Here is a 57,671-nt window from a genome sequence, read left to right as displayed (position 1 = left end):
TCAACATCCCGCCTGGTTTGAGCAATTCTAATGACCAGCGGATAAACTCATCGGGATTGGGCACATGCTCCAAGACTTGAAAACTACACACCGCATCAAAAGTGTTTGCATAAAGACGGACTGCCTCTTCGAGATCCAGTCGTTCTACAGGCAAGTTTTGGCGTTGTGCAGCTTCTACAGCGACCGCATTGAGATCGATCCCTTGAGCCTGCAAACCAGCGGCGATCGCACGTTTGACAAAGTGACCAGACCCCGTACCAATCTCTAAAATCTTTTGCCCTTTGGTGAGTTGGCTTAATGCAATCTGATGCTCCCATTTGTCGGGCATGTAGTACCAATCAAATTGCTGCAACTGAGCATATAGCTTACCAGAGCCAACCACCTCCATTGGAGTAAAAAACTTGAGCTTGGTCTGATTGCATTCGTAAAGGTGAATTTCTTGGTGCCCTTGCAGCTCGTCTGTAATATCAATTTGAAAACTCTGTTGCCAGCCTGGAATTAGCTCTTTGGCATGGAAGGTCTTAACCAGGGTGACATCTTGAGAATGGGTAATAGGACTACAGGTCATAACGGGTATTTAGGGGATAGCGGTCACTCGTGGGCTGTCAAAGGTCAGCTTCTGAAGCGCTGTTCTCAAAGCTTGTTCATGTTCGATTCGAGCCTGGGCCGCTTCTGGTCTAAACAGACTTCGCGTTAAATCGGGCCCAAAGCCCACAAAGCTTGGAACATCAAAGAGCAACTTCAGTGATAGGCAAGCAGAACTCACCGCAAACACCTGAACATCAGTCAGGAGATTGATCTGTGAGCAAGCCGCCAAAAAGAACACTTCAAACGGCAAGAAAAATAGCTCCGGTTCTGCCAAAATTACAATCTCGTCAAAGAGATCCGTGAGCGTCGATCGCAGGGCATATAGCTTGTTAATATCGTCTCTAGGGTGAGGTTTGATCACCAATATGCGAGACTGATTGCCCTGGGATTGTAAAAACTGACGATAGCCCGCGATCTCCTGAGCTTGAGACAGACGCTGCGCTTCGGATAGATTGGAGGTGAGTAAAAACGCGATCGTAGCTCCCGCAGTCTTTACTTGAAATTGACGCACATATTCAGCATCTGCAAGGTTAGCTAGTTGAGCAAAAACCTCTAGTAGAAAGGTGCGCTCGATCGTAACCGTTGGCATCGGCGGAACTTCTCCCAAAATGTCTGGTAAGACAAAGTAACCGATGTCAAAAGGAATGGTTTGCAGAACAGTTCTCAGGTTGAGTTGTTGACGGATTTGCTGAAGGGCTTGTCCGGCTTGTCGTCGCCAAAATCGTCGAAATTGAGTCGCCGCAGATAGTGGAGCAGACGGTTGTTTAGGAAGAGCAGCCGTTCGCACGATCGGCGAAGTTGCCGAAAAATAAAGCCCTACACTGTCTCCATAGCAAACTTTCTCAGCCGTCTGATAAGCATTGAGTAACAGTTGATTGCCAAATTGCCAGTTGCGACAAAGATGAATTTCATCAGCCGTCTTTATGCCGACCAATTGATGAACTTGATCAAAGATGGTTTGCGGTGACGTATACTCCAGTCGTTGAGAAATCGATTGCAAGGTGTCTGGGGTGAGATACACGATCACTGCCCACTCGCAAACTGACATTGCCATCTGTTTGACAAAGGCGACAAACTGCTCGTTTTGTCCTGCCGGAGCAAACAAATCATAAATCACAAGATAGTTGGCGTAGTTTTTAGCCTCCGGTTGTGTGCGTTCTCGGTGCCGCATGACGCTCAGAGCGGTTACGAGTTGAATGCTGCCTTGACAGGTGATAATGCGGTTGAATGGTTGAGAAGAATGAATGGCACTCATGTCGATTCGTGTTCAGTGCGATCGATCGTCGCGACTAAGAGGGCATCACAAACTTCGCGCACGGCTCCCTGTCCTCCGGACTTTTGCGTCACATAAATGGCCACTGCTCGATTTTCGGACATCGCATCTGCCACCGTCAGCGGACAACCCACCGCCTTCATCACGCCCAAATCGACCAGATCATCCCCCATGTAAGCCACTTGCTGGAGTGATAGATCGAGTTTTTGACACAGAGCGTTCAAGGTTGCCAACTTGTCTTTTACGCCGACAAACACCTGCTCAACGCCCAATCGTTTGGCTCGATACAGCGTCGCCTGAGAAGCACTGGCCGAAACGATCGCGACCTGAATACCTGCTTGCATGACACGCTGAATGCCCAGACCGTCTTTGACATTAAATTTTTTTAATTCTTCTCCAGTTTCGGTGTAGTACAAGCCGCCATCCGTGAGGACTCCATCAACATCCAGTGCCAGCAGTTTGATATGAGCCAGCCGCGCCTGTAGTTCAGATTCAGTGAGATAAGCCATAAATCCTCTGATTATTCCAAGTCGATCGCGTCTGTGGTCAAGCTTTCTCGAATGCTCAACAACTGTTTTAACAAAGGTTCTAGCTGCGCCAGGGGCACCATGTTGGGGCCGTCACTAGGAGCCGCATCCGGGTTTTCGTGGACTTCCATAAATAAGGCATCAACTCCCACTGCCACCGCTGCTCTCGACAGATAAGGCACAAACTGACGCTGCCCGCCCGACTTATTGCCTTGACCTCCGGGCATCTGTACACTGTGGGTCGCATCAAATACAACGGGATAGCCAAACGATCGCAGTTGGGGCAAGCCTCGAAAGTCAACCACAAGGGCGTTATAGCCAAAGCTCGTGCCTCGCTCGGTCAGCAAAATTTTGTCTGCTCCTCCTGCTTCTAGCTTCCGCACTACATTCTTCATGTCCCACGGTGCTAGAAACTGCCCTTTTTTAACGTTGACCGTGCGCCCTGTTGCTGCCGCTGCCAAAAGCAAATCAGTTTGACGACAGAGAAAGGCCGGAATTTGTAGCACATCTGCGACTTCTGCGACGATCGCCGCCTGATAGCTTTCGTGAATATCAGTGAGAACGGGAACGCCAATTTTGTCTTTGACCTTCTGTAACACCGCCAACCCCTCTTCTAGCGGCTGTCCTCGGAAGGAATCGACAGAAGTCCGGTTCGCTTTGTCAAACGAGGACTTAAAAATAAACGGAATCTGGAGGCGATCGCACACAGTTCGGATGGCATCTGCCATTTTTAGCGTAAAGTCTTCAGACTCAATCACGCAGGGCCCGCTGATCAAAGTCAGAGGATGGCCTTCACCGATCACGACTGTATCTGTCACTTGAGTACTCTTCATGCTTCAGGCTGCCTCTTGGATTAATGGGAAGAACTTGGAACGGGTTTAGCGGGCTTTCGTCGCAACGGGACATCCACTACATGGTAAAACAACATGGAAACCGCGAACGTCAAACCAACCAGCGCCACGGAGTTGTAGATTTTTAGAAAAGATGTAGCAATGATCAGCGTGGGTAAATGAAACAGGAACAGGGGATAAGATAGCTCGCCCAGATACTCTACCGCATTCGCAAACGCCAGAGGTAGTTTAATTGATTCAGCATAGATTAGTGCTAAAACCGTTAGCCCATAGGTCAAAGGAGCCAGCGGATGGAGATCATTAACTCCAATTAACACAGTACCTAACACCAAAATCAAGTGACCTAACAGTTCTCTATGCTTAACCTCACGGGCGTAAATAAATCCCAAAAGCCATACCCAGAGCAGTATCAAAAACCCTACCCCATACATTAAATGAGAGTAATAGGGTAACCCTAAGCGAGGATAAGCTGCGTATGAGATTGCTGAGATTCCGATTAAGCCAAGCAGATATTTAGACTTGAGTTTTAGCAAAAATGGAGCAACTAAGTAGCAAAGCACCTCAATGCTCAGAGTCCAGAGAATGGCGTTGGAGCTAAGGGGCGCTGAAAGATAACCCTGGAGAAAGAAGAAATTAGCAACCACTTCTCGCCAGAGCGGTCTGATAAACACTTCAGCCGTCGGAGATTGAATCGGCGAACCCAGCAGAGCAAAGGGCACGAGTGAGACGAAGATAGACAATATATAGAGCGGATAGACTCTAAAAATTCGCCGTTTGTAAAACCCCTTGGAGCCTTTCATCAGGGAATGGGCAATGGAATAACCCGACAGGAGCAAGAAGCCCAGAACGGCTGTAAAGGCATCCAGTTCGCTAAAATTTAGAAGAATATTATCTGCTGGCAAAAACCACCGCAAATGATTGCAAAGGACAATCCACGCCAGAAAAAACCGAACCCCTGCCAAAATTTTCCACTGCATACTTTGAGTGATTGCTTTACTTAATGAGTCAGGTTGTATCCAGGGAATGAATTTTTGTTGTTAAAGAAACCTGTTGCTCGATCGCTAATCCGCAACTCTGTCACTAACCCAGCTTGAAGACAAGATTTTTGGTTCAAAGTTCCTCACGAGTGGAGGATTTAGGGAGCGTTTCCGAGTCTGCAAGCGACGCGAGACATTCATCGAACTGACAATAAAATAAGGCTCGATCGCGCTTCAGCGCCGCTGCCGATACCACACTGCGCTATGACCAACAATCCCGTCAAACCTAGCGCGCCTATTAGCGGCAAAACAGTAGAGGGTAATCCCAAATCAATTTGTGAATGCTACAGATCCTTCGCCCCCTAAATCCCCCAGTCTGGGGGACTTTGAGAATCCGAGACTGCTTTGGCTTGAAGTCCCCCACTTGTAGGGGATTTAGGTTGCTCTCCCAGATCTGTAGCACTCAAAGATCATTTTGGTATAAGAGCAAGGCTGTTGCGATCGTGCACACTCCTACATAGACGACGGGTGCCCAAATGCCAGCCCGCTCAAGCCAGCTTTGTAACGGAGAAGGTGAAATGCTGCCCAACCCAGATAGGGTCAGTATTGTGGCGAGCAGGCAGACAACGGTGAGCATGACTCTCGATCGCTTCAGTTTCGCGTTCAACCTGATCCTGAAGACGGGGCACTGAGATCAACTGCTAACGCCGATGGTGAACAATCGAAGACTCGATCGGCGACTGGGTTTCAAAGCCATAGAGATCCCGAACTAGATAAAGCGGTCTGCCTTTAACTTCTTCAAAGATGCGGCCCAAATATTCGCCAAAGATGCCCAGCATAATGAACTGCATTCCCCCTAAAAACAGCACTACTACCATCAGGGAGGTATAACCAGGAACATCAATGCCCAAAATCAACGTGCGAACTATCAGGTAAGCCGCATAGAAGAGCGCCAAAACAGACATCATAAAGCCGAGATAGCTCCATACTTTGAGTGGCACCAGGCTAAAGGACGTAATGCCATCCAGGGCAAAATTCCAGAGCCGCCAATAATTCCAGGTGGTCTTTCCCTGGTGACGTTGGGGGCGATCGTAATAAATATGGCTTTGTTTAAAGCCGACCCAGGCAAACAGCCCCTTCATAAAGCGGGTGCGTTCTGGCATTTGTTTGATCACATCGACCACACGGCGATCGAGCAAGCGAAAATCTCCCGTATTGCGGGGAATATAAACATTGCTGATGCCACTGATCACCCGGTAAAACAGGTTTGCGGTCAGCCGTTTTAGCCAACTTTCACCCTGCCGCGATCGCCGGATGGCGTAGACGACATCGTAGCCCTCGCGCCATTTATCCAGCATTTCCTCGATTAGTTCGGGTGGATCTTGCAAGTCGGCATCGATCGGGACGATCGTCGCTCCATTGGTATAGTCCAGCCCGGCACTCAGCGCTAACTCTTTGCCAAAATTGCGAGAGAGATTCACCACTTTGACGGTTGGGTGGTCGCGATGATACGCTATCAACCGCTCTAGGGTGTCATCTTTACTGCCATCATTGACACAAACAATCTCGTACTTTACATTCAGCTTATCGAGAGAAGCAAACAACCGCTCAAACAAGTAATCAACATTGGCTCCTTCGTTGTAACAGGGGATAACAACTGAAAGATCGATATCTGACTCTGAGAACATATCGGTTAAGGGCACTAGGAAGACACAGCAAATAGAGCATCAAGGCTGTCAATCCTGAGTATCGTAAGGTCAACGACAGCAGTCCTAAATCAGTCTTAAGGATCTTGAAATATTCGTTCTTAGCCATGAATTAACGACTTATCAGTAGCCACTAACCGCTAACTCCCGAATTCTTACAACTGAAATAGAACAGCTACCTAGAGTTTAATCGCCAAAGCCCGTCAGCATGAAGATTTTGTAGTTTGTAGGTCTTTCCAAGCTCTTGTCTGAACTTGGGCGAAGGTTTGTACAAGAGGAGCGTTTTAAAGGATTTAGGAATGTTGGGAATGACCGGATCAATCACCAACTGAAACTTGACTTCTGGCTTTAGCAAGTGGTTGAGGGCTAAAATATCGCCGATCGTGCCACCCCCCCCATAAGAAATCTCATGGCTAACAATCAGGGGTTGCTGAAACTGGTTGATAATGTCTGCGACGGGACGGTAGCTGCTGTAGTTCCCCTTTTTGACTTGAATCGAGCAGGAAAGAGAGCCAACGGTAAACAGTAGCGCCACAATCAGCTTCCATCGTCGCTGTTTCCACAGGCTCGCCCGCTCTGTCGAAAAGTGAGATGAAATGAGATAAGCGATCGCAAGCTGAATTCCTAGATAACAGGGCAAAAAATAGCGGCTATTGGTCGATCGAATGCCGCCTGCCAGCAAATCCTGCAAAATCAGAAACAAGGGCGGCGGGATAATCATCACCGTGATAAACCACCAAGTACGCGGGGCTGTCTGACGGTACAAGACAAACATTGCGTAGCCCACGAGTCCGATTACGCTCGGTAAAGCCAGTCCTCGTAATCTTCCTGGAATCGCTCCCTCGGCAAGAAATGGCTGCTGAAGATTGTTAGCCCAGGCTTTGGCTAATTCTGGGAGCGGCAAGGATCGATTCATCCAGGCAGTCGCGACTCGCATCTGATCTAAATGAGTAAACAGCGCAAATAGCCACGGAGCAAACGCCAGCAAGCCGATCGCTGAAGCCACTCCATAAGCGATCGTCCGCCGATTGACTCGAAACCGCTCAATACAGATCACGTAGAGGCCATGACCCAGCATGATCAGGCAGGAAAAGAGGTTTGTGTACAGCACGAGCGCGATCGCGCCAGCATAGAGTCCCCAACTTTGCGGCGTTTGCTGTTTCATGGCTCGCAGCAATGCCAGATGTAGCAGTAAAACTAGAACAATCCAAAGACTGTAAGCGCGAACTTCGGGGGCATAGTAAACCTGCAACGGCGAGATAGCAAATAGACCGACTGCTATCCACCCTGCAAGACGACTGCCAAACAGTTCTAAACTGAGCCAATACAAACAGGGAAACGCCAAAAGGTTGAGCAACACTGAGAGACTGCGAACCGCAACCAGTGAATTGCCAAACCAGGACATCCAAAAATGCACTAGAACATAGTAGAGCGGAGTCAGGGGATGGTCTTCGGTGGCAGTGCTGATGATGGTATCAATCCAGCTTTTGTCGGGTTGAACTTGCTGAAAGGGATAGAGTTGGCTGGACGAGATCACCTGACCCTTAAATAGGGTGTGAGTTAGTTCAGCAATCGTATGCCCCGAAGCTCTCAATAGCGTGTGGGCCTCATCGTGCCAGTAGACGCGATCGCCCAGATAAGAAAACCGAAAGTACACGCCCAAAAGGACGACTACAAAGAGGAGAACCTTGAGCGCAGCCAGGGGATCAAGCCACGATCCCGCGCTGCTTTTGTTTGAAGTTGAGTGATTTTGAGCCGTGGGAGAAGTCATCAGGGAGTTAAGATCAATGGGATAGAGCTTGACGCACAAAACGATGAACTTGATGCACCAGCGGAAAAGATTTTAACTGCTCACGGACTTGAGTTTGGCGACTGATCGTGTTGAAAGTCAGGCTTGTTGAGGTGGATAGATCATCAGGTGAGGCTGCGGATTTTTGGTAGATCAAGCAGGCTCCAAAGCCTAATTTATCGTGTGAACCTTTAGTCGTTTCGACACTCAGGGTAATCGGTTGAAAGCCTAGTGCGCGTATCTGTGACTTAAGCAGCCGTGTTAGTTTGAGGTCAGTCCCCACAATGATTAAGAATCCAGACTTTGCGACTAAAGATTTTAGTTCCCAGAGATGTTGAGTTTCGAGTAGGGTGGGTAGGTCAACAATCACGATTTCAAATGTCTGATCCGCCTCTGTATCCAAGGGTAAAGGTTTCAGATCAACTTGTTCATGGACTCCGGCTCGAATGCACCAGGTAGCGGTATCTGCCATTGCTGGCGCAGAGTTAGCATAAGTAAAATCAACACGAGGAAGATCGGCTAAATCTGAAACGAGTTCTTTGTGGATACCTCTCCAGTACAATAATTTAATTCGAGCGTTTAAACGTTGTAATTCTTGAATTAACTCGTAAACTTTAAGACAGACGTTCAAAGCTTGATGATTTCTGAATATATTGTCTTTTTGGATGCGGCAGTCATGCTCAAGGTTAAAGGGGCTTTCTAGTTGACCAGTGAGGACATAGTGATAGAGCATCTTTTGTGTAGTTGTTTGGCTGTAACAACTCAGTAGTTTTTGTTGTCCCGCAGCGGCAATTTGAGCAGCTTTCTCTGGATGCTGTAAGTAGAAGTTTACCTTCTCTAGCAACTCAGCCTCGCTGCCGTAACACTCCAAATGCTTGCCCTCTTCAAAGAGTTGAAATAAACCAGATTGAGGGCTAAGACGGTCAGTGAGGAGGAAGCCGCCTGCCATTAAAACTTCAAATACCCGGCGATTTAGATCACCATTCAAACTACAGTTAAAGACGATATGAGATTTTGTATAGTCTTCCAGGCATTCAAGATAGGGCTTGCTTTGAACGTCGATCGACACCTTAGACTGCTCCAAAAATCTGAGTAAGCGACTACGATGGATGTGTAACCCAGACTCAGATCCTCGAAAAATGATGTCGTATATTTTCTGCTCACTTTTAGCCGGGACATAGTGATCGATATAGGCAGTTCCAGGCAGCCAAAACACATTTTTGAGACCTGCTTCCACAAAAAAATGTAAATGCTGAACTCCTTGATACACCCAATGGTAATCGCATTGTAAAACCTGGCAGTAGTGAACCATGTTGCTCAACGAGCCATCTCCCCAATGAAACGTATCTCCAAGTTTCATCACCTTGGGGCAGCTAAATTTTTCTAATCCCACTGGTAAGAAGCTGGGATCTCTAATGGATAGTTCAACAATTTCAGGTTGAAAATCAGGGGGAAGTTGTTCTAGAATAATTCCAACATCAAACTCTCCGGTAGGCACCGCGATCGCTCGACCTGCTTGCAGCGCTTCTATAGGTGGGTTGGGGCAGGCAATTAAGTTCTGTAGTTCCGGTTTGTCTAGCTCAAATGCAGCCAGCGGCAGAGGGAACGAACGAATGAACAGTTGTTTCGGTTTGGGCATCAGACTTACAAGTTTACAGGATACTGAAAAATAAGCGCTTTCACGATTCGTTGCAGTTTAGGATGATTAACACTGCAATTGATACTGCAAAGGATAACGACTGAATGCTGGGTAGACTTGATAGAAACTTCCGTTTGGAAAGCGGATCAGGACAGCTTAAGGCTATGGTTAATTCAACCAAGTCTACCTAAATTACAGTGACCCAATTAGATGAAAATCTGTTGTGTTAGCAGTTAACGGCTGCATTGATCACCAATCCTTCAGAAATCATGCAGACTGACTGGACAGTAGTTCACGAAAGAACTGGGGCATGGCTTTCAAAAGCTTCGGATTCCAATACAAACTTTTCAACGAGTAGACCAGGGCTTCTTTGATCAACTTTTCTTGTTTAAAGCTTTGAGCGATCGGCCAGAGCGTCACTGTATAAGCCCGTCGCTTCATTTGCTTCACATGTTCAGGGAGATCTGCTCTTGAAAAGATCTTCTCCAGCAATTGAACTCTTTCTGCAAATGCGATAGAGCCTTGCGCTGATTTACACTCCGATCGCCATCGAAAGATTGCTAGTCGTTCATCCAACTTGATGGCGTGAATGTCTGGGCAGAGCAGGCTGATACGAGTCCAGTATTCTCTGTCCATTGTGTAGTGTAAGCTTTCATCAAATTCCCCGACTTTAGCAGCAATTTCTTTAGTGAGAAACACAGCAGGTTGTCCGGGGCCTTCGACTCCCATGAGGAAATGTTCTAGATTAAAATCTCGTGGCTCTTTAATTCGCAATTCCTGGAGTAGCGGCAAGTCTTGAACTGAGCAAATGCCCGATACCGCTTGAACCGTCTCATTGGCTGTAAACGTGTGAGCAACCGTAGCCAGTGCCCCAGGCAACAACAAGTCATCTGAGTTTAAGTAGTGCAGGATATCCCCTTGTGCGACTGCCCAGCCCTTATTGATCGCATGGGATTGCCCTCGATCGGGTTCGCTGACCCACTGTTGGATAAATGCCTCATACTTGCGAATGACTTCAACCGTCTCATCCTGACTGCCGCCATCCATGATGATGTATTCCAGGTTTGGATAACCTTGCAGCAAAATTGAGCGAATCGTCGCTTCGATAAACTCTCCTTGTTGGTAGGAAGGGGTAACGATCGTAATCAGCGGATAGGAACGACCATCAGGAAGGTGATCAGGGAGTTGAGTGCTTTCTTCAGTCCAAGGCCAGCCCGTTTTTCCCAGTGGTGGAGCGGGAAGGTCGCTTAACTTAGGGCAGCGCCGCCCAGTGGAGGATTGAGTTTGTACGACTAAATCTGTCATGGCTAAGAGCTAAATGGTGCTACGATAAATTTCTAGAGTTCTGGACGCTGCTGTGTTCCAACTAAAAGCTTTGACTCTTTGGGTTCCTCGTTCAATCAAGCGTTTTCTCGCTTCAACGTCAGTCAGAAAAGACTTCAAGATTTCTGCCAGGTCAGCAATTGACCTCGGATTGAATAAAATACCCGCGTCCCCAACGACCTCCGGAAAACAAGACGTATTAGAAGCAATGACCGCAGTTTCACAAGCCATCGCTTCTAGTAGCGGGATACCAAATCCTTCGTAGAGAGAAGGATAGATAAAGGCGATACTACAGCGGTAGAGCTTTGCTAAGTGAGTATCATTCACTTGTTGATAGACTTCTACTTTTTCTGCCAAATTCAAGTCATGAATGAGCTTCCACTCCTCGTCATTCAATGGATTACCCACCACGCAAAGCGCAACATCGGGCTGATCGTAGAAAGCTTTGGAGAAGGCGCGAAGCAATCCATCAAAGTTCTTATAATCAATTTTGCGACTTCCCACATAGAGATAGTAGGGTCGCTCAGGAACCGCTTCAGATCCGTATGCTAGGGTGTGGTTGATGTCAGAGGCGTGGTGAGTAACAAAGACCTTTTCTTCAGCAACAGGATAGAAATTCAGTAAGTCCTTTTTAGTGTTTTCAGAGACGCAAATAAGGGCTTGGGCTGAAAGAATTGCTTTGCGTTTGACCGCCGCTTTCTCGCCAGTTGGGTCGATCGTCGCCGCAAAAATCTCATGAACGAAGTCATGCACTGTGAGAACGATCGGGCAGGAGTAGCTGCTAAAATCACGCTGAAGAAGCGTTGTATGGTACGTCGGATGAAAGCAATCGAAACGCCGAATAGAATTTAAGAAGCGAAAGTAGTATGAATCAAGCTTGGAGACGAGTTTAGACGAATTGAAGTCAGGACAGCGGTAAATTTTTAATTTTGGATGAGTTGGATAATGCTCAGTGGAAGCGTGGTGAGGTGCGGTGAGCGTCGGATGGCAATCTTGGGGTAATCGTCGAATAATGTTGTCGAAGTATCGATTAATGCCTCCCGATCGTTGTAATGCGTAGCTTTGTCCATCATAAAGAATTCTCATTCCACAGCAGTCCTACTTCAGTTGTCAGAATGGGATAGGCTTCTAGTTAATCTCAATGAGCGTTGCATCCTGATTGACTGACAGATCTTTTCCAGTAGGTTGGGTTGAGCAACGCGAAACCCAACGTGAGAGAGGCGACTGTTGGGTTTCGCGTTGCTCAACACCAACCTACAAAAAACGGGGGCTTCAGGAGTTTTGTCAGTCAACCAGGAGTTGCATCTCATAATTTTTCTAGGATTGCCATATCTCTCCATAAGCTGCACCACCAGCGCTTTAAGAAAGCCTATGCATTAGAAAGTGAGAGTGTACAGAAAGCCGCATGGTAAGCCGTTTGAGGCGAGACGTTTTGCAGCCTCGAATCACCGCTTTAACTGTTTGGAGTTCTTGAGCGGATGGATGAGGAATGGTTCTAAATTCAACCGCCGCCTGTTCACAAAGATTGTTGGGATGATTGATTTGTTTTGCAAGAAAGGTGAATAAGCGATCGAGCGCCGCTTCATACTTCTGTAAGTACTCTGGAGTTCGTTTCTGTACCTGCCCATAGTGGCCGTTGTGGCCATGCACCCGGTACTTAACCAACGGCTCGACTAAGTAAAATTTGTGAGCACCCACGATCGACGCGCCAAACACCAAACAATCATCTGCCCGCAGCCGCCAATCTTCTAAGTAAGGGATGGGAAACAATTGCTCTAACACTTGCCTGCGGACTGAGAGCGTAGAAGTCCGATGCCCAATCCACGTTCGTTTACACAGTGTTGTGATTTGCGAATAGCCCAGGTCACGATCGGTTTCGTAGCATTTAACAATCCGCTGTTCGTTGCCAAACAACTCGGCACTACAAAATAGAAAATCACAGGTCGGACGCTCTTTGTAAGCCTTGATGATCTCCGCAATGTAGTTTTCTTGATACAGATCATCCGCATCCAAAAAGCAGATAATGTCGCCTTGAGCCGCAGCGAAACCCGACTGAAAACTAGCAAGCTGTCCCTCGTTTTGATCTTTGAGAATCAGCTTGACTCGCTCATGATTGCCAAACTTTTCTTGTAGCAGTTGAGCCGATTGATCCGTTGATTTATCATCCACCACAATGATTTCATCAGCAGGCACAGACTGATTGAGTACACTCTCAATTGCATCAACCACATAGGGCTGATAGTTGTAGTTATTAATCAGAACGGAGACTTTCATGAGTTGAAATGCTTGGTCACACAGGTTAGAGGGGACGATCGCAGCACAATCTTTCAGAACAGTGTTTCAAGCAGGTTGAGCAATCAATCGTTTGGCTTGTACTAAATCTTCGGGCGTGTTGATTTCCAAAATCATGCGTTCAGTTTGACTGACCTGAATCGCGTAGCCATGTTCTAAGACGCGCAGTTGCTCCAGGGCTTCACAGTGTTCTAGCGGCGTTGGGGTGAGTTGGGCATAGGTGGCTAAGAAATCTCGACGAAACGCATACAGTCCGAGATGATGAAACACAGGGGCTGTGCCTGCGTAACGGTAATGCGGAATGGCAGCACGAGAGAAATATAAGGCGCGTCCGTGGCGATCGCAAACAACTTTTACGGTATTAGGATCTGTGTATCCAGCTTCGTGATCGAGCGGACAAGCCAGCGTCGTCATGTCGGGGGTTTTGCCCTGCAAATAGGGACTAACCAACTGAGCCAGCATTTCTGGCGTAACAAAGGGTTGATCGCCCTGCACATTGACCACAACGGACATTTCATCATAGCGCTGCGCCACTTCCGCTACTCGATCGGTGCCTGTCTGGTGATGGCTGCTCGTCATTTCTACGGCTCCACCAAACTGCCGCACACAGTCCGCAATCCTCTGATCGTCGGTTGCAACGACTACTTTGCTAAACGCCTGACAACGGCTGGCTGCTTCATAAATCCACTGCACCATTGGGCGATCGTCAAGTAACACTAAAGGCTTACCAGGAAACCGCTGGGAGGCATATCGGGCTGGAATAACAGCAAGTATCTTCATTGAGGTAGCAACTCCGCAAACATAAACTAGACTTCTGGCGCAAATCGTTGAAGCCCACTGAATAGAATTTACCGGGGCATTCATGCTGTAACTTTTAGCGTCTGTAGCAATCGGCAATTACAAACCGCTGTGGAACAAATCATGTAGCCGCAATAGTCCCAAACATCGCTGGTCAGCATCCACAACGGGCAACACTGAGATTTGAGAGGGGCGTTCTTCCATTAGCTTGAGCGCATCATAGGCGAGTACATCGGGGGTGACGGCGATCGGTTGGGTTGTCATGAGCGTATCGGCTGTCAAGGCTTCGAGTTGAGTGGCCGGAGTCTTGAGTACCCAGCGCCGCAAATCACCATCGGTAATCAGCCCTAGTAAGTTGTTTTGAGAACTGACAATATTGACCGCGCCTAACCCGCCTTGACTCACCGCCTTCAAAACCTCTAACCAGGAAGCTTGAGGCAGCAGTGTGGGGCTGTTATGATGCATCAAATCTTTAACCGTCAGGGTCAAGCGTTTACCTAAGCGTCCGGCGGGGTGGTTAAAGGCAAAGTCTTCGGGCGTGATGCCTTTGATCGACATCAGACTCATCGCCAAAGCATCCCCGATCGCCAGCGCCACTGTGGTACTGGTTGTGGGCGCAAGATTGAGAGGGCAGGCTTCGCGATCGACACTTGCATCTAGCACGACATCAGAGTGTTGAGCTAAGGTCGAACCAAGGTTTCCTAGAATCGCAATGACAGGCACTTGTCGATGTTTTAAGTGGGGAAGCATTGCAATCAGTTCTTCCGTTTCTCCACTATTACTCAGCACAATCCCGACATCCTGAGCCGTCACAATCCCCAGGTCTCCATGCAAAGCATCACAGGGATGGAGATAAACCGCCATTGTGCCAATGCTATTAAAGGTGGCGGCAATCTTTTGGGCAACAATCCCAGATTTTCCGACCCCCGATAGGACAACCTTACCTCGACAGTTGAGAAGCAAATTCATTGCCTGGTCAACAATCTCTGAATTGAGTTGTTTTGCTGTATGAGAAATTGCGTCTGCTTCTAGTTGTAAAAGGGTTTGTACTTGGGAGAACTGAGCGGGTGAAGTTGGAATCGTGGATTGCATGATAAATCAGCGCTTGTTGGACGATTGCAGGGTCTGCTTAAGCTGGCGTAGCACAGGCTTGATGGTGGATTTTAGGCTTTGCTTAGGCGCGTTTCCTTCGCGAATCGTTTGACGAACGTAGGAGCGCACCAGGCTCAGTTCGATGTCTCGCTCGGTGGCGATGCCTGCTGCCATTGCTTCATTGAGATACTGAAACCACAGGTCTCCGTAGGGGTGGTTGGGATGTTTCCAGGGTTGAGTCAATAAGTTGGTGTAATGGATGAGTTTTGTGTGGTCATCCCAGTAATCAAACACATTCCACTGAGCATCTAATTCACCAACCCGGTAAGGATGATGAGCCAGAAACTTTGGACTCATACAAGAAAAATCGCTGTAAGCGTAGAGGTTTTGATCCAACTCGTCCACGATCGTTTCCAAATCAAAGCGGCAGCGATCGCAATCGATCAACATCACACTCAGTCCCCACAGTCCGGCTTCCAAATGGGAGTAGCTTTCTTTTTTTGCCAGGAAGTCACAGCCGTTTAAGGGCGTATCAAACAACTCCTGAATATCTCGGAGACAAATCATGTCTGAGTCGAGATAAATCGCCTTACCCTGGAAGTTACACAGTTGGGGAATGAGATAGCGGTACAAGCTAAATTCAGTCGCATTACGATATTTGACGCGCAAAGACATCGGAGCCAAAAACGGTTCCTGATCATTCAACTCGACTGCGTTATGCGTCCCGTTGAGTACATAGATGTCAAGAGGTTGCTGAACGTGTTTCCGCAGGGAGTAGATTAAAACTTTTCGTTCAAGTAAGCTAGCTTCTCCAGAACCAATAAACACTCTAATGGGATGGTTTGACATAGTGTAGACAACCTTAGTGAGTGACGATTTGAGGATCGTGAATTAAAAGAATTGTTTGTAGGATGGGTTGAGCTTCGCGAAAGGCACCACTCGAATCCACATAATTTTTAGGGCTGCTTTCGCCTTGAAACCAGGTTCAGACAAAAAACAGCCCTTTAGGGAGTTAGTAGATTGACCGTCTAGACAATCCGAATTTGACTGATATTTAATGTTGTTGGAGCATTCTGCAAAGTCGCGATCGTCACTTCACTGCCTGCACCACGTCCATCAGCATCAAACCGCAACACCCCATTACTGTAGAGGAAGGTAGGGCCGTTACCGAGAGCAACATTCCCATTGACGAGCACACCCGTTGCCGCCGCACTCAAGCTGAGACTCACCCCTGCAACCAGCCCGCTACCAAATCCGACGGCTGAAATCTCGAACGTATCAGTTGCCGTGAAATCAGTAATCAGATCTCCGCCTTCGGTCAGGTTGCGATAGACAAAGGTATCATTGCCACCGCCGCCCGTTAACGGATCAAAACCACCGCCTCCAACCAAGCGATCGTTCCCCAGTCCCCCATTCAACTGATTTACGCCTGCATTCCCAATTAAGGTGTCGTTCAATGCCGAGCCAACCACATTTTCAATGCTGATCAAACTGTCTTGATCAACGCTAAACGTGCCTTGAGAAGTGCCGACTTCGCTCAACAGTTTGCTATACCAGGCATTACCAATCTTGCTGTAGCCGCTCGCGTTGGGGTGAAGACCAGCATCCAGAGGCGGGGCTGTAATATCATTCACCGTGAGCAAAGCCCGCATATCGACAAATCTGACCCGCTGACCCGCTGCCTGTCGAGTCGCAATCACATTTGGAATCAGGTTGTTATAGTTGATCGCTTTCTGAGCCGTGACTGCACCTCCAAAAGAGGTTTCTGGACGCACAGGCGGAATCGAACTAACTAACACCGTGACATCAGGCGAACTGCTGGTAATGCGATCGATTAGCACACCTAACTTTGTTGCTATCTGAGTAGGGGTATCTGAACTCCAAGCATTGTTCGTTCCTAGCATCAGCATTACGACATCCGGTTGACCTGTGTTGAGGAAAGTTCCGATTCTGGAGGTAATCACATCAATCGTGTCCCCAGGATGCCCTTCATGATCACGATCGCCCAGAGTCCCAGAACCGTCGTAGCCATCCGATCGAGAGCCAACAAAGTCGATCGCCAATCCGTCGCGCTGGAAGTTATTCCACAACACAGAACGATATCCTCCCGTCAGCGGCTCTGGTGTCGCATACATCGCACTCACTCCGTAGGTAATCGAATCTCCTAGCGGCATGAGGCGAGCAGTTCGGTTGGCAAGTCCGCTCTCCAGGTTAACGACAACACTGTTGATTGAGTCTGCATAGCTGGCTGTATCAGTGCCTGCTCCCCCGTCGAGAATGTCATTCCCCGTACCACCAATCAGCGTATCGTTGCCCCCGTTACCACGCAAAGTATCATTGCCTGCCAGACCTCGAAGGATGTTGTCACTCTCATTACCGTTCAGGGTATCGTTTGCAGCGGTGCCGTTAGACACAGTGCTAAACAAGCGCGATTGGGAAATCACCTCCGACCCTTGTGTTGGACTAGACCAGTTGAGCCGTACAGAAGCTGTATTGCGCTGTTCGTAGTACTCTAGACGAATGTCATATCGTTGATTAGCCCGGAGCGCAATGGTGCCACTAGTCGTGACTGGAGTGGTGCGATCGACCCAGTTATTAATAATCAACTGATTGTTGACCCACAGCCTCACCCCATCGTCTGCCGTCGTTTGAAAGGTATAAGTTTCATTAAAAAGTGCTTGAATTTGTCCGCTCCAACGCACCGAGAAGCTATCAGGCGCGATCGCCACATTCGGAGAACTCGTCCCCCAATTAAAGTTAACGGTTGGGTCAGTGCGGCTGACTTTAAGGTTAGTAAAATCGATATTGTCAAAGTAGTCGCCTTTTAGTCCGTTACCCAGACTTTCGGGAGTGGGCGTATAGAGTTGAGACTGCGGCACCACTTCTCGCACCTGAGACGCACTGGCCCAACTCAGCGTCGATCGCGCATTGCCCCCGCTCTCCACATAGTCTAAACGGATGTCATAAAGTTGTCCTGCTTGTAGTGTGATGGTTCCTCGATTTTCAATGGTGGCGTTAGAACTTCCCCAGCGATCGATGACGAGTTGATTGTTGACCCACAGCCGTACGCCATCATCTGAAGTCGTAGAAAACGTATAGGTTTCACTAAAGCGGGACTTGATCTGTCCCATCCAGCGCACCGAAAACGTATCGGCTGCAATCGTGCGATCGGGAGACCCAAACCCCCAGTTAAAGTTAACCGTTACATCAGTGCGGGTTACTTTCAGGTTAGTAAAGTCTCGATTATCAAAGTATTCGGCTCTCAGTCCAGTGCCCGGTGCGCTACTAGCGGTGAGGCTACTTTGGGTGGTCAAAAGGCTTGAGGACTGGGATGTTGTCGTTTGATTAGTGGTGAGGGGAGTGGTGCTTAACTGTGTTGTATTCATCAGTAACTTTTAGAGGATTAAGAGTGAGCTTAGAAAGCACCCTTGAAGTACTGATGCACCTGAAGCCTCTTGAAGGCAGTATTTGCTACCTCTATAGTTACTCAAGAATGTGGGAAATACTTTGTTGATATGATTAAGACCCCCGTAATTGTCCTCAAATTCTTGTTTAGATCTTCAAAGTTGAGCCTCGCTACATTCGTTGATGAGCGAACGACACGTCTAACTGTGCTGAACGATCGACTGTTGAGCCGCATAAACCGACAGACTTTGCCAATCTGACTTAGACAAGATCTTGCAGCGCTTGGAGTTTGCATGGTGCCCCGTCCCAAAGAAGTCACCCCCTTCGACCTCGACAAAAGCGGCATCTGGAATGTAGTCCAGCACTTCTGAGTCGCGGTAGGCCAGATAAACTGAGAATTGATAGAGATAGTTTGCCAGTGGCAGATTGCGAATCCGGCAGCGAATGTATCCTCTATCGGGTTCTAATACCAGGTTGCTGTTGGTGAAGTTTGTTCTAAATAAGAGAACCGTATTGCCTTTGTCATCGAGGAAATCAAAACTAGCAATCACATCCTGTAAAACGTCACCCGTGTGATTGTGATAGCCCACTTCTAAATCGTAGTCTTGACCAGATTCTAAACGGGTGACAGGCTTACCAGCGCTATTCAACACCCGAAAACTGGTCATCTGGACTCTACCTGACCCATGACGATCGCGGCGGTCTGCTAGCGCAATTTCCCGTGTCAGTTGGCGAGAGGTTTCCAGGTGAGCATTGATTGCTGTTGGGACATCTCCATCTACTTGGACGGTGCCCTGGCTCAACACAATGCCCCGCGTACATAGAGATTCGACGGTGTTCATGTTGTGGCTCACAAAGAGGACGGTGCGCCCATCTCTGCCCACATCTTCCATTTTTCCCAGACACTTTTTCTGAAACTGGGTATCTCCAACGGCTAATACTTCATCAATGATCAAAATCTCTGGCTCTAGATGGGCTGCCACTGCAAACGCCAGCCGAACATACATTCCCGAAGAGTAGCGCTTTACGGGAGTGTCAATAAACTTTTCTACTTCAGCAAACGCGACAATCTCATCAAACTTGCGGGTAATTTCGGCTTTGCTCATGCCGAGAATCGCCCCATTCAAGTAGATATTTTCGCGTCCGCTGAGTTCGCCGTGAAAGCCTGTCCCCACTTCTAAAAGGCTGGCTACTCGTCCCGCAATCCGAATTGAGCCGCGAGTCGGTTCTGTAATCCGGCTGAGTAGTTTTAACAGCGTAGATTTGCCCGCGCCGTTGCGCCCAATAAAGCCGACACATTCTCCTTGCTTGATTTCAAAGGAGACATCTTGCAGGGCCCAAAATTCTTCTCGTTTAGCGTTTAAGCGCCGAGCTTCAGAGGATTTAAAGATCTGACGCGCGATCGACCGGGTGCCATCCACTATCGAGTCTCTCAGCGTGCCATAAGAACCTGACTTCTTGCTCTGGTGAGAAATGATATATCGTTTTGCCAAATTCTCAACTTGAATTACCGTGTTAGACACGCTTTCTACTCCTATTCGATGAATCGGCACAAGTTCACATTAAATGATGTCAGCAAAAACGCGCTCGACTTTTCGGAAATGCCATATTCCAGTCACGAGCAGCAAAATCACCAATCCCAGCGACAACCCTAGCCCTGGTAAATAAAGCGGGGTTTGGTTACCCAAAATTGCCCACCGAAAGCCATCAATCACGCCCACCATCGGGTTGAGCGAATACAGCAAGCGCCATTTTTCGGGAATAACGCTGCTACTGTAGCCAACGGGCGAAATATAGGTGCCCAACTGCACAATAAAAGGGAGCAATTGCCCAATGTCTCGATATTTGACGTTGAGGGAGGCAAACCACAGTCCGATGCCCAGCGCAGTCGCGGCGGCAATCAGCGTAAAAAAGGGCAGCGTGATAATCTGCCAACTTGGAACAAACTTATACCAGGCCATCAGTCCGAGCAGCACCATTCCCGACACGAGGAAGTCTACAAAGCTGACCACGATCGCGCTGGTTGGAACAATCAAACGCGGAAAATAGATCTTAGAAATCAAGCCTGCATTTCCGACCAGGCTGTTGCTAGTTTGGGTGAGCGCAGCCGCAAAAAATTGCCAGGGCAACATTCCAGAAAACACCAGAATGGGATAAGGCGTTGTGCCTTCGGAAGGCAGTTTTGCCAGATTGCCAAAAATAACACTGAACACGATCATGGTGATAAAAGGACGAATCAACGCCCACGCCATGCCGATCGCAGTCTGCTTGTAGCGCACCAAAATATCGCGCCATGCCAGAAAATAAAACAGTTCTCGATACCGCCATAGGTCTTGCCAATAGTGCTTTTCAGTCTTTCCTGATTGAATGACCAATTCGCGCTGGCTAGAAAGTTGTCGTGATTTCATCCGCATAGCTGGTTAACTCATAAACCGAAAGTCTTTTACCCCATCAAATCGCAGTGTTCGAGACTGCTGACGGGTAAACTGCCCAACGGATGGATTTCCTTGAGGATCAGTTACGCCGATCGCTTGCTGCCATAGTTCAGCAGGTGCAGGCGCGACTTGATAGGTGTGATTCTGTTTTTGGACGTGATACCATTCGTTTCGTTGACACTCGTCACACCAGAAAGCCTCCAGCCATTCTCCATTAAGAGAAACGGTCGTGTGGGCGGCCATTGACATTAAGGCGGCTTTTCGTCCCACTCCGCGCTGTTGAAGCTGTTCGGCTCGATCGGCAAACAGAGAATATTTTTGACTAACGCTGTGTAGATGACAGCCATGCACCGGACAATAGATCGCCCGTCGCTTAGAACGTTTTCGATTACGATCACACCTTTTCTGCAATTCGACCTCCTGAGCCGCGAAATGCGACGAAACAAAGGTTACGGTGGGAGAGACTGAGATCAAAGAGACCGTCGAAGCCCACTCCACAAGAGTTGATATACTTTATTCAGTTTTGGATCGAGTGAGTTAGGGTTAAGTGATATGAAGACCTCATATTTGAAACGCTCTATCATGTGACAGTTCGCACACTGTGATGCTCAATACCACTAACTAGCAAAATCCGTAGAATCCGCAGTCTTCATGAAGGCTTCACAGAAGAATGGGGTCTGAAAAGCTTGAAATAGGCGATAATACACTATTCCTTTACAGAAAAATAGAATACTGAAACGGCTTTTAGAGTGCAAATAGTTTCAAACAGCCTGAGAATTTGTAGAGTGAACACTGTTTGCAATCCTTGAGTTAGTGACCTTTATCTGAAATTTATAATTCGTGGCGGCGGATTTATTTCAGTAGCTGCGGTTTTAACGCTCTCCCTTCTGATCAAATCGGGGCACAAAAGCACGTTCTTCAGACTTGTTAGAAGACAAAAGGGGGTTTGTAGGCAATACTCATCCTACTAGAAATGCCCATCCTACTAGAAATGCCCATCCTACTAGAAATGTACTAGCACTGGTCAGTCGATCGCAAAGTGACGTTGTGTAGCGAATCGCCAATTGCATCGGGTTCCCGCCTTTTTAGGAACTAGGGGAATCTGACAGACAGTGACTCATCAAGGAATGAGAATTCAGCAATATTGAACTTTGTAGGGTGTCTTGAACCATAGCGAAATGCACCGCCAACGATCGGAATTGGTGCATTTCGCATGGCCCAACAGACCCTACGCGATCGTCGATTTTATTAAATCCACAATTACTTAGAGTGATTTACTTAGAATGATTGGCAACCATTCCTAAAATTGGAATACGAGCCGTTTTCAGAGTGTCTAGGGTTTGAGCGATCTCAGGTCGATCGGTTTGACCCAAATCAACCACCAAAATCATCCCATCGGTATGAGTTGCCAAAAGGCTGCTGTCTGCTAAAGATAATAGTGGCGGCGTGTCATAGATTACTAAGTCAAACACGGTTTCAAAATAATTTACTAATTGCTGCATCTTTTGCGACGCAAGCAGCTTAGTGGGGTCTACTGGAATTTGCCCAGAGGTAACCACGTAAAGGTTTTGTTCGGCGGTTGGCTCTGGTAGTGTCTCCCCTCCGCCCACTAAAGCGGGACTCACCTGGTAAACCGGACGAATCACTTGTTCGGGGTGCAGGTCTGTAGCAATGAGATCACTCAGTCCGATCGCTTCGGGTAAGTCAAGCAGATTGTTAAGTTGAGGATTGCGTAGGTCAGCATCGACTAACAAAACCCGTTGTCCCATTGCGGCGGCGGCCTGAGCCAGATGGGTCGCGATCGTAGACTTTCCATTTCCTGGCATCGCTGAACCAATCACCAGAGAGAGAATCGGAGCCTCTGATCGAATTAGCCGAATATTGGTGTGAAGAGAGCGAAAGGCTTCTGGAAAAACCTGATGCGTATAAGAGCGTGACTGCGACTGACCATTAAAGATTTTGCCCAGACTGTTTAACTGGAGTAGCTGGGGAATGATGGTCGCAATCTTGGCAGTGCGAAGCTCGGCATTGTAAGGAATATTGCCCAAGAGCGGCAGTTTAGCTTGTTTCTTCAAGTCATCGATCGTGTTGATGGTTGTATCCATCCGTTCCACAATCAAAGCGATCGCCACGCCTAACAGTAAGCTTGCCAGCACGCCAATAAACAGCGTTCGCGCTCGCGTATCTTCACGAGACAGGGGCAGTTTGGGAGGCACAATCAGTTGCCAGGGTACATCTCGCTGAGAAGCTTGAATCTGAAGCGATTCTCGAACCTCCAAAAGGCGCTTTAGACTGTCTGTTGCCACCGTCAGATCGCGCTGCAAATCGGTGTAGAGACGGGCCACCATCGGGAGGCGCTTTCCTTGCTGATCCAAAGCCCGTTGAGCATTGGTATTGGACTGTTGCCGAGCTTGGAGAACCGACAATTGAGTATTGATATCCGCAATCTTATTGGTCAACACTCGACGGGCTTCTTGCCGCAGGACAGGAAGTAGATTTCGCCGTTGAGTCCGCAAGGCATCAATCTCAGGCGTGTCATCTTGAAAGCGAGCAGTCTCGATCGCAATCTTGCTATCGATCTCCCGTAACTGACCGACTACACTTTGATAAGCTGGATCGGCTGCCAACGCTGCGACCGCGCCCGATCCGCCCTGCAAATTTTCAAAAGATCTTTGTGTCTCAGCCAATAACTTTTCAGTTTCGAGGCGCTGTTGTTGCAGACCGTTGAGTTGACCCGAAACTTGTCCAACCTGCGTCTCTGGGTCAACAAAATTATTTTTTTCGCGAAAGTTTTGCAGATCTCGCTGAAGGTTGTCTACTCGCCGTTGCGTTTGGGAAATCCGACCGTCCACAAACTTAATCCCTTCGCGCAGGTTTGACTGTCGCTCTTGTTGGCTGTAGCGCAAATAGCCTTGAGAGAGCTTGGTGAGAATGTCTCCGCCGCGATCGCCCTGTAAGTCTACATAAGAGACTGAGATGATTTTGGTATCTTTGGGCTGTTCGATCGAGAGTCCCCCCATCAGAGTATCGTAATCAATCTCAGGGTACTGCGCCTGAATCTGCTTAACGATCGGCTCCAACGTCTTGGGACTCAAGAGCACCTGGATCTGCGTGGGATAGTCCAGACCATTGTTTTGGGTCGTTTGGTTTCCCTCTTGAGTCACCTGATCCAGACTTTGAGCCGTAATCGGTTCGACAAGAAGTTGAAATTCGCCCTTAAACTGAGGAGTCTGCTTGCCCACCATAACTGAAACAATACTGATGGCGACAACGGCTACCCCCGCAATGACCAGCGCTCTGCGCCGCAGCAACCCAAACAGGTGTTGAGAGCCGATGTCTTCTTCCTCATCTCTAAGGCTGGGCTGAATCAGATAATCAGGAATCGAGAGCAGCTTGCCGTTACCCTCGGCGGGATTGTGGGATGAGTTTGACTGAGTATCCATGAGAGTACCTGCGTAGACCTGTATCGGATGCTGTCACGATTCTCACCGTGTTGATCAGCGAGCCGCGACTTCTCGAAAATGAATGAATGGCTGGAACCAGAGAGCGAAAACGAGCCTTCTTGTCTAAAACCGCAGCAAACCGCCAAACGGCAGAATCCGCTGAACAATCCCCAGAACTGAGTCTAGAGTGTCGGTGACCTTTGCCCGCCCAGAGCGATCGACCACAATAATGTCGTTGTTACGAAGAATCGGATTGCCCTTCGCATCGATCCCTTGTGCCAGATTGATGGGGACTGCTTGACGAGAAACCGTGCCGTCAGGGTTGAGACGAATCAGTTCTACAGTCGCCTTGCGCGCATCTCGATTAAATCCGCCTGCGGCTAAGAGCGCTTGATTTAATGGCGTATTCGGCGGTACGTCTACGGCTCCAGGTCTGACGACTTCGCCTACAACATTGACTTTGATCGAGACTGGAGCAAAGCTAGGTGAGCCTAGAAGGGCCGCATCCGCTGGGTTGAAAGCCGTCGCAGTCGGAATCGAAATCGTATCTCCTTGCTGTAAAATTAGGTCTTGACTCAAATCTCCGGAGCGCAAAAGCTGCCAAAGGTCAATTTTGATGACTTGAGGGTTGCCCGATCGCGTCGCTCGACGCACTTCAACCTGACGGATATTAGACATTTGAGTAATGCCGCCCGCCTGCTGAACGGCCTGAGTAATGGTTGGCATTCCTCCTGTTTTGGTCAACACATAAGGCCCAGGACGAGCGACTTCCCCGACCACAGCAATGTTTAGAGGCTGAGTTTTATCGGTCGCAAAGTTAGCCGCCGCCAACTGAGAAGACTCGGCCAGGTTGATCGCCGTCGCTGCGGGAATAAACACCGTGTCACCATCCCGCAGGGTAACGTCTTGGCTCAGATTTCCAGTTTGAAATAGCTCCCAGAGGTTAACGTCAAAGGTTTGATTGCTGCCCGATCGCTGCGGACGGGTCACCACCACTCGACGGGGATTTGCCGCTTGAGTCATACCGCCCGCTTGCTGAATCAGGCGCGTAATCGTGGGAAACTTCCCATTGTCAGACGGCATCGTATAAGAGCCAGGACGGCCAATTTCCCCTGCAACCGCAATGTTTAAGGGGCGAGGTGCCGATAGCGTCACATCAATCAGCGCTTTTCTGACTAACTTGCTGTATCGTGCCGCGATCGCCGCTTCTGCCTGTTTGAGGGTCATTCCTTCTACAGAAACGCTGCCAATCCGAAACAGGTTGAGCGTTCCGTTGACTAAAACCTGGTAATCCTTGCTGTACTCAGGGACATTGAACACATCGACCTTAATTTTGTCGCCTGCCCCCAGGGTATAAGACTCATCGCTTGAGGCGGCGGCCATCAGAGAAGGTGGCGAAGTCATATTGGACGGCTGATTGGGGTCAATTCCAGGAGATAGCTGAGGGAGTTTGGGTTGAGCCGCCTGAGCAACGCTAGACGAGGCAATGCTGACAGTGCTCATTTGAGGGGATGTCTGGGGCGGTCTGGATTGAACCGCTTGGGTAACATTAGATGAGGCAACCAGGGTCGGGGCGGGCGGCAGTTTGGCGTTAGAAGCGGCCGCACTAGAGCGAGCTATTATTTTTTGGTAGACAAATTGGGCAGCATCAGCGCGGGACACGACATTAGACGGTGTATCCAACGCTTCGACGCTTTCTCGACTTTTTTGCAGTCCTTTTTGCATCATGCCTTTGAATTCACTATCAGTCACCTGACGATCGGGGCGAAAAGTGCCATCTGGAAAGCCCTTCACCACGCCTTGCTTGACGAGAGACAGAATCGCCGATCGTGCGGGATGATTCTGAATATCCGTCAGCCCAGCTTGAGACTTTGCGGCGACGGGCTGTTTTGCAGCGACAGGCTGTTTTGCTGGAGTGGGTGGTTTGGCGGGCGCAGGCTTGCTGTCAGACTGCATGGAGGCCGACACGATCGCATCTAGCGGCAACTGGTCAACACTGATCGAGCGATCAACGGAGGGCATTGCAGAAATTTTGAGGGGCGGCGGCAGGTCGATCGCGTTACCCAGATTAGCGGAGTCACTGAGGGACAGGTCTGCGGGGAGAAGATCTAGAGTTTTGTCACCAGCCGACCTTGCGGATGTCTGCGAGGGCAGTGTTTCTGGTTGAGCGATCGCCTGGGGGAGCTGAGGAGGCGCTGTAGGCTTGGCTGCGTCTTTGTTGCCGGGTTTAGCGGTAGAAGACGTGGCGCTGGGAGTAACGGCATCGTTACCAATAAGTTCGTGGGCAAATAGAGCCGTAATAGCGCCAAGTGCGATAACTGAAACACGCATAAAAAAACCTCATAAACCACAGAACGGTCGAACCGGATGCGCTACATCCATTCTCTGAGTGATGGCGACGACAGCGGGCACGTTGGAAGACGGTGGGAAGACACTAGACGGAAGACCTTAGACAGAAGACGAAAGCTTTGATTTGTCTAAAGTTCAAAGTCCAGAGTCCAGAGTCCAGAATTTTCCGCCAGATCGGTAGCCATCAAAAAGTGAACGAGTGTGAGCATCGGATCAGAATCGGCAGGTGAATGACGATTTGTTCTTAAAAGTCTTGAATACTGATACAGAAGGTTAGTGAATGTATCAGGACGGATCGCGTAGCGTCATGGAAACTACATGAATTTTTCGGCGATCGGTCGTGGTTTTGCGGAGGAAGGGGTGAGGAGTCAGATCCGGCTTGAATTTTGAATCGTTTTGCAACTTCATCCCTGCTTCATAACTAGGGCATTGTGCTGTTGAGGTTTGTACTCAGGCACCAGAGTTTTGAGAATGGATCGAATCGCTAGCGTGTCTTTTTGGTTGGCGGCGAGAAATAGCTTGTTCAAAAGTGGCTCAAGCTCTCGCCAGGGAATCATGTTTTCTCTAGCTGCGTAGATTTTGGGATGGTCGGTTTCGATCGCATTCTCGCCTGAGATCAAAAGTTCTTCATAAAGCTTTTCGCCTGGACGCAAACCCGTCAGCAAAATCTCAATATCTTCACCCGGCACCAGACCGCTCAATTCGATCATTTGGGTGGCCAGATCGTAGATCTTGACTGGTTCTCCCATCTCTAGCAAAAAGACTTCGCCCCCTTTGCCCATTGCCCCCGCCTGGATCACAAGCCTCGACGCTTCGGGAATAGACATAAAATAGCGGGTGATATCGGGATGCGTCAGCGTGATCGGCTTGCCTTCTGCAATCTGCTTGCGAAATCGAGGAACTACCGACCCATTGCTGCCCAAGACGTTGCCAAATCGCACCATGACAAAGCGCGTGTAGGTTTTGGGTTGAGCCGCTAACGCCTGGAGGACGAGTTCGGCCGATCGCTTGGTGGCTCCCATGACATTCGTCGGGCGCACGGCCTTGTCGGTCGAGATCAACACAAACGTACTGGCTTTACATTTGTTGGCGGTACGAGCGGCAGTAAGGGTGCCGTAGACATTATTAATGATGCCTTGAGCAGAGTTGGCTTCGACGAGCGGAACATGTTTGTAGGCGGCCGCATGGTAGACGGTCTCAACCTCGTATTGGGTCAAGACTTCTTCGAGCCGTTCTGCGTCGGTGACAGACCCCAGACAGGCCGCACGAGGAATCTGAGGATAGGCTTCTGCGAGTTCAATGTCGATCGAATACAGCGCAAACTCATTCAACTCATACAAAACCAGTACTTTAGGATTTTGTTGAGCAATTTGGCGACACAGTTCTGAGCCGATCGATCCGCCGGCCCCTGTGACCAGGACTGATTTTCCTGTAATGTTTACGCCCAACAATCCGGGGTCAGGCAGCACTTCTTCACGCCCCAACAGGTCAGCGATGTCTACATTTCGGATCTGTTTGATCGACACCTTTCCGGTGAGAATTTCGGCAACGGTCGGCAGGGTTTTGACTTCGATCGACAACCCCTTGAGTGATTCTAAAATGCGACGCTTGTCTTGCGGGGTGGCAGAAGGAACCGCCAACAGCACCATTTTGATCTCGTAGCGAGGCACCAAGGTTGGCAACTGGTCGGGGTGATAAATCCGCAGCCCATTAACCAAGCGCCCCTGAACTGCTGCATTGTCGTCTACAAATGCGATGACATCATAAGTATGCTCCCGCAACAAGGCCTGGAAGATTTGAGATCCAGCGGCTCCTGCACCATAGATGATCAGACGTTGGGGCTGTGGCGAAATGGGAGCAGTGGGGGATTTAGTGGGAGTGGGAGCCTCGACCCGGTTGAGGAGGTGATTCATCAAAAAGCGGATGCCAACGACAAGCACCCAGGTCACCAGCGCAGAGATGATTTGCACCGATCGCGGCAGGGGTCTAAATTGCAGCACTGCACAGGTCGCGGTCAAGGCTCCTTCACTGATCACCACGGCTTTGAGTGCCAAACCAAAGATTTCGACTCCGGTGTGACGCAGCAGGGAGTGATACATGCCTGTCAGATAAAAGATGCAGAATTTAACAGGAATTGCCAGGACGATCGTCGAAGAGTAAAGCGCAATTTGTTCTTTAACGGAGGAGTCTTCAAAGCGTAAGCTTAGAGCAATATAAATCGCAACAACAAAGATAATAATATCGTTGCTAAAGAAGATATATCGTTTAATTCTTCCTGGTAATAATGCAATGCGGCTTAAGAAAAAATAAGAGAAATTGAGCCTGAGAAGTTTGGAAAAAATAGAAGTAGAGCGTTGTTTAGAAGTTGGATTCTTCATCAGCTAAAACCTCGATTGGTACAGCTTGATCCTTGACCGTCAAAAAGCCAAAAATAGATGACTTTTATCTGGTGAAACACCCTTTTCTATTCGTCATGCAAATAACATTAGCAAGTTATAAAAGCGCAATCAGGATGATTATAATGACATAGCATTACACTTCGGATTGCTTTTTACGATCGCAATGGCTCGATTGATAACCAATACGCTTGCCCTTTGATAATTGCACTTAGATAGAACTCGCTAGATCACACGAACTGTAGATTTAGGAGAGTTGATAAAGTCTGGTAGATAATCTTGTGCTATCTGGAGAGATGCCCTTTTGTTGCTCGCATTGATGATTGCTCTAGTTCCTGCCTAGATTGCCAGAACAATTCCTAATGCCTGAAATAGTTATGACTCCACAACTATGACTCCACAACTTTGCTGGGTCGCTTAAGCCCTAATCTGCGTAATTTGGTGTATTAGCCTCACTATGTATACACTTACGCAAAATTTCGTAAAGATGCCAAGATTACAAAATCGAGAATAATCCTCGATCGAGCGTTTGGGTAGAGCCTGCAACTTACTGTACTGCATACCATAACAAAGCTTATTCAATTTGGCGATAGTCTTGCTATCTAAGTGAGTTTTGTTAAGAGTCTGTTAAGATGCAGTGGTTTATGGGGATTATACTGAGTTTGGCTGAAAGGGGCACGGACTCGGTGATTCACATTCTCCAGAGATTAATCTACATATCTACTCTTCACATTAGAGGGGCAACAATGGCCAACCACAGAGGTTCGTTTCTATCTGAGCCTCAGTACTGAAGCAAGCCTCAAACTTGTGGAACGCTGGTTACGATCGCCGATAAAGTAAAACTCCTGACCTGATCTTTGGGTTGATTGGATTTACCGAAAAACTGGAACTAGTCGATCGCTTTGTCGTGCGCTTCAATTGACCAGCGATATACGATCGGTTGCTGTTTTTTCTGGTTATCAACTGTGATGACAATTAATTTGCGTCCATCAGGCCCCTCAAACTCAAAGCGACAGAATCCCATTCCGGTTCCTGAGCAATCAACGACTTCGTTATAACCAAGCTCCTTGACGATGTACTTTGTTGCACCAAAGAGTTGATCGCCACGTTGGAGGATTGGAATCTCGATCGCTCGCCATCCTTTATTGATCAACAGTTCTCTTGCCTGTGCATAAGGCATTTCTTTTTTAAGATTGGGCACTTCTTGAGCATATACAGTCCCACTCAAAAGTGTGATGGTTCCTGCAAGAATTCCAGCAATTGAGTAATGGATCAGCTTTGTGTTCATATGCCTGTAAGTAAAGTTTAGTAAACCAGCAACCTAGAGTGAAGCACTGCGTTTTTTGCTCTGATGTAGGGATAAAAGTTGCTCCTTGTAGGCTGATTTTACTCAAAGGATATTCCTGAAACCTAATCCCTCTTGAAAATTGCCCCATCTATCTCAGTTTTTGCGATCGTGGTGCAGGCTCGTTATAAATCTCCTGATCCAGCTTGCTTTTGAGCATTCCCAATTCGTGATCTTTGGCGTTGAGTTTGAGATTGAGTTCGCGAATGCGACGAGAGAGAATGCGAATAATATTCAGGGCGATACCGGGAGTTTCGTCGATCGCTTCATATAACTGCTGTTGGGTCAAGACAAGACAATCACACCGCTCTAAAGCCGTCACCGACGCAGACCGAGGCTCCGCATCAAACAGCGACATCTCCCCAAAAAAGTGCCCCTTTTTTAACTGCACCAATTCTTGTTCGCCAATATGTACCTTTACCATGCCCTGCGCCACGATGTAGAGCGATCGCCCCTCCTGCCCCTGAGTAATAATCACCTCTTTGGCATTAAAGCAGCGCTCATCCATAATCGAAGCCAACCGCACGAGAAAATCATCCCGCAATTCCTGAAAGATGGGGACTCCTCGAACCAGTAGCAGACGTTCAAAGCTGTTTAGCATGACAGTGGGAGGAGGAAGGGATGAGGGATGAGGGAGGGATGAGGAAGGAGGGAGGAAGGAGGGCGATCGGTTTAGAGATTAGCCACTTGTTGATCCAGTAATGCACATAAAGCTTGTCTACGATCGTTTGGCCATTCATCATCGTTGTCTGCTGATTATTCATCCCTGATTCCCTGCCTCAAAATCATACCTGTCCAAGACGATGCATCCCTCATCCCTCATTCCTCATCCCTCATTCCTCCTCCCTCATTACAGAGGCTCCAATTCCGCCGTACTGGGCATATCGTCGTCGTCTTGAAATCGTCGGATGGGAATTTGCCCTAGATTTAGCCCTTCCATCATTTGTTTGACCTGGCTGGCGACTAAACGATCGGGGTCATTTTCTAACATCGGCAAAATTCGGATCAGCGCACTGGGAGAGGCAAGCTGTAAATAAGACAAAACCGCCTCGCGCACAAAGCCTTTGGGATGATTGAGACAGGCGAGAATCTGCTCACTGGTAAGGCTCCAACGAGACTGACGCGCCAGATGAAAGCAGCAGGCCAGCGACCAGTCTGATAAAAAGTGACGTAAATCTAGCAGATAGCGAAGGCGATTGTGCGGATTCATCGGCTCGTAGCCCACAATTCCCGCTAGACTTTGCAGCTTGTCTACATCTCGGTTGCTGTCCAAAATCGCTAACAGCGCACGTTTGCTGGGAATGTCTAAGGTGTTGTCTAAAATCTCTAAACCCTGCGCCATATTAGACTTTGAGCCAGACTGAAGGTTAAAAGAAGCCACCTGAATCGAGTTGAGCGAGTAGAGAAATTTCATCAACAAAAAGAGTCGATCTATGCCATCACTGGGAAGATCCCGCAGCGATCGCCTCAACAGATCTGCTTCCTGTCCGCGCGCCCGTTCTGGAGTCAAATCGACCAGTGCCGCATAGATCTGACCGATAAACATGATTTCCTGATCGATCAACTGCTCGACACCTCGCCGTCCCAGTCGATCCAGCACCGCCTCGATCCCTTTTTCTAAAGGAATTTTTAGCAGAATTCTCAAAATATTGCGGCGCGTTTCTCCCCAGGAGGTTTTGAGGTGGGCAATGAGAATCTCGATCGCTTCTCTGGTACCAATTTGCCCGATCGCGCTCCAGGCGTGAGAACGAACCAGATTGGGCTGGTGGACATCTTCGGCCAGACTGACCAACATCGTTAAGGCATCGTTTTCCAGCTTCACCAAGGCACTCTGGGCAGCATTGCGCGTCGATTTGTAGCTCAGACCTCTCAACAGCGACGGATAGTATTCCTCTAAGCGGGTGGCTCCGATCGCTTCCAGCACCGCACATCTCACAGGCAGCGATTTATCCTGTAACAAATTGGGGATGTAAAGCCGCAACGCCTGCAAATAAACCGCCTCACCCAGCGCCCGACAGCCCATCACCCGCTCTTGTTTGTGCTTGTGAGTCAACATTAGCCGCAACGCATTCGTCGCTTCCGCTTTTTGGGTGGGGGTGCCCTGCTTGAGCATTAGAGACGCAGCCGTGCCGCGAATGATCGGGTCGATTTGGGGATGAAGGTATGATCGCAGTTGACGAATATCCGGATTTTCATCGGTGAGCCAGATATAGCGCAGCGCGACGGCCATGACTTCGGGGGCAGGCTTTTGGGTGATCAGATCTTTGACCGAGGGCAGATGAGACAGACTGGGATGCGCGATCATCACCTCCAGGCTTTTTTGCTGCAAACTGGGCGTGAGCTTGTCTAATAAGGGAGCCAGCACTTCACCGACGTTTTTGGGATCGATCTGGCTGAGAAGCTCAATGCACGATCGCTTGTCCGCTTCGACTCCGGGCTTGTCTAGTGCCTCGATCACAGCGCGTTTGAGTTCTCGTAAGTCTACATCTGATCCGCTGAGTTGTCCCCGTCCGGCGCTAAAGACGAGTAGTTTGACGTAATCCTGTTTGAGCAAGTAGATTGCCACCCACCAGCCCACCGCCAGGAGAATCATTACCCCAAAAATCAGATTTTGCCACTGCCGCTCCGTTTCACCCTGCTCCGTCAACCAGACCAGCCAGAATAAAACAACGCCCGTGGCACCCGTGGCGATCGGTTCCGCAATGCCGCGAATATTAGCCTGGAGTCTTCCCCGCACGGCTTCGGGCACTGGCTGAAACAACACAGGACTCACACTGGCAAACAGGGTGTAGTGCAGCAGTTCGTATAAAAACTTACGCATCACCAGTCCCAAAAAGATCGGTAGGGGTGCCGACGCGACGATTTCACAAATCACGATGCCGATCGTCATTAGTACGACGACAACAGGCAGGGCCATCACCGTCTGAAACACTCCTACTGCCTCGATCACGCGACTTGAGAACAGCCATTGAGCGATCAGTTCACAAATCCCCAGCGCGCCATTGAATACGGAGAGAAAGCTGGCGATCTTCTCACTCTGGGCAGAAAATTCGGGTTGTCTTTCAAGCTGGCTGAGAAACTGAAAATCGACCAGCAACAACAGCACCTGCGCCATGATAAAAAAGACAACCAGCAGCCCGACATAGCGCCGCATCTTACCGCGAACTTCCTGACGATTTTCGACCTGGCGATCGTCTCTTCTGCGTCGAGAAGCGGGAAAGGCCTGCTGATAGGTTTGACACAGGTAAGACAAGATGCCTGCGCCAATCAGCATCATCACAAATGAGAGCAAAATGACGGTGGGAATGCCGCGATCGCGAGGCAACGCCGCCAACACAAACGGCAATGAAAAACCACTGACAATATCGGCGACCAGTACCCCACTGCTGATCAAGGGATACGTCCGCTTAATTTCTCGAATGTTAAAAAGCTGATTGGCGGTGATTGACGCATTCAGGTCATTCAAGACATAAATCGCCTCTAGCCACAGTCGCAGCAACAATACCGTCGTTTTGAGAACGATAATGCCACTAATCGCCGCACCCGCCGGAAAACTCAGCCCAAACTGCAACAACAACAACGGTAACGCCATCAACAGCGCAATCAGGACAATGACTCGCCTCAGTGACAAATATTTTTGTAGCCACGAATAAAGAAAGCCTAGCCCGACGCTAATTCCAGAACTGGCAATGTAGATGATCGGCAGATTGGCTGCACCATACTGTTCGAGAAAGAGTCCAACGGCGCTGGCTTCGAGCCACATCAGACCGATCGCCGTGGTGGTATAGAACGCAAACATGAGCAACGTGCGTTCGCTTTCTTCTGGACGAAGATTAATCCATCGTAGAAATTTTCGTCCTACCCCATCTCTGGCGTATTGCTGGTCGATCAGTTCCATGTAGCGTTTTGTCCCGTACCGTGTATTCGATGCGCCCCTGTCAAGTGTTTACAGTTTGCCTCAGTATGCGGAGATTAAACAGGCCATGATCTTTAAAGTCTTTAACTTAGTAAGCGGGGTAGTCCCGCAATTTTACGCAGAGATCGCCCCCTACTTGCCCATAAGATTTCCAGATTGGGGAGATTTCTTGCTTGTTACACAAGTTCTGCCTTTAAAAATTTACCCGTTCTATACAAATGGCGATCGCCGATTCAACTTCTATTTTGTCTCTGATTGCAGATTTAGACTGCCAGATTTCTCACAAAAGCGTCTTACATTCAGAGTGGAGTGGGTAGACCATTCAGAGTTTGGAGAAGTACGATTGCAGAAATCAAATCGTGTGTGGTGTAAGAGGAGTCTGTCATGTTGAGTTGGGATCAAAGTTCCAGCATTGCTCTAATGCAGCGAGAGCGGGCCTGGGTTGAGATTGATTTGGTCGCGCTTTCACAGAATATTCAGCAAATTCGCGGATTGCTGGCGGCGCAGACGGATCTGATGGCCGTCGTCAAAGCCGATGCGTATGGACACGGAGCCGTCACCGTCGCTCAAACCGTTTTGCAAAGTGGGGCCACCTGGCTGGGAGTCGCAACCATTCCCGAAGGGATCGAGCTGCGAGAAGCGGGCATCAACGCTCCGATTTTACTCATGGGCGCAACGCATACAGCCGAACAGATTCGAGCGATCGCTCACTGGCAGCTTCAACCCACCCTGTGTACGCCCAAGCAGGCCCTCGTGTTTGCCGAAGCGATGAGTCACCTGTCGCGATCGCCGCTTCCCGTTCACATCAAGTTAGATACGGGCATGTCTCGATTAGGCACTCCGTGGCAACAGTCAGTTGAATTTGTGCAGTTGGTACAGCGATTACCCAACTTGGCGATCGCCAGCATCTATTCTCATTTAGCCACGGCTGACGACCCTGATCCCACGATCATGCGGCAACAACAACAGCGCTACGAAACTGCCATTCAAGCCTGTGGATTTTCACCTGCGCCCAATCCTCATCGCCCTCGTCTACATCTCGCCAACTCAGCAGCCACGTTGACCGATGCCAATCTGCACTATGACCTGGTGAGAACGGGACTGGTCATCTATGGACTTTATCCCGCAGACCATTTAAGAGGTCAGATTGATCTCAAGCCTGTAATGCAAGTAAAAGCGCGAGTCACCCAGGTCAAAACCATCCAGCCAGGAACCGGAGTGAGCTACGGGCATCGATTCGTCGCTGACAAAGAAACGCAAATTGCTGTAGTCGGAATTGGTTACGCAGATGGCATTCCTCGCAATCTTTCTAATCAATTGACAGTATTGGTTCGAGGTCAACGGGTGCCCCAAATCGGCTCGATCACGATGGATCAGATTATGTTGGATGTGAGCAGCATTCCCGCTCTACAAGAAGGCGAAGTCGTGACGCTATTGGGTCAAGATGGCAACCAGCAGATTTTGGCGGACGATTGGGCCAAGACTCTCGGCACCATTTCCTGGGAGATTCTCTGTAGTTTTAAGCATCGCCTTCCCCGTGTCGCCGTCGGCAACCCCTTTCTCCAGCGATCGACCTCCGAGATAAGTGACCCCTCGCGAGTTACTCAAAGCGATCGATCTCGATAATGGGCTTTTTCGCTTTGATGCCGAAGCCTTCTGCCCCCAAGCTGCCAATTCTAGAAGACTTTAAACCAGCCCTCCCTCCTCCCTCCTCCCTCCCGATCGCCGCCGTTCTAAGCTAATCTGATCTTGTAAAAATTACTCTCTTGGGAGCGCCTCTGTGGAACGGACATTTCTAGCAATCAAGCCCGACGGTGTGCAACGCAAGCTGATTAGCGAAATCATTGGTCGCTTTGAGACAAAAGGCTTTACCCTCGTCGGCCTCAAGTTTATGAACGTCAGCCGCGAACTCGCAGAACAGCACTATGGAGTGCATAAAGAACGTCCCTTTTTTGGCAGCCTGGTTGAATTCATTACCTCTGGCCCGGTCGTCGCGATGGTCTGGGAAGGCGATGGTGTGATTGCGGCTGCAAGAAAAGTGATCGGCGCAACCAATCCGCTCACGGCTGAACCGGGCACAATTCGGGGTGACTATGGCGCAAACATTGGTCGCAACCTGATTCATGGATCGGATGCGCCCGAAACGGCCGAGAGTGAGATTGCGCTATGGTTTGAACCAGAAGAACTCGTGAACTGGCAGCCAACGATCCTTTCCTGGATCTACGAGTAATCTGATTGGGGAGAACCTCAATTTAGTCTGGAGAACCTCAATTTAATTTGGCGTTGCAGAGTGGCGATCGATGAAGAGTTCAAATAAGTGTTCAAATAAGTGTTCAAACAAACGTTCAAACTCGTCATTCTGCATTTCTCAATCTTGCCAAAACTGGGCTGAGAGCAGCGTCTCCACACTGCGATCGCACCCCCATTCATCAGGAAATCTAGTCTTGCGATACGTTCTTTGCACCTCGGCTAACGCATCCTGGTAAGCGTCGGCAAAAATTTCGTCAATGTAGCAAATTAAACTCGGTGAATCTTCGATCAGCCACTTGAGTCGTTTGCGCTGGTCGGCGATCGTTCGTTCCCACGCGCTATTTTTACTACTGCTATCCACAAAGACTCGCTTGAGAAGATGAACTAGAAGGCAGTCTAATCGGCTCCTGAGTTCTCGCTTTTCGGTGCGTCCCAGAGCGGAGAGTTCATCAATCATATGGGGAATATCTACCTGATCAAACGCTTCGTTCTTCAAGCTGGCGGCTGTTTGCTCAATCCATAAAGCAAAATCTTCTTCGTAGAGAGAAATCTGAAACTGAGGTTGCGACATTTCAGGTAAATATACTGAGATTTGGCCACCGATCTTAGGTTCACGCTCGGTCAAGGGAGATCAGCTAATTGGCGCAAGATCCAGTAAGATTTTTGAACATTGCGTAAAGAAGGTCGATCGCTCGTGTTAGCAGCTTTACTGTACGGTCAAGAAGACCTGAGATTGGAGACTGTTCCTGATCCCACGCCTGCACCGGGAGAAGTGATCCTGCAAGTCGGAGCCGCGACTACCTGCGGAACGGATCTCAAGGTTTGGCGACGAGGCGGACATGCCAAAATGCTCAAGCCACCCACGTTGTTTGGTCATGAAGCGGCTGGGAAAATCGTCGCGCTAGGAGACGGCGTATCGGGCTGGCAGGTGGGCGATCGCGTCGTTGCCAACAATTCGGCTCCCTGTCTCAAGTGCTTTTTTTGCCAGCGCCAAGACTATTCTCTCTGCACCGATCTGACCTTCAACAATGGCACCTTTGCCAAGTATTTGAAAATTCCTGCTCCGATCGTTCAGCAAAATCTTTTAGCCATTCCAGACAATCTCTCTGATGCGATGGCCGCGATGACTGAACCGTTAGCTTGCGTGCTGCATGGAGTCGCTCGATCGAATGCCAAATCCGGCGATCGAGTTGTTTTGTTAGGAGATGGAGCGATCGGTCTGATGTTTGTGGCGGCTCTCGCTCAACGGACTGAAGTCTTTGTGTTTGGCGGTAGCGATCCTCGATTGCAGATTGCCGAAAAGTTTGGAGCCGCAAAAACTTTCAATTATCGACAGGTGCCCGATGTGCCGAGTCTGGTGCGAGATCTGACCGACGGCTGGGGCGCTGATATTGTGATCGAGGCGACGGGCGTTCCGGCTGCGTGGGAGACGGCGATCGCTTGTGCGCGTCCGGGATCTACCGTGAATCTGTTTGGAGGCTGTCCTCGCGACACAACAATTACCGTCAATACCGAACAACTCCACTACAATGAACTGACCTTAAAAGGGGTGTTTCACAATACGCCAGAGTTTGTGCGATCGGCGCTGGCCCTGATTGCGAGTGAGACGATTCCGTTTGAGCTTTTGATCAGCGATCGCCAACCACTTCAAAATTTAGAACAGGTGTTTCAAGACATGAAAGCGAGAAAAGTGGTGAAGGTGGCGATCGAGCCGTAGGGATGAGGGATGGGGGATAAGGGATGAGGGATGAGGGATGAGGGATGAGGGATGAGGGATGAGGGATGAGGGATGAAAGGTTGATTTGTCTTGAGTCTCGAAATGGGGAAAGTGATGACTTGTTGTGGTGGAGTTTTTATGAAGGTCGATCGATTGAAATCTGTGGTGTGGGCGATCGTGCTGTTGGGTTTGGTGGCCGCTCCCGCGAGGGCACTACCGGGACAGACGACGGATGAGGTGGCCGCCTGGATTAAGGCCAATCCGACTTTGCGACCGGGGCGAGGCGAAAAATTTTTGATCACCAAAAGCGCTTCGGCAGCTCAACGATTTACCTTTGAAGCGTCACTGCTTCCGCCTGGCAGGATTAAGTCTTCTCCTAACGCCAGAATCATTCGCAGTCAGCGGCTGACGATCTTTGACATGCTAAATGGCGTAACTCAAAATCGGCTTCAGGAATCTCTGAGAGCGATCTATGGATTGGAGGTTTTTCAGGACTACGATCGCGCCCAACCGATCTATTCCTACCCCAGCGAAACTGCAATCCAGCAGGCCGTCGCTCAAAAAAATCCGCTCCTCGCCGCCCTTCAGGGAGAACTTCGCAAAGGAAGCCGCTACGCCTATTGGCTAGAAATTGCCCAAACCCCAGAGGGACTGGCTTATTCGGGACGGCTGACCGTTTTTCTCAGAGACGACGTAGACAAACTCGAAGCAGAACTGAGAAACCGATAACCGTTTTGGGTCTTAAAGTTAACGCAGATTGAATGAAGTTCTGCGCTTCGAGATACCGCCAAGGGGTCGTCAATTCAAAAAACCCTCCAGCCATGAGGAACTTTGAATTAGAAGTCTTGTCCAAAAGTCCCTCAGAGTTGGCAGCTTGGGGCACAAAAGACGAAACATCGAAGCGAAACAACTTCATCAAATTTACTTTTGTTTAGATTTTCTAAAAATTCGCACTGAGCTAGAAATCTGATTCAGCCCTAAAATTCAGACTCGACCCTCAAAAGATCACTAGATGGGAGAACGATCGCTGTGAAATTGCGCCAACTGATCCCTTTTTTAGATACCACTGCGGCAGATTGGGCCTTTGAAGCTCGAATTTTGCGATGGTTGACCTTTCTCTGGCTGTTTGTGGGGTTGGCGGTGATGTTTTCGGCTTCCTATCCGGTGGGCGATGCAGAGTATGGAGACGGACTGTACTACGTAAAGCGGCAGATGTTGGCGATCGCCATCGGTATGATTGGCTTCAACGTGCTGGTGCATGTGCCCCTTCGATATGTTTTGGGCGTTGCCGATTGGCTGCTGCTGATTTTTTTGGGGGGCATTGTCGTGACGCTGCTGCCTGGAGTCGGAACGTCGGTCAATGGCGGAGCACGCTGGATTCCGCTGGGGCCCTTTCTCATGCAGCCATCAGAATTGATCAAACCCTTTCTGATTTTGCAAGGAGCGCGGATTTTTGGACAGTGGGAGCGGCTTTCTTGGGCAGTGCGCTTGACCTGGATCAGCATTTTCTGCGTGCTGCTGGTGGGGATCTTACTTCAGCCAAACTTGAGCACAACGGCGCTCTGTGGCATGACGCTATGGCTGATTGCGCTGGCGGCGGGGTTGCCTTACCTCTATTTGAGTGGCACAGCGGGAGCGGGAGTGCTCTTGGCAATGGTGAGCGTGACGTTTCGAGAATACCAGCGCAAACGGATCATGTCGTTTCTCAATCCGTGGGCTGACCCGATGCGAGACGGCTATCAGTTGATTCAAAGTCTGTATGCGGTTGGGTCTGGCGGCACGTTTGGTACGGGGTTTGGCTTATCTCAGCAAAAATTGTTCTATCTACCGATCCAATACACTGACTTTATTTATGCTGTGTTTGCCGAAGAATTTGGCTTGATTGGCGGCATTTTGCTGATGGGACTGCTGCTCACCTATGCGACGTTTGCTCTCATGGTGGCTCGAAAAGCGCGATCGATCGTGCATAGACTGGTGGCGATCGGGGTGATGGTGCTGATGGTCGGTCAATCGCTGTTGAATATTGCCGTAGCCACGGGAGCTTTACCCACAACAGGTTTACCGTTTCCCCTGTTTAGCTATGGTGGCAGTTCGATGATTGCCAGTTTGCTCTCGGCGGCGTTGTTGATTCGAGTCGCACGAGAAAGCAGTGAAGCGGAAGTGGTGTCTTTGCCGCGTCCTGCTTCTAAAACGATTCCATTTCCTAAAAAGGCTGAGCGATCGCGGCGAGCTCAGTGAGGAGTGAGGAGTGAGGAGTGAGGAGTGAGGCGGACGGTAGAATGAGAGTAATTTACTAAACCGTCGATCGTTCCAATTCAACTAGTCCACTTTCTGCAAAAATTCCTGTCTCAAAGTCCCCCAGAATTGGCAGCTTGGGGGGCAGAAGACTTCAGCACCGAAGCAAAGAAATTTCTGCAATCCGCTCCTCCCACACTTCTACACCCGGCTCCCATGTTAGATATTCAAACCCAACTTTACGAGCTATCTCAGTTTGCCAACACGATCGTCTCAAATCAGTTAAATCATATAACTCCCGTGAGCATTGGCATCATCTTTGGGGCGGGGTTGCTCACCAGTCTGACTCCTTGTACGCTGTCCATGTTGCCTATTACGATCGGGTACATCGGCGGCTACGAAACCAAAAGTCGGCTTCAGGCAGCTACCCAGTCACTCTGGTTTTCATTCGGTCTGGCAACGACGCTGGCAGGTCTGGGAATTTTTGCCACAGTCGTTGGGCAGGTGTATGGCCAGATTGGCATCGGTCTCCCGATCGCCGTCAGTCTTGTCGCGATTATCATGGGCTTAAATTTGCTGAATGCGCTGCCGTTGAGATTGCCCTCGATCGGAGCCACCGACTGGATTTCTGAAGAGCTGCCCAAAGGGGTGCGATCGTACTTAATCGGCTTGACGTTCGGTTTGGTCGCGTCCCCCTGTAGCACTCCCGTTTTAGCCACCCTGCTCACCTGGATTGCGACGACAAAAGATCCCGTTCTAGGTGGAAGCTTACTGCTTTGCTACACAGTGGGATACGTTGCGCCCTTAGTGTTAGCGGGAACCTTCACCGCTTCTATCAAAAAAATCTTGGAACTGCGAAAATGGTCAGGCTGGATCAATCCCGTTAGTGGGGCGCTGCTGGTCGGATTCGGCGTTTTTTCCCTACTTTCTAGAATAGACTTCTTCTCATAAAATTCTTCTCATAAAAATGACGACAGAAACTTCCTTTTTCACCAAGCTATCGGGGCCGCCCAGACGCTACTTCAAAAAAGAACTGTTGCCGCTGTTAGCAGATTTGAGGTTAGCGATCGCCTTGCTGTTAGCGATCGCGGTCTTCAGCATTGCAGGCACCGTGATCGAGCAGGGACAATCCCTGGAATTTTACCAATCAAACTACCCCGAACACCCCGCCCTGTTTGGCTTCTTGACCTGGAAAGTACTGCTCACGGCCGGCTTTGATCACGTCTATCGCACCTGGTGGTATTTGGCGCTGTTGATTTTGTTTGGCTCTAGTTTGACAGCCTGTACTTTTGTGCGCCAGCTACCCGCCCTGAGATGGTTTACTCGCAACACCAGCAAGTTTTACACACAGCCCCGCCAATTCAGCAAGTTTGCCCTGAGTGCCGAATTTGAAGGAACATTGAGCAATCGTGCCCTTCAGCTATTAGAAAAAAACCGCTATCGAGTCTGGCAAGACGGAGACAAATTTTATGCTCGCAAAGGCATCATTGGGCGGATTGGGCCGATCATTGTCCACATTAGTATGATGCTGATTCTCATCGGGGGCATCGTTGGCGCAATGACGGGCTTTATTGCTCAAGAAGTTGTCCCTAGTGGCGGCACTTTTATGATCAAAAACATCGTCGATGCGGGCCCCTGGGCAGAGCCACAGTTTCCTAAAGATTGGGCCGTTAAAGTCAATCGCTTCTGGATCGACTACTTACCCACAGGCGAAATCGATCAGTTTTACTCCGATCTTTCAGTCTTGGACAACGACGGTAAGGAAGTCGATCGCAAAACCATTCACGTCAATCAACCCCTCAAACACAATGGCGTAACACTCTATCAAGCAGACTGGGCCATCTCCGCCGTCCAGGTCAAAATTAACAAAAGTCCGATTCTACAATTTCCCATGGCCAAGCTCGACGCAGTTGGCAGCCGAATTTGGGGCACCTGGATTCCGATTAAACCGGATCTCAGCGATGGTATTTCTCTCGTAGCTAGAGATCTACAGGGGCTACTACTCGTCTACGACACAGACGGCAAGCTGCTTTCTACCGTTCGCAAAGGCATGTCTGTCGAGGTCAAAGGCGTTACTCTGGCGATCGCTGACATCATCGGTAGCACTGGACTCCAAATCAAAGCCGACCCTGGCGTGCCGATCGTCTATCTAGGATTTGGCTTGTTGATGATTAGCACGATGATGAGCTATGTGTCTCACTCCCAAATTTGGGGCTTACAAAAAGACGGCAAATTCTACATCGGGGGCAGCACCAACCGCGCTCAGGTGATTTTTGAGCAAGAATTTCTCGCAATTTTGGATCAGCTTGAACCCCAGGAAACTCTTCCAGAAGCTGAGTTAGCCAAGGTGTAAAGCAGCGATCGTCTTAGAAGGACTGGAATTTAACTGGTTGGTTTAGGGCGATCGTTTTTTTGTGGCTCAACTTTAGAGTGATGACCTCCCAAACCCTTTGAGGGCGGCCTACAATCTGATAGAATACAGGATGTGCTGGTGTAGCTCAGTTGGTAGAGCAGCTGATTTGTAATCAGCCGGTCGCAAGTTCGAGTCTTGTCACCAGCTTTCAAGAAAATCAACCGTTTCGCCTATGAGATAAGCCTTTCAGGACTTGATTTCAGCCAGTCCTGTTTTTTTGCGTCGGGTATTGTTGGGTCTTTTTCAACGAGGTTGGGGTAAAGATTGGGGTAAAGATCTCTGTATAGAATTTTTGCTGGCTGTAATATACCTTGTGAGGGGATAGACTTTGCTTTCTTGAAAGATTGGAATTGCAAGGTTAGCAATGAGTCTAATTCTGGTTTATGAGTCGTATGACACTGGTTGAGACAAGAAGTGATTGCCTCCTTGAAAGCATTGAAGTCAGCATAGTAAATCGAATATAAACACTGCTTTTTGACGAATTTCCATAGGCGCTCAATCAAGTTCAGATTGGGAGAGTACGCTGTCAGATACAGCAGTTCGATGTTCAAAGCTTGAGCCACCTCCATCACCAACGTACACTTTTGATACCGAGCATTGTCCAACACCAGAGTGATCGGGATACTCAACCCCAAGGCGGCTAATTTATGGAGTAACTCACAAACACTCTGAGCATTGATGTAAGTTTCGTTGGTGACGGTGATCAGTTCATGAGTGACCGCATTGAGGGCACCGAGGACATTAAAGCGTTGCCGTCCTGAACCCGTTTTGACAAACAAGCGTTCAAAGCACCACAAAAAGCCAAGATAAGCACCCAGAACAAAATGCGCCGCATCGACAAAGAAAGCGGCTCGCTTACCTGCTTTTGCCTCCTCCAACCGGGGTTCTAGTTTTTTTTAGAAATTCCGCTTGGGCTTCGGGATCGGCTTTTGCAGGCAGCACGCCGACCCGACGGCAACTCATCCCCATTCCTTTGAGGAAGCGGCGCACTTGCTCCCGACTGCGAACCATGCCAGTCATCTCCTCAATCTTGGCTGCCGCTTGTGCCAACGTTTTCGGAGGATGGACTCGAAAGTATGCCTCCAAACTCTCCTGATGCTGTTTCAGTTCGCTCTGCGGTCGATAGAAGGTGATTTCTTTGAGTTGGGCGATCCCGCCAGTTTGGTAATCCCGAAAATAACTCAACAACGTTGGTTCCGTAACCCGAATCAATTGGGCAATCTCCCAATGCGGGTAGCCCTGATTTTTGAGATACAACGCTTCCATCTTTCGTTGGACACGCGGATGGGGATGATGAAAGCGTTCGTAATGCAGTTGTTCAATGTCCTCAGTCGTGAAGGTCAGTTGAATCAAGGCTTTCACAAGGCTAGACGGCTTCCTGATTTTCACCCACCTGGAAAACCAAAATCAATAGCCCGTCAGAGTATAGCTGACAGAAAAATTACTTTCCAGTTTCCTGCAACTCCAGACAGGGCAAACGCATGAAAATTGTTGATCCTTTCAGATTAAGGATTTCAGCCTCTAAGCATTTCTGCCCATGAGATCTGGAAGCCTTGCAGGGTAGTCACCCAATTTTTTTATGCGTTTGCCCTGCAACTCCAGATTGCGCGGCTGGAATGACAATTAACCCAGCGATGACAGCCAGCAGAGCAAAAACTAATCCCACAGATCTCAGGAACATCGCCATAAATATAAGCTCTTTGGCAGTAGATTGTGTAAATTCAGACTACGCAGAATACCTGCAACTATGATGAAACTATTATTACATAAACAAATTGAAGCGGCATAACGTGAAGTTCAGCGGCGGCTAGTAACCTTGGCATCCCCACCGATTATTTTCATTCCGCCGCTGCAACGATTTGTTATCCCGCGCAGCTTCTCAGCACATTTTAAGCATCTGTATGAGTTTCGACAGCATCTTTTGACCAGAGTTTTTGCTTAAACGATTTAAGAAAGATACGAGTATCAGATAACAGTGATAGAGCTTCTTGGAGACCCTCATTCGTGCTATTTACATGTTGACTATCATGACTAGCTATTTCTTGTGCTTGCCGCATGGCAGAAATAGAGGCTGCAATGGCTTGCTGGTAAACCTCTGTGACACGGGTTTCGATTTTTTGGGCAATGTTATCATAGAGCAATCGTACCTCTTGAGCCACCGTTTGGCGTAGTTGATGAAGACTATCTTTCAGTCGTCTAACATACTGACTGGCTTGACGTAACTCCTGTAGATCTTTGGCTTGTCGCAGTAGCAAATGTCCTGCAAGCTCAAAGATCCCATCCGAACCACTTAGTTCCAGTAACAAATTAAAGGTATCAAGATTTGTCCAAGGCAAGTCGCCAAAGGTGGCTTGAGCTACATCAAGATTGAATAAATCACTGTTAGAAAGACTTTGGAATTCATCCGTCATTAGCTTGAGTGTTTTGTCAACGCTTTCAGCAATACACGGAGAATGGGTATCTATGCATTGACTCACTGCTGTACGGAGAGCATCTGTCAGAAAAAAGTGAAAATGCTTCTGCACTTCTTTCAGGTCGAATTGAGGAATAGCCACAATTGCCTCACGTTCCAAGCGGGTTATAAAGATGTTCATCCAAGCTAGAGCTTCTTCGCAGAGCAAGTCAATATTGTGATGTATTTGCTGTTTGTGTTGATCTAGTCGTGCATAGAGATCAGAAGTAGTATTCTCACACTGTCGAATCGCTTCATTGAGTCGCTGCTGATCCGACTGCATCGCATTTTTGATTAGTAGCATACTTGTTTCAAAGCTATATAGCATTTGATCCATTAGGTCAGTGGCGCGATCTAATTGAATCAGATCTTTGTTTAATAGGATCGAGTTATATATACAGTTGCGAAATAACTGAAACTCTTCTTCTAATGCTGCTGCGCGACTAGGGTTTGGACGCTCCAGACTCTGAAGACGGCAAAACTCATCTAAGGCACTAAGCCCAAACGTATTGGCATTAGGAAATGAGCTAGAAATTTGCTGACGTGTTCGGCTCATCAATCGTTGGGCTTCGATCTCACTAATTTCATCCAAACGATTGACAACAAAAAATACTTTGGGAAAGTCCTGTGGCAGCACAGAACATTTAAGAAATGCTCGTTCTGACTCAGATAATGCGGCTGGCGCGAACATTACGTAAATTAGTACATCAGCCTGCGAAAGGTAGGCATGTACCTGCTTGTCGAACCGCTTCATGATATCGCCTGTTCCAGGTGTATCCACTAGACGCAGTCCTTTTAACCATTCGGCTGGTGCTTCAATGTATAAATGACTAATAGGCTTTGGTAATGCTTTTAGGATAGGTAATAGGCGTTCAGAGGACAGGTGATCTGGCTGGAGTTCGACACGCCCTCCATCTACCAAACAGGCTTCAACTCGAAGAGAATCCCCATGCTGAATTACGTTAATTGTTACTGTCTCTGATGTGACTGCGGTTGAAACAACTTGGGAGCCTAATAAAGCATTAATAAGAGTAGACTTACCTCGTTTGAAATCTCCCACAACTACTAATGAGAAATCTGAGTCTAACCGTGTCTGAATTTGTTTTTCTTGTGCTCGAAGCTGACGGATTAAGTCACGCCCTAGCACGTTGCGAATTTTTTCGGTTTCCGCCCAATCTGAAAAATCGTCTAGTCCAACGAGAAATTCCTGTGCAAGTTGCTCAAGATTGTAGTGAAAGTCCGTCGGTAGATCAGGGGATAAAATTGGTGTCTGTATGCTCAGCAATTCATCAAACTCGGATACGGCTCGTTGCCTCTCTCTAATAACCAACTCTTGTTGATTCATCTCTAGACTCTGTGAGCTTAAGCTTCGCCTAGCTTCACTATCCTCAGAGATATTGATAGAATTGATTGATGCTAAATTAGAAGGAGTTGGTTGGGGTGATTCTGGAATGACAATACTTTTTTCTGCCTTGGTTTTTAGAACAGGAATTAGATGCTGTGAATGGTTGATGCTTTTTCCGCTACTGCTCAACTGAATTGAGTTGCAACCAAAGTGATAAGCAAATTCGATCGGTCGCCCAGTTCCAATCGCATCATAAAAACCAACAGAAAAATCAATCGCAGCTTTATCGCCGATCGACTGATTCATTCCAATCACATGATGGATATGAGCATTGATTGCATCTGCCTGAACCTCAGAATAACAAGCATTTAGGATTACGCATTCAACTTCATCTGAAAATAGCTTAAATAATCCTTCTAGAGCTTCTGTGCTAACTAACTGTCCAAAGTCCCCTCCGTTAGATTCTAAGACTAAACCTTCAATGCCTTCCCCATGCCCAGAAAAATGGACGATGTGTGGCTTAAATTCTAGCATTGCACGCTGTATGTCTACTGGTCTAACTGCCCACTTTTTCTCAAAGCAAAACTGCCCCGGCCTTTTCGATATTAAGCCATTCTCGATTTCTCTGACCTCTTTATCAAGGCGAAGTGGGCTGGTATTTTTGGGGTTCGCAGCTAAAAATAGAATGCGTTTTGCGTCTTCATTCATTAGGTGACCAACTTTTACGACTAATTAGTTCTCACTTTGCTATTTATAATGCTAATGATTTTCTCGCATTGCAAATCAGTTTCAAATTGACTACGTGATATTTTAGGAGCCTGTAATTCTTGTCGCCAAGCATAGAAGGTATCGCATTCAGCAAATAAAGTTAAAGCTTCCATACGCCTAGGTAGTAATGGATGGGTGCTAGCCAGCTCTAGCAACCTCACAGGAGTAGATTGTACAGTGTGAACTTGGTTGATAAATTCTTGAATATTGATGTTTTTAAGGCGTTCACCCCCACCTATGATGAGCTTGGCGAGCGCAACATTGGCTACGTTGAGATCGCCACAGCAAATTAGCCCAGCACGATCACAGGTAATTTCCGCACACCGACTCCAACGCAGAAGAAAAAGCATGATCCCCCCATGAATGGCTTTCTCAGCGGCATCCAGTAAATTTGGGAGTCCAGTTGCGACAAATTGCGCTAAAAACGTTCTGACTAAGGCATTGGTCATTAACTCTACAGCCGTGTTATACACACCATGCAGATTATGAATATGTCCACATTCGTGTCCAATAACAAACTTCAGCTCTTCCAATTCCAAGCTCTCTGCAATGCCACTCGACAAAATGATCATCGGCGTAACATCATTTGTTGCAATCGTACAAGCGTATCCTTCCAAAGCTGAGCAAATAAAAATTTGCGGAATACCAATTCCTAAACGATGAGCACACTCCTCACCGATGGCATAAATTTCAGGGTATTGACGAGGACTTACCGCAATACTCTGCATCTGCTGAATTTGCTTCTGAATTGGAACTGCAAAAGATACTATTGTCTGGGTCAGTGCTCGAATAGGACCAATAGAGGAAATTTGTTTTTGCAGTGATCGATCAAGCGAAAAAGAGTAGTCGGGAACGCCACTTGCAAGATGTACAGATAGCTCTTGCTGCCGTCGCTTTAAATAGGCTCCAAAATCCAGGCTAACAGCTTGGGTGGGATTGGATAGATCAGGTTGTGAGTGGGCAATCATTTTCATCTCCTCCCTTATACGCTTAAAATTTCAACCAATTCATCTGAAAGCCGTTGAGCATTTCCCAAGATGCGTTCGGTCTCTGCCCGAATTTCATCCAATTCACGACGCTCAGTCTCAGTTTGCATCAAGTCACTTCCCCGCTTACGGCTAGTTTCTGACAAGGTGCTTTGGGTGTTATCAAGTAGTGCTTCAACTTCTTGATTAAGGGTTTGCTTGAGGCTTGCAAAAGTTTGAGAAATTTGCTCATCAACCTGTTGGTGAATAGGGTTAGATTTCAGTTGCTTCTCAATCTCTTTGAGAACTTTTTCTTTATAGTTAGTCTTAAATGCGTCAACTCGCTCGCTTGAAAAGACTACGTCTGTTAACCATCCCCCCGTAAAAATAGAAACAACACCAAGTGCCAATATCGCAGGCCAAACAAGAGGTAATCCCAATAAAGCAAACACTACTCCACCGCCAAGAGCCGTAGCAACACTGCCTGCTGCACCAATAGCTGCGCCTTTGACTCCTGCCTTCTTATAGCCTGACCAGATACCACCAAAGCCAGTAAAGACTGAGACGGCAGCAGCAATTGCCTCCCCACCACCACTAACTTTACGATTAGCATCTGCATCAATTGATAGAAAGTTCATCTCAATTTGTTTCAAAGTTTGATCGACTGACTCAGCAAAATCTTTCAATCGGTCAACTTCACGCTCTAAGCCCTGTTGGATCTCAGATTGAATCTTATTCGCCATTCGTTGCCCGACATTCTGAACAGCATTTGAGACTGCTTTCCCAAGTCGATCGCTAAGAGTTTTTTTATTTTTTAAATCAGTAGGTGTTACAACTGCATTATCGATTGTTTGCTCGGCTGCTTGCTTGATTTCATCTTCCAATCGATTGAGCAATGGTCGAACGTTGTATCGAACATTCTCCGTAGCTCGATCAATCAGCCTCATTTCTTCCTTTTTCTTTTCCCGTAAGGAAGCAATTTCAGTAACTGATTTCTCATAAGCAACATTGAATTCTTCCTGCCGCATTGCTAATGCGTTCTCCTGAATATTGATAGCAGCCAAAATTTCAGATCCAGAAGCGATCGCTCGATTTACTGCTACTTGTAATCTCACTGCCCCCTGTCCAGTTGTCAAAAATTCCTCTAAAGCAGCCTGGAATTCAGCGAAGCCACTTTGTACCAATGATTCTTCATCACCATTAAGCTTTGCAGCTAATGCTTTTCTCGCCGCAACACCAAAGACTTTGGGTTTGCCGATTTTCTTAGTATAGACTTTATACTCTTCTGAATCCTTGCCAAATTGTTCTTCTGCCCGATTGAAGATGTATTTTTGAAGGCGATTAACTGCACTCTCCAACAAGCGCTTTTTGTCGTCTGGGCTATCGCAGCGATCAATGGCATTGACTACGAAGATGACTCTTCCTAGATCGTTAGTTAGTAGTTTGTTCTCCAGAAAGTCTTTTTCGTACTGTGAAAATGGCACAGGAGCCATCATCACCATCACCGCAGCTTCTACCTTGGGAAGTACGGATAATGTTACGGCTGTCATGCTTGCATCATCATTCAGCCCCGGTGTGTCGATTATCTCAACATTGTCATGACGAATTGGGTAGTAAATCGTAGCTTCTTCAATCGTAGCAGCCGTTTCTTCTGATTCAGGCGTAAGTTTGGTTACATATTCCTTGAGATGATCAAGTTCCAGTTCTTCTTCGCGCCCATCTTTAAACGTAATTTTTAATTGTGGCTTGAGTCCATGAGTCACGCGATTGAGCGTAGCAGAGCAAGGCAAAATATCAGCAGGTAAAACATCTGCTCCTAAAAGAGCATTGATTAATGTACTTTTACCTCGCTTAAATTCGCCGACAACAGCAACTGAAAAAGTTTGTTCTTTCTTCATACGATCAATTGTATTAGCGATCAGACCAACGGACTCATTCAATTTCAGCTTCTCGGAACTCCTCAATAATCTCTCCAGATCAGTAATCAGTGTTATGCGGACTTGCTTCTGATCAATAAAAGAATTGAGTGACTGATTGTTCGCAGATTCCATTAGACAATTTCTCCAAAAATAATATATGTCTGAACAACAGATTGACAATAATTGCTTTGGCTTAATTCAATCGACTCAAAAAGTGGTGCGAGTCATTAAGAATTGTTTGTATTTCTGACATAAGTTGATCCAATCGATTTTGCTCGGAAGAAGTTTCCGCATCTCGCTTTCCTTGAAAATTAGAAATATTTTGCTCGATACCATCTATTATCATTTCAGTCTGTTGCCTCGCTCTACGTATAGAAGTTTTCAAGTTACTGGTCGCCAAAACGATATACTGATTTACCTTCTGATCAACATTCTGCGAACTGAGCTTTGCTTTGAGCACAGACAGGGCTTCAGGTTTATAAAACTGTTTGAACGTTTGCTTGCGACGTTGCTCCCCCAGACTTGCCCCAATTGCAGCGCCGACCGGAGCACCGAAACCGCCGAATAATGCCCCAATCGCAGCTCCTGTGACGGTATATCCCCCTTTGGCTTGCCCTTGAATAAAAAATAGATTTGAATCCACCGAAAATAGATTAGATAAACGATGCAAAGTAATTTGATTGTCAGTATTGCAATAGACAGAATCCTTAATAATCAAATCAATCCCAATTTTTAAGCATTGATCTTGAATTTGGCGAATCTGCTGATCAATAGAATTTGCAATGGTTTTGAGTCTAGCTGATTGCTTTTCAGTTTCTTGATTGGCAATTCTTGTGATGTTAGATTCGATGCTTAACGTTACTTCTTTTAATGTGTTCACCACCTGATCTGCAAAATGATTGGTGATTCCATTCAAATGGCTAGACATATCAACTGAGGTGTTATCAATCGTCTGTTCTACCGCTTGCTCAAGGCGATAGTTAAAAGAACGAAGAATTGCTGTAACCTCAGACTCGATATTTACAATTCCTCGATCAACATGCTTCCACTCTTCTCGACTCTGCTTACGCAGAGAGGAGATACTTTCAACAATACCTAGAGACTGTCTTACGAATGATTGCTGTTGTGATTGGAGAGCATTATACTGATTCTTAATAGAGTTGAGAATTTGATTGGCGGCAGCGATCGCCCCCTCTAGTGACATTTGCAACGAGATCCGCTGACGTTCTTCTGTCAGCAGATGATTTAGTGAAGTTTCAAACTCTTGGAATCTACTACGTTCTAGAAGAAGTGCATCCCCTGTGCATTTCCCTTGCAAAGCTTGCTGTGATGATAGTCCATAAATGCGAGGGCTACCCATGCGTTTCATATAGTCTCTATACTCTTCCGATTCTTCTCCAAACTGATCATTTGCCCAGTCATGGATATGTTTTTGAATTCGCTGTTTGATGCTTTGAAGGACACGGTCAACATCTTCAGAGTTTTTGAAATGATCAATTCCATTCACAACAAATAGAATATGATCAATTCCTTGTTCTAGCAGCGTATCAGTTAGAAATGTACCTTCTGATTCAGAGAAAGGTGAAATAGCCGATGTAACCATGATCACAACTTCTGTACGACGCAAAACGGATAAAGTGACTTCTGTCATAATGCCGTCATCGTTTAAACCAGGTGTATCGATAATTTCAACCCCATTGCGACAATAGTGTAAAGGGTAGTGGATTAAAGCTTCTTGCACTCTACCTGATATGGCTTCTGCGTCGGACGTTAACTTTGTGACATAGTTTTCTAGTTGTTCAATAGCTATTGACTGCTCTTGACCGTCTTTGAAACGAACGGTAGCTGACGGTGTTAATCCGAATACGACACGATTAATGGTTGAAGTTGTCGGCAGAATGTCAGAGGGTAGTATATCTTGACCCAATAAGGCATTTATAAAGGTACTCTTACCCCGCTTAAATTCACCGACGACGACGACAGATAAGGTTTGATTTTTAACCTGCGCCAAAGCATTTTCAACGTCGTCCGTCGAAAGCTCTAAGGTTTTGGCAGTGCGATATAAGTACTCTAAATTTTGAACTAGCGTAAGTATGAGTTGTCTATCCTCACCTGAAGCCTTAGCTGGCGCGGACGAATGGAGGGCAAATTCCATATGGTTACCTTTGGCGGGGCTAATAAATAGAACTAGGGATCAGTTCAATGTCTCTGCAATCATCAATCAATGAGCAGGAGCATCTTATTTTGAGGAGTTCGCTATGTTACCTGTCTGAAAACAGGTGTTACCCAAGCTTTTCCGGATACCCCGTGATTTATGTCAAACAATGATGACAAATTTTTATGATCAACTTTCTGCTGCACCCCAAAAGTAACTTTTCGGTCATGTCCCCACCGATAACTCAGCGGGATAACTATTATTTCTGCGGCTGGAACCTCTCCCAATCAGGATAAATACCTCCACGAGCAAATTATGCTGCACGGAAACCGGATAACTCCCGTTTTTTTAGGATTTATACTGAATCTGCACCCGATAACTCCCCCATTTTCAGTACTTATACCGAATGGCGCTCAGATTTTTCGATTCTAAGGTAGGAGAAAGTGAACTTTCTCGTCCCCAATGAATCAGTCATTGCGTTTAGTCGATCAAATCCGTGCCGTTGCTTGCCCGTCGTCTTCACTCGCACAGAAGCAAAAGCTGTCTTAGGACAACTTGATGGGGTGTATCACTTACTGGGAAGTTTGCTCTATGGGACGGGGACGATAATTTATATCTGTGTGTTGAGTCTCAGTGGACGGGGAGTTTGCAGTCCGTTGAATGATCTGAAGACAATACTCTCCTCAAAAATTCAGTATTCCAAAAAAACAAAAACTCTTGTAAGATATCCGCAGGTGGAGATCACGCCCCGGAAATCTGATCGCCAAATCAGACTCCGAGGACTTCCACCTAAGTTAATACCACTAACTTCGGAGGCGTTCATGATTGTACTACGTCTGCTTTGCGATGGGATCTTGAAAGGTTGGAATCAAGATCCTGCATATACTTCACACAACTGGGGAACGTTTGAGCCGTCAGCGTTCCCATCCTCTTTGCACTAAACAGAGAGGACAAAACAACATGGCCGTTAGGAGACACCTTCCTGACTCGGTTTCGTTTGGCTTTGAGTTGCAATGCTCATCCGTCAGACGCTATCGAGTCATGGTGACATTGGATTTGCAAGAGCGGTTTATCTTTATGCCTTCTGGCATTCTCTCAGACGTGATCGATTCGATGGACGAGTTTATTGAACAACTGAGTGAAGTTGCCTCGACGAAACTGGCACTTCTCAAATGGGATGGGAGCAGCGATTTAACGACTGAATACCAAATCATTCGAGTGTTGTCAGGCTATCAAGTGCAACGGTCTCTAATGAAGTTCAACATTGTCATGGGGGCTGGTTCACTCATTCACCTAGAGGAATTGCACGACAAGAAGACTATTCAACTGTAGTCAATTAAAAAGCTGGTAGTCCTCAACGGTGAGAAATCTACCAGCTTCAATCTTTTAAGTTAGGTCAGAAATGAACGATCGCCCATTCCCTATTACACTTACTTGGACTCGGTGAAATCAGCGTCAATCACATCGTCACCACTCGGAGCCGCACCCGTTGCACCCGGAACCCCTTCATCAGGGCCACCCGGAGCCGCACCGCCACCCGACTGTTGATAGAGATTGGTCGTGATGCCGTAGAGCGCTTGTTGAAGATCAGTGTTCAGGGTCTTGATTCTGTCAAAGTCCTCGGAAGCGATCGCCGCTCTCAGATCCTTGACCAGACCATCCACCTTCTCTTTGTCAGCAGGGGGAATCTTATCGCCCAACTCGCTCATTTGCTTCTCAGCCTGGTACGCCAGCGAATCTGCTTGGTTTTTCAGGTCGATACGCTCACGCCGCTCTTTGTCAGTCGAAGCGTTTTGCTCGGCATCGCGCACCATCCGTTCGACATCATCTTTGGGCAGCGTCGAAGCACCCGTGATGCTGATGGTTTGTTCTTTGCCAGTGCCCTTATCTTTTGCGCCGACGGTCAAGATGCCGTTTGCGTCAATGTCAAAAGTGACTTCGATTTGAGGAACGCCACGAGGAGCCGGAGGAATGCCATCCAATCGGAAGGTTCCCAGACTCTTGTTGTCGTTCGACATTTCCCGCTCACCTTGCAAAACGTGAATTTCCACGTTGCTTTGACCATCCACTGCGGTCGAGAAAACTTCAGACTTCTTAGTCGGAATGGTGGTGTTGCGAGGAATAATCTTGGTCATCACGCCGCCCAGGGTTTCAACCCCCAGAGAGAGCGGAGTTACATCAAGCAGCAACAGACCTTCGGTTCCCGCTTCACCCGAAAGAACACCCGCTTGAATCGCAGCACCCACTGCTACCACTTCATCCGGGTTGACGCTCTGGTTGGGATCTTTGCCCAAGACACGCTTGACGATTTCTTGAACGGCGGGAATCCGAGTCGAACCGCCCACCAGCACCACTTCGTCAATCTTGCTTTTGTCGAGCTTGGCATCGCGAAGCGCATTTTCGACGGGAATGCGGCAGCGATCGATCAGATCAGAGCAGAGTTCCTCAAATTTTTGGCGAGTCAGGGTTGTATCCAAATGCTTGGGCCCGTCTTGAGTCGCCGTGATGAAAGGCAGGTTGATGTCAGCCTGAGTCACGCTAGACAGTTCGATCTTCGCCTTCTCAGCCGCTTCGGTCAGACGTTGCAACGCTTGCTTATCTTTCCGCAAATCGATGCCTTCTGCGCGCTGAAATTCGCCAGCCAGGAAGTCTACGATCTTTTTGTCAAAGTCGTCCCCGCCCAGGTGAGTGTCTCCAGAAGTCGCCAACACTTCAAACACACCTTCGCCAATTTCGAGAACCGATACGTCAAACGTACCGCCGCCCAAGTCAAAGACGAGAATCGTTTCGTTGCTCTTCTTATCCAACCCATAAGCCAGCGATGCTGCCGTCGGCTCGTTGATAATCCGCAGCACTTCGACACCTGCGATCTTGCCAGCATCCTTAGTGGCTTGACGCTGAGAGTCATTGAAGTATGCCGGAACCGTAATCACCGCTTGAGTCACCGTTTCGCCCAGATACTTGCTGGCATCTTCGATCAGCTTTCTCAGAACTTGGGCAGAAATTTCTTCGGGAGCAAACTGCTTACCTGCCGCAGGGCAATCGATTTTCACATTGCCGTTGACAGTCAGAACTTTGTAAGAAACTTCGGTCGTTTCGTTGGTCACTTCATCAAAGCGACGACCAATAAACCGCTTGACCGAGTAGAACGTATTTTCGGGGTTCATCACCGCTTGCCGTTTGGCGATTTGACCGACTAAGCGATCGCCATTTTTCGCAAACGCAACGACAGAGGGGGTCGTACGAAATCCTTCAGCATTGGCGATTACAGTGGGCTTGCCACCCTCCATCACCGCAACGCAGGAGTTTGTAGTACCTAAGTCAATTCCAACAACTTTTGCCATATCAGTGCCTTGGCTCCATCAAATATCTTAAGCGAGTAGGGGGGTAGGGGACTGGCAAGCAGCCAGAATCGTCAAAGGGGGGCGGCCAGGACTCAAGGGTCGTCCACCGATCGCACTTCTGCAAGTCGGGTCGTCAGCGCAGTACCTTCAATGCCACCAAAGCAATCTTCAATCCCCTACCTTATATGTTGTTCACGTTCTGCCTTTCTATGAAGGCGTGTTTACCGAACCAAACCGGGGACGGTTGGGAGGGATGAGGAATGAGGGATGAGTAGAACTTCTTCGATAGGATGAACCCACCTTTCCAAATCCTAATTATCTTTCTTTCATCCTTCATCCCTCATCCCTTCTTCCTAGCCTTGCCAAACGTCGCTTGTTTCTGCGTTCTCTACTGCGTGAGGGGCTTCTGGGTCCGTTTCAGCAGGGAGGGCGGTTGTGTCTGCGCCAGTCAGATCGACCTTGACAACGGAGGGCTTGACGGCTTGGACGCGAGGCAGGGTCAGGGTCAATACACCATCTTTGAAGTCGGCTTTGACTTGATCGTTTTGCACCGCAGCCGGGAGCGGAATCACCCGCTGAAACTTGCCATAGCGGAATTCAGAGCGGAAATAGCCGTTTTCTTCGGTCTTGTTCTCGAACTTGTGTTCACCGGAGAGAGCGATCGCGTTGCGGCCAACTTGTACATCGACATCTTTAGCATCAATGCCAGGAAGTTGGGCGCGAAGCACGAATTCGGCATCATTGCTCGAAAGCTCGACAGCGGGTGTCCAAGTGGGTTCGCTGATCTTCATGGCTTCACGTAGAGGGGCAAAATCATCAAACATCCGATCGAGTTGACGGCGTACAGAGTCCATTTCTTGCCAGGGTTGCCAACGCATCATAGTCATCTTGTTTACCTTTGAGAGAGTCGCGATTGATTGGAGTGCGAGAGAAGAAGTTGAGTAGCTTGGCTCGTCTCTTCTGCATGTATCTAATGTAGAGCGTGCAACCGTTTGAGACACTGGGGCAAACCGTAATGTAACTGTTGTGGTTACCGACAAGAAGAACACGACGACCTACCGAAAGAACCGCCCAAGGAGTGAGGTTTACCATCAAGCTTGGTACGATGGAGGTGATTGTCTATGAGCGATCGTATATGGTTGGCCCGTTTATTAATCCCAAGACAGATTTTGCCTTCAAGAAAATTTTCGGTTCCAAGAAGAGCAAAGATATTTTGATCAGCTTTCTCAATGCTATTTTGCATCAGGGTGTTCCAGTCATCCAGGATGTAGAGATCCTTGATCCATACCAGGCCCCCCGGATCAAAGGAATTAAGGATTCCTATTTGGATGTGAAGGCGACGGTCACAGGCAACAAGACCGTGATCATTGAAATGCAGGTGCTAAACGTGTTGGGGTTTGATAAGCGAGTGTTGTACAACGCGGCTAAGGCGTTATCAATTCAGCTAGATGTGGGTGAGAGCTACAGTGGGCTTAATTCAGTGATTGCGCTAACGATCACAGACTTTGAGATGTTTCCAGAAAGCTCGAAGGTGATTTCTCGATACAAACTAAAAGAGCAAGACGAACTAACCGATTACAGCGACGATATTGAACTGGTGTTTGTGGAGTTGCCCAAGTTTGACAAGTCGCTGGAAGAATTGGAGACGATCGCTGACAAGTGGATCTATTTTCTCAAATCAGCCAAAGATTTACGAACGGTGCCTTCCAGTCTGGAAACCATTCCCGCAATCAATCAGGCTTTTAGAATTGCCAAGCATAGTAAATTGACGCGCAAGGAGTTAGATGTTCTGCAAAGTCAAGAGATGTTCATTCACGATAGCCACAACGCCATTCTTAAAGGAATTCAAGATGGCTTGCAGCAAGGAATACAGCAGGGGATTCAAGAAGGGGTGCAGCAGGGAATGCAACAGGGAATGCAACAGGGAATGCAACAGGGAATGCAACAGGGAATGCAACAGGGAA

44 protein-coding genes, 1 tRNA gene and 1 pseudogene (1 of these 46 only partly in view) are annotated in these 57,671 nt (G+C 48.1%); 10 read left to right on the top strand and 36 right to left on the bottom strand.

Translation table 11 applies throughout. The features are described from left to right. The 27 genes from ACKFKF_RS08540 to ACKFKF_RS08410 form a co-directional block, all read right to left on the bottom strand. On the bottom strand, nucleotides 1-568 hold the 5' portion of the coding sequence (locus ACKFKF_RS08540; protein WP_446867348.1) for a class I SAM-dependent methyltransferase. The gene continues 338 nt to the left of window position 1, outside the view; 568 of the gene's 906 nt are visible here — the first part of the coding sequence; the start codon lies at nucleotides 566-568; its stop codon lies beyond the left edge, outside the window. A gap of 9 nt (nucleotides 569-577) precedes the next feature. Further along, nucleotides 578-1,843 carry a polysialyltransferase family glycosyltransferase gene (locus tag ACKFKF_RS08535; protein WP_446867347.1) on the bottom strand — a complete coding sequence of 422 codons (1,266 nt, stop codon included), beginning with the start codon at nucleotides 1,841-1,843 and terminating at the stop codon, nucleotides 578-580. Beyond that, the gene (locus tag ACKFKF_RS08530; protein WP_446867346.1) at nucleotides 1,840-2,370 is read right to left on the bottom strand and encodes a KdsC family phosphatase; all 531 of its coding nucleotides are present in this window, start codon (nucleotides 2,368-2,370) and stop codon (nucleotides 1,840-1,842) included. Before ACKFKF_RS08530 ends, ACKFKF_RS08535 begins: the two co-directional genes overlap by 4 nt. A gap of 11 nt (nucleotides 2,371-2,381) precedes the next feature. Further along, complete coding sequence (gene kdsA, locus ACKFKF_RS08525) at nucleotides 2,382-3,221, bottom strand: 3-deoxy-8-phosphooctulonate synthase (protein WP_446859117.1); 840 nt, start codon at nucleotides 3,219-3,221, stop codon at nucleotides 2,382-2,384. Nucleotides 3,222-3,241: 20 nt separating this feature from the next. Then, on the bottom strand, nucleotides 3,242-4,216 hold the full coding sequence (locus ACKFKF_RS08520; RefSeq protein ID WP_446867345.1) for an acyltransferase family protein: 975 nt from the start codon (nucleotides 4,214-4,216) through the stop codon (nucleotides 3,242-3,244). A gap of 463 nt (nucleotides 4,217-4,679) precedes the next feature. Then, a complete protein-coding gene (locus ACKFKF_RS08515; protein WP_446867344.1) occupies nucleotides 4,680-4,883 on the bottom strand; it encodes a hypothetical protein in 204 nt (67 codons plus the stop codon). 34 nt (nucleotides 4,884-4,917) lie between these two features. Next, on the bottom strand, nucleotides 4,918-5,919 hold the full coding sequence (locus tag ACKFKF_RS08510; protein WP_446859120.1) for a glycosyltransferase family 2 protein: 1,002 nt from the start codon (nucleotides 5,917-5,919) through the stop codon (nucleotides 4,918-4,920). A gap of 178 nt (nucleotides 5,920-6,097) precedes the next feature. After that, nucleotides 6,098-7,693 (bottom strand): glycosyltransferase family 39 protein, encoded by a 1,596-nt coding sequence (locus ACKFKF_RS08505; RefSeq protein ID WP_446867343.1) that lies wholly within the window; start codon nucleotides 7,691-7,693, stop codon nucleotides 6,098-6,100. Between the two features lie 13 nt (nucleotides 7,694-7,706). Further along, nucleotides 7,707-9,350 (bottom strand): glycosyltransferase family protein, encoded by a 1,644-nt coding sequence (locus ACKFKF_RS08500; RefSeq protein WP_446867342.1) that lies wholly within the window; start codon nucleotides 9,348-9,350, stop codon nucleotides 7,707-7,709. 267 nt (nucleotides 9,351-9,617) lie between these two features. Next, nucleotides 9,618-10,655 carry a glycosyltransferase family 2 protein gene (locus ACKFKF_RS08495; RefSeq protein WP_446867341.1) on the bottom strand — a complete coding sequence of 346 codons (1,038 nt, stop codon included), beginning with the start codon at nucleotides 10,653-10,655 and terminating at the stop codon, nucleotides 9,618-9,620. Nucleotides 10,656-10,664: 9 nt separating this feature from the next. Continuing rightward, entirely contained in the window at nucleotides 10,665-11,759 is a 1,095-nt protein-coding gene (locus ACKFKF_RS08490; RefSeq protein WP_446867340.1) for a glycosyltransferase family 4 protein, read from the bottom strand. Between the two features lie 273 nt (nucleotides 11,760-12,032). Beyond that, nucleotides 12,033-12,947 (bottom strand): glycosyltransferase family 2 protein, encoded by a 915-nt coding sequence (locus tag ACKFKF_RS08485; protein WP_446867339.1) that lies wholly within the window; start codon nucleotides 12,945-12,947, stop codon nucleotides 12,033-12,035. Between the two features lie 66 nt (nucleotides 12,948-13,013). After that, complete coding sequence (gene kdsB / locus ACKFKF_RS08480; protein ID WP_446859126.1) at nucleotides 13,014-13,745, bottom strand: 3-deoxy-manno-octulosonate cytidylyltransferase; 732 nt, start codon at nucleotides 13,743-13,745, stop codon at nucleotides 13,014-13,016. Between the two features lie 117 nt (nucleotides 13,746-13,862). Further along, the gene (locus ACKFKF_RS08475; RefSeq protein WP_446867338.1) at nucleotides 13,863-14,855 is read right to left on the bottom strand and encodes a KpsF/GutQ family sugar-phosphate isomerase; all 993 of its coding nucleotides are present in this window, start codon (nucleotides 14,853-14,855) and stop codon (nucleotides 13,863-13,865) included. Nucleotides 14,856-14,861: 6 nt separating this feature from the next. After that, nucleotides 14,862-15,704 (bottom strand): glycosyltransferase, encoded by an 843-nt coding sequence (locus tag ACKFKF_RS08470; protein WP_446867337.1) that lies wholly within the window; start codon nucleotides 15,702-15,704, stop codon nucleotides 14,862-14,864. A 179-nt stretch (nucleotides 15,705-15,883) separates the two neighbouring features. Then, the gene (locus ACKFKF_RS08465; protein ID WP_446867336.1) at nucleotides 15,884-18,241 is read right to left on the bottom strand and encodes a PA14 domain-containing protein; all 2,358 of its coding nucleotides are present in this window, start codon (nucleotides 18,239-18,241) and stop codon (nucleotides 15,884-15,886) included. A gap of 219 nt (nucleotides 18,242-18,460) precedes the next feature. Next, on the bottom strand, nucleotides 18,461-19,783 hold the full coding sequence (locus ACKFKF_RS08460) for an ABC transporter ATP-binding protein (protein WP_446867335.1): 1,323 nt from the start codon (nucleotides 19,781-19,783) through the stop codon (nucleotides 18,461-18,463). A 39-nt stretch (nucleotides 19,784-19,822) separates the two neighbouring features. After that, nucleotides 19,823-20,668 (bottom strand): ABC transporter permease, encoded by an 846-nt coding sequence (locus ACKFKF_RS08455; protein ID WP_446859131.1) that lies wholly within the window; start codon nucleotides 20,666-20,668, stop codon nucleotides 19,823-19,825. Between the two features lie 12 nt (nucleotides 20,669-20,680). Further along, entirely contained in the window at nucleotides 20,681-21,106 is a 426-nt protein-coding gene (locus ACKFKF_RS08450; RefSeq protein WP_446859132.1) for a hypothetical protein, read from the bottom strand. 863 nt (nucleotides 21,107-21,969) lie between these two features. Next, nucleotides 21,970-24,138 carry a GumC family protein gene (locus ACKFKF_RS08445; RefSeq protein ID WP_446867334.1) on the bottom strand — a complete coding sequence of 723 codons (2,169 nt, stop codon included), beginning with the start codon at nucleotides 24,136-24,138 and terminating at the stop codon, nucleotides 21,970-21,972. Between the two features lie 123 nt (nucleotides 24,139-24,261). Next, the gene (locus tag ACKFKF_RS08440; protein WP_446867333.1) at nucleotides 24,262-26,469 is read right to left on the bottom strand and encodes an SLBB domain-containing protein; all 2,208 of its coding nucleotides are present in this window, start codon (nucleotides 26,467-26,469) and stop codon (nucleotides 24,262-24,264) included. A 303-nt stretch (nucleotides 26,470-26,772) separates the two neighbouring features. Continuing rightward, on the bottom strand, nucleotides 26,773-26,895 hold the full coding sequence (locus ACKFKF_RS08435; protein WP_446867332.1) for a hypothetical protein: 123 nt from the start codon (nucleotides 26,893-26,895) through the stop codon (nucleotides 26,773-26,775). Further along, nucleotides 26,892-28,865, bottom strand: coding sequence for a polysaccharide biosynthesis protein (locus ACKFKF_RS08430; protein WP_446859136.1), 1,974 nt, complete (start codon nucleotides 28,863-28,865; stop codon nucleotides 26,892-26,894). The genes ACKFKF_RS08435 and ACKFKF_RS08430 overlap by 4 nt, the downstream gene beginning before the upstream one ends. A 907-nt stretch (nucleotides 28,866-29,772) precedes the next feature. Next, a complete protein-coding gene (locus tag ACKFKF_RS08425) occupies nucleotides 29,773-30,171 on the bottom strand; it encodes a hypothetical protein (RefSeq protein WP_446867331.1) in 399 nt (132 codons plus the stop codon). Nucleotides 30,172-30,319: 148 nt separating this feature from the next. Then, nucleotides 30,320-30,829 carry a cyclic nucleotide-binding domain-containing protein gene (locus tag ACKFKF_RS08420; RefSeq protein WP_446859138.1) on the bottom strand — a complete coding sequence of 170 codons (510 nt, stop codon included), beginning with the start codon at nucleotides 30,827-30,829 and terminating at the stop codon, nucleotides 30,320-30,322. Next, nucleotides 30,813-30,992: a hypothetical protein gene (locus ACKFKF_RS08415; protein WP_446867330.1), complete on the bottom strand. Its 180-nt coding sequence runs from the start codon at nucleotides 30,990-30,992 to the stop codon at nucleotides 30,813-30,815. The genes ACKFKF_RS08420 and ACKFKF_RS08415 overlap by 17 nt, the downstream gene beginning before the upstream one ends. Nucleotides 30,993-31,078: 86 nt before the next feature. Continuing rightward, entirely contained in the window at nucleotides 31,079-34,126 is a 3,048-nt protein-coding gene (locus ACKFKF_RS08410) for an Npt1/Npt2 family nucleotide transporter (RefSeq protein WP_446867329.1), read from the bottom strand. Between the two features lie 402 nt (nucleotides 34,127-34,528). On the opposite strand from ACKFKF_RS08410, the gene alr reads away from it, so the two are divergent. Together alr and ndk are read left to right on the top strand one after the other, a co-directional pair. After that, entirely contained in the window at nucleotides 34,529-35,770 is a 1,242-nt protein-coding gene (gene alr / locus ACKFKF_RS08405; protein ID WP_446867328.1) for an alanine racemase, read from the top strand. Between the two features lie 154 nt (nucleotides 35,771-35,924). Next, the gene (gene ndk / locus ACKFKF_RS08400) at nucleotides 35,925-36,374 is read left to right on the top strand and encodes a nucleoside-diphosphate kinase (RefSeq protein WP_446859142.1); all 450 of its coding nucleotides are present in this window, start codon (nucleotides 35,925-35,927) and stop codon (nucleotides 36,372-36,374) included. A gap of 138 nt (nucleotides 36,375-36,512) precedes the next feature. Here the strand turns inward: ndk and ACKFKF_RS08395 are convergent, their stop codons facing one another. Further along, entirely contained in the window at nucleotides 36,513-36,965 is a 453-nt protein-coding gene (locus ACKFKF_RS08395; RefSeq protein ID WP_446867327.1) for a DUF29 domain-containing protein, read from the bottom strand. A gap of 99 nt (nucleotides 36,966-37,064) precedes the next feature. Here ACKFKF_RS08395 and ACKFKF_RS08390 point away from each other — a divergent pair, with 99 nt between their 5' ends. From ACKFKF_RS08390 to ACKFKF_RS08365, 6 genes are all read left to right on the top strand, one after another. Then, nucleotides 37,065-38,111, top strand: coding sequence for a zinc-dependent alcohol dehydrogenase (locus tag ACKFKF_RS08390; RefSeq protein WP_446867326.1), 1,047 nt, complete (start codon nucleotides 37,065-37,067; stop codon nucleotides 38,109-38,111). A gap of 138 nt (nucleotides 38,112-38,249) precedes the next feature. Continuing rightward, the gene (locus ACKFKF_RS08385) at nucleotides 38,250-38,840 is read left to right on the top strand and encodes a hypothetical protein (RefSeq protein WP_446859145.1); all 591 of its coding nucleotides are present in this window, start codon (nucleotides 38,250-38,252) and stop codon (nucleotides 38,838-38,840) included. A 300-nt stretch (nucleotides 38,841-39,140) separates the two neighbouring features. Beyond that, nucleotides 39,141-40,349 carry an FtsW/RodA/SpoVE family cell cycle protein gene (locus ACKFKF_RS08380; protein ID WP_446867325.1) on the top strand — a complete coding sequence of 403 codons (1,209 nt, stop codon included), beginning with the start codon at nucleotides 39,141-39,143 and terminating at the stop codon, nucleotides 40,347-40,349. A 213-nt stretch (nucleotides 40,350-40,562) separates the two neighbouring features. Beyond that, on the top strand, nucleotides 40,563-41,297 hold the full coding sequence (locus ACKFKF_RS08375; protein ID WP_446867324.1) for a cytochrome c biogenesis protein CcdA: 735 nt from the start codon (nucleotides 40,563-40,565) through the stop codon (nucleotides 41,295-41,297). Between the two features lie 16 nt (nucleotides 41,298-41,313). Further along, nucleotides 41,314-42,699, top strand: a complete 1,386-nt coding sequence (locus ACKFKF_RS08370; protein ID WP_446867323.1) for a cytochrome c biogenesis protein — start codon at nucleotides 41,314-41,316, stop codon at nucleotides 42,697-42,699. A 134-nt stretch (nucleotides 42,700-42,833) separates the two neighbouring features. Then, nucleotides 42,834-42,906 (top strand) — tRNA-Thr (locus tag ACKFKF_RS08365). Between the two features lie 179 nt (nucleotides 42,907-43,085). On the opposite strand, the pseudogene ACKFKF_RS08360 reads toward ACKFKF_RS08365, so the two are convergent. The 5 genes and pseudogenes from ACKFKF_RS08360 to ACKFKF_RS08340 all read right to left on the bottom strand — a co-directional run. Then, nucleotides 43,086-44,112, bottom strand: a pseudogene (locus ACKFKF_RS08360) (IS630 family transposase); the annotation flags it as partial. A 536-nt stretch (nucleotides 44,113-44,648) separates the two neighbouring features. Next, nucleotides 44,649-47,264 (bottom strand): dynamin family protein, encoded by a 2,616-nt coding sequence (locus ACKFKF_RS08355; RefSeq protein ID WP_446867322.1) that lies wholly within the window; start codon nucleotides 47,262-47,264, stop codon nucleotides 44,649-44,651. A gap of 20 nt (nucleotides 47,265-47,284) precedes the next feature. Beyond that, entirely contained in the window at nucleotides 47,285-48,292 is a 1,008-nt protein-coding gene (locus ACKFKF_RS08350; RefSeq protein ID WP_446867321.1) for a M48 family metallopeptidase, read from the bottom strand. 14 nt (nucleotides 48,293-48,306) lie between these two features. Next, entirely contained in the window at nucleotides 48,307-50,340 is a 2,034-nt protein-coding gene (locus ACKFKF_RS08345; RefSeq protein WP_446867320.1) for a dynamin family protein, read from the bottom strand. A gap of 61 nt (nucleotides 50,341-50,401) precedes the next feature. Next, nucleotides 50,402-52,363 carry a dynamin family protein gene (locus tag ACKFKF_RS08340; protein WP_446867319.1) on the bottom strand — a complete coding sequence of 654 codons (1,962 nt, stop codon included), beginning with the start codon at nucleotides 52,361-52,363 and terminating at the stop codon, nucleotides 50,402-50,404. Nucleotides 52,364-53,323: 960 nt separating this feature from the next. On the opposite strand from ACKFKF_RS08340, the gene ACKFKF_RS08335 reads away from it, so the two are divergent. Further along, a complete protein-coding gene (locus ACKFKF_RS08335) occupies nucleotides 53,324-53,695 on the top strand; it encodes a hypothetical protein (RefSeq protein WP_446867318.1) in 372 nt (123 codons plus the stop codon). Between the two features lie 98 nt (nucleotides 53,696-53,793). Here ACKFKF_RS08335 and dnaK read toward each other — a convergent pair whose 3' ends face one another. The 3 genes from dnaK to ACKFKF_RS08320 all read right to left on the bottom strand — a co-directional run bounded on the left by dnaK (nucleotide 53,794) and on the right by ACKFKF_RS08320 (nucleotide 56,799). Beyond that, nucleotides 53,794-55,707, bottom strand: a complete 1,914-nt coding sequence (gene dnaK, locus ACKFKF_RS08330; RefSeq protein WP_446867317.1) for a molecular chaperone DnaK — start codon at nucleotides 55,705-55,707, stop codon at nucleotides 53,794-53,796. A gap of 353 nt (nucleotides 55,708-56,060) precedes the next feature. Further along, the gene (locus ACKFKF_RS08325) at nucleotides 56,061-56,594 is read right to left on the bottom strand and encodes an Hsp20/alpha crystallin family protein (RefSeq protein WP_446867316.1); all 534 of its coding nucleotides are present in this window, start codon (nucleotides 56,592-56,594) and stop codon (nucleotides 56,061-56,063) included. Further along, entirely contained in the window at nucleotides 56,524-56,799 is a 276-nt protein-coding gene (locus tag ACKFKF_RS08320; RefSeq protein ID WP_446867315.1) for a hypothetical protein, read from the bottom strand. Before ACKFKF_RS08320 ends, ACKFKF_RS08325 begins: the two co-directional genes overlap by 71 nt. Nucleotides 56,800-56,812: 13 nt before the next feature. Here ACKFKF_RS08320 and ACKFKF_RS08315 point away from each other — a divergent pair. After that, nucleotides 56,813-57,671: Rpn family recombination-promoting nuclease/putative transposase (locus ACKFKF_RS08315; RefSeq protein WP_446867314.1), on the top strand; the 859-nt coding region annotated here is incomplete at its 3' end.

This window comes from Phormidesmis sp. 146-12, from assembly GCF_052939495.1.
This window is presented reverse-complemented; position numbering and strand designations above follow the sequence as displayed.

Excerpts from the sequence above, each read along its gene's own strand:
- ACKFKF_RS08505 (WP_446867343.1), bottom strand. The coding sequence starts at position 7,693 with ATGACTTCTCCCACGGCTCAAAATCACTCAACTTCAAACAAAAGCAGC.
- ACKFKF_RS08445 (WP_446867334.1), bottom strand. The coding sequence starts at position 24,138 with ATGGATACTCAGTCAAACTCATCCCACAATCCCGCCGAGGGTAACGGC.
- kdsB (WP_446859126.1), bottom strand. The coding sequence starts at position 13,745 with ATGAAGATACTTGCTGTTATTCCAGCCCGATATGCCTCCCAGCGGTTT.
- ACKFKF_RS08520 (WP_446867345.1), bottom strand. The coding sequence starts at position 4,216 with ATGCAGTGGAAAATTTTGGCAGGGGTTCGGTTTTTTCTGGCGTGGATT.
- ACKFKF_RS08320 (WP_446867315.1), bottom strand. The coding sequence starts at position 56,799 with ATGGTAAACCTCACTCCTTGGGCGGTTCTTTCGGTAGGTCGTCGTGTT.
- ACKFKF_RS08350 (WP_446867321.1), bottom strand. The coding sequence starts at position 48,292 with ATGATTGCCCACTCACAACCTGATCTATCCAATCCCACCCAAGCTGTT.
- ACKFKF_RS08490 (WP_446867340.1), bottom strand. The coding sequence starts at position 11,759 with ATGAGAATTCTTTATGATGGACAAAGCTACGCATTACAACGATCGGGA.
- ACKFKF_RS08495 (WP_446867341.1), bottom strand. The coding sequence starts at position 10,655 with ATGACAGATTTAGTCGTACAAACTCAATCCTCCACTGGGCGGCGCTGC.
- kdsA (WP_446859117.1), bottom strand. The coding sequence starts at position 3,221 with ATGAAGAGTACTCAAGTGACAGATACAGTCGTGATCGGTGAAGGCCAT.
- ACKFKF_RS08340 (WP_446867319.1), bottom strand. The coding sequence starts at position 52,363 with ATGGAATTTGCCCTCCATTCGTCCGCGCCAGCTAAGGCTTCAGGTGAG.
- ACKFKF_RS08470 (WP_446867337.1), bottom strand. The coding sequence starts at position 15,704 with ATGTCAAACCATCCCATTAGAGTGTTTATTGGTTCTGGAGAAGCTAGC.
- ACKFKF_RS08410 (WP_446867329.1), bottom strand. The coding sequence starts at position 34,126 with ATGGAACTGATCGACCAGCAATACGCCAGAGATGGGGTAGGACGAAAA.
- ACKFKF_RS08415 (WP_446867330.1), bottom strand. The coding sequence starts at position 30,992 with ATGAATAATCAGCAGACAACGATGATGAATGGCCAAACGATCGTAGAC.
- ACKFKF_RS08425 (WP_446867331.1), bottom strand. The coding sequence starts at position 30,171 with ATGAACACAAAGCTGATCCATTACTCAATTGCTGGAATTCTTGCAGGA.
- ACKFKF_RS08530 (WP_446867346.1), bottom strand. The coding sequence starts at position 2,370 with ATGGCTTATCTCACTGAATCTGAACTACAGGCGCGGCTGGCTCATATC.
- ACKFKF_RS08375 (WP_446867324.1), top strand. The coding sequence starts at position 40,563 with ATGTTAGATATTCAAACCCAACTTTACGAGCTATCTCAGTTTGCCAAC.
- alr (WP_446867328.1), top strand. The coding sequence starts at position 34,529 with ATGTTGAGTTGGGATCAAAGTTCCAGCATTGCTCTAATGCAGCGAGAG.
- ACKFKF_RS08385 (WP_446859145.1), top strand. The coding sequence starts at position 38,250 with ATGAAGGTCGATCGATTGAAATCTGTGGTGTGGGCGATCGTGCTGTTG.
- ACKFKF_RS08355 (WP_446867322.1), bottom strand. The coding sequence starts at position 47,264 with ATGAATGAAGACGCAAAACGCATTCTATTTTTAGCTGCGAACCCCAAA.
- dnaK (WP_446867317.1), bottom strand. The coding sequence starts at position 55,707 with ATGGCAAAAGTTGTTGGAATTGACTTAGGTACTACAAACTCCTGCGTT.
- ACKFKF_RS08395 (WP_446867327.1), bottom strand. The coding sequence starts at position 36,965 with ATGTCGCAACCTCAGTTTCAGATTTCTCTCTACGAAGAAGATTTTGCT.
- ACKFKF_RS08420 (WP_446859138.1), bottom strand. The coding sequence starts at position 30,829 with ATGCTAAACAGCTTTGAACGTCTGCTACTGGTTCGAGGAGTCCCCATC.
- ACKFKF_RS08500 (WP_446867342.1), bottom strand. The coding sequence starts at position 9,350 with ATGCCCAAACCGAAACAACTGTTCATTCGTTCGTTCCCTCTGCCGCTG.
- ACKFKF_RS08325 (WP_446867316.1), bottom strand. The coding sequence starts at position 56,594 with ATGACTATGATGCGTTGGCAACCCTGGCAAGAAATGGACTCTGTACGC.
- ACKFKF_RS08430 (WP_446859136.1), bottom strand. The coding sequence starts at position 28,865 with ATGAAGAATCCAACTTCTAAACAACGCTCTACTTCTATTTTTTCCAAA.
- ACKFKF_RS08370 (WP_446867323.1), top strand. The coding sequence starts at position 41,314 with ATGACGACAGAAACTTCCTTTTTCACCAAGCTATCGGGGCCGCCCAGA.
- ACKFKF_RS08455 (WP_446859131.1), bottom strand. The coding sequence starts at position 20,668 with ATGAAATCACGACAACTTTCTAGCCAGCGCGAATTGGTCATTCAATCA.
- ACKFKF_RS08345 (WP_446867320.1), bottom strand. The coding sequence starts at position 50,340 with ATGGAATCTGCGAACAATCAGTCACTCAATTCTTTTATTGATCAGAAG.
- ACKFKF_RS08535 (WP_446867347.1), bottom strand. The coding sequence starts at position 1,843 with ATGAGTGCCATTCATTCTTCTCAACCATTCAACCGCATTATCACCTGT.
- ACKFKF_RS08335 (WP_446867318.1), top strand. The coding sequence starts at position 53,324 with ATGGCCGTTAGGAGACACCTTCCTGACTCGGTTTCGTTTGGCTTTGAG.
- ACKFKF_RS08435 (WP_446867332.1), bottom strand. The coding sequence starts at position 26,895 with ATGAAGTTGCAAAACGATTCAAAATTCAAGCCGGATCTGACTCCTCAC.
- ACKFKF_RS08465 (WP_446867336.1), bottom strand. The coding sequence starts at position 18,241 with ATGAATACAACACAGTTAAGCACCACTCCCCTCACCACTAATCAAACG.
- ACKFKF_RS08475 (WP_446867338.1), bottom strand. The coding sequence starts at position 14,855 with ATGCAATCCACGATTCCAACTTCACCCGCTCAGTTCTCCCAAGTACAA.
- ACKFKF_RS08440 (WP_446867333.1), bottom strand. The coding sequence starts at position 26,469 with ATGCGTGTTTCAGTTATCGCACTTGGCGCTATTACGGCTCTATTTGCC.
- ACKFKF_RS08485 (WP_446867339.1), bottom strand. The coding sequence starts at position 12,947 with ATGAAAGTCTCCGTTCTGATTAATAACTACAACTATCAGCCCTATGTG.